Origin of the sequence: Photobacterium phosphoreum (assembly GCF_002954725.1) — a bacterium.
GTDB classification, from domain to species: domain Bacteria; phylum Pseudomonadota; class Gammaproteobacteria; order Enterobacterales; family Vibrionaceae; genus Photobacterium; species Photobacterium phosphoreum.
On record NZ_MSCQ01000001.1, the window covers coordinates 2,135,824 to 2,193,494 of the forward strand.

Below are 57,671 nucleotides of genomic sequence, written 5' to 3' on the forward strand. Positions count from 1 at the left end.
AGCCTATTTTGGCAGCTTTTTTTATAACTGAATAACCACAAATATTTTTTATCTCTTTCGCTGCTATGATAATATCCAGCATAGTAACTACTTAAATAGCTTCACATAAGATCATTTTATTGTGATCTTATGTGAATATTTTTAGCTAAGGAAAGACCATGCAAGTTTATCAATGTTGCGAATTAATTCGAGTGACTTACGCCCAAATTGGCAGTGGTGATCAAGGCTATATTCCAACTGCTATCAAGTGTGTAATTAAAACATTGGATGATATTGCAGCAAATGCTGAGCTGCCATTAGATGTCCGTGAACAAGCAGCCTTTGCTGCTGCAAATTTACTAATTAGTGATCACGAGGACTAAACAATGGATTTATCAAAATTTGAAACCATGGACACTGTAATGTTGATGAGCATTGTCAATATGAAGATCCGCGATGAATTTAATACACTAGATGATCTAGTCAAATTCTTTGATATCGATCGTGAACAATTAATCGCAAAATTAGCGACGGGTGGATTTGATTTTTTACCGCAAGTTCAGCAATTTCGTTAACGGATACTAGCAACAAGCCAAGCAATAAAAACGGCACTCTGAGTGCCGTTTTTATTCGTTATACAATAGTCTCTATTGTGGATGAGTGATCACACTACCCATTAAATATTGGCAATATATCGACCATCGCTAAGATATGGAAAATAGCCGTTAGCACGCCAAAAATAATCACAGCATAAACGGTGACATTACCACCCGGTACCACAAACCCTTGCTGTTCAGGTTGACGCTGACGCAGTTTTTTGGCTAACAATGCTGGAATAATACAGGTCCAAATCGTAGCAGCAGCCCCCGCTAAACCAATCGCAGCCACAAATCCAAACGGCGCAAACAATGAAAACACTAATGGTGGAATAAAGGTAACCGCCCAGGTTTTAAAGCGTCCTTGTTTGGTATCTTCAAAACCGAAAAAATCAGCAAGGTAATCAAATACTCCTAAACCAACCCCAATAAATGATGACACGACTGCAGCAATCGAAAAAATATTAAGTGCTTGTTTAACGCTGTCAGAATTTACCACAGTACCTAATGCTGTCATTAATGCATCAACACTACCACCAGCAGCGACAATCGGGCCAAATTGTGTACGCGGTAAATTACCAAAAATACATACCACCCAAATAACATAAAACGTTAAGGCAATTAATGTTCCACCTAAAATGGCATTTTTGGCACGATTTTCATCTCGGTAATAATCACGCATCGTGCTCACCGAATGATGATAACCAAAAGAGGTTAATGCTACTGGCAAAATTGCGAGGGCATAAGGAGAAAGGCTGGTTTGTGAATCAAGACTATCCAGTAAAGTGGGTATCTGAATATTGGTCGCAAGACCAGAAATGCCAATAATAAAGCTGATCGCCATAAAAATAATTAATAAAACGGAAATACGATCAACAGCGCGGGTTGAATGAAGCACAAAAACAGAAGAAGCAATCACAAATAATACCGAAGCCAGTTTGGCATTAATATCCAATAAGCTACCAAAAATCATACCCGATGAAGAAATATACGCATAAAGCAGAATCCCACCGACAAAATACAATGACAGATTATTGATCGCATTCACTTTGCCTTTAAGCACATCTTTGGTGATGGTATTAAATGACACTTTAAACTCATAGTGCTTTAATGCTTCAAGTAATAGCCAACCAGATAATGTCATCATTACCATCGTTACTGAGATCGCGAGTATGGTCCATAATGTCCACGCTCCAGCACCTGCACTTGGTAACCCAAGCATACCTGCGCCTACGCACACACTAGCAATAATGCATGCGCCTCCAAGTGTCGATGGTTTGCTCATATTCTATCCTTTATTAACGCTTTTCTGTATCAGTGAACTAGTACGATAATATGGCTCGAATATTTTAGCAACAAAAGAATATCTATCTGAATAAATATTTATTTAACAACCGTATATGTTAAATAATTTAACATATACGGTCTTAGTGTAGGCCGAGGGGAAATAGAAGATAAACGCACTAAAATATTATGAACGTTGCCATTTAAATTGCACCTTACTCGTGGCCGTCGCTGGTGCAATAAATTCATCTACAACAAACACATCAGCCATTGCGACTAATTGCTCACCATAAAACAACATCGGTGTGCGACGACGTAACCAACTCGGTACCTGATATTCTTGGAGTAATTTTTTAAATTTTCGCTTACCGCTACGTCCTTGAGGTTTTATCTCTGGACCTAAATAATCAAATCGTACTGATACCATTTCATCTGCATGAGGTAACCGTAACCCAGCTTGTGATTGTTGCTGTAAACACACATGCCCTAACGTCTGTGGTAACTGACAAGGTTTATCAATCAGTAACTGTTGTCGCCAATCACTAATATCTACCCATTGCTCTAACAGATATAGCTGCTGTTGGTAGCGACGGACTTGATACTGCTGCCAACACACTTGCGGATTAGCATCAACTTTGGCTTGTACTACGTTAAACCAAATTTGTTCAAGTTGAGCAAGTGACGGCATGATCACCGCTTGTTGTTTTAACCATTGTCGAATTAATGCCATCCCTAAACGGGCACTGAGATTTTCCGAAATCAGTAAACTACCGTCGGTTTGCAACGCTGACTGTAAATGAAAGCTTAACAATTCTTCTAACAAGCCTTCTTGTTCACCACATAAATATGCGCTACGGCTTACCGCTTTGCGTATACCCGGCCAACGATCATTAAGCAGAGGTGTTATCTGATGACGAATGAAATTACGATCGTAACGCTGATCTTGATTGCTTTCATCTTCGACCCACTGTAATTGATGCTGCGTGCCATAGGCTTCAATGTCTGCACGACTAATGGTTAATAACGGCCGTAAGTGCTGCCCTTGAGCAAACGTCGTTAAAACAGGCATTGCCGCTAATCCAGCAGGGCCACTGCCTCGTTTTAAGGCTAATAATACAGTTTCAATTTGATCATCAGCATGCTGCGCTGTCAGTAATGTATCACCCGCTTGAATATGATTTGATAATGCTTGATAACGCGCATCACGCGCGGCTTGCTCAACGCTTGCACCACCGCCTAATTCACAATGTACCCGTTCAATATCACACTCAATACCACTCGCCATTGCCCAAGAGACACATTGCTGCGCCCAAGTATCGGCGTTAAAACTTAATCCATGATGAACATAAACTGCATGCGCATGGTAATCAGGATATTGACGAGTAAATCGGGCTAATAAATCCAGCATCACCCGTGAATCTAAGCCACCGCTTAACGCTAACACTAACCGTTGAGTGCGTGGTGGGTAGGCAAATATTTGATGACAAAAATGAGAATATAACATCGGCTTATATCTTCGAAAAACAGACTACCTAGTCTATACCAGCAGTGGATTAACCAACACCGACAAACCGCATTGCTGCACATAAACAGATAAAAAAAAGGCCAGCATAAATGCTGACCTTCTTTATCTACACATAAACAACAACGATTAACAGTAGCCGTAGCTCATTAAACGTTGGTAACGACGTTCAAGTAGCGCTTCAGTATCAAGCTGATCTAACTCTTCTAATGTCGCTTTAATTTGTGCTTTTAAGCTGTTTGCTATTAATGGCACATTACGGTGCGCACCACCTAATGGCTCTTCGATAATATTATCGATCAGCTCAAGTTCTTTCAAACGAGGAGCTGTCAGTCCCATCGCTTCAGCAGCTTGTGGGGCTTTATCAGCATCACGCCATAGAATCGATGCACAGCCTTCTGGTGAAATCACTGAATAGGTTGAGTATTGCAACATGTTAACGCAATCACCCACACCAATCGCTAATGCACCACCAGAACCACCTTCACCAACAACATTACAAATAACAGGAACAGTCAGTCCCGCCATTGCTTTTAAGTTAGTCGCAATCGCTTCTGATTGACCACGTTCTTCAGCACCCACACCAGGATAAGCACCTGCTGTATCAATGAAGGTAATGATCGGCATTTTAAAACGCTCAGCCATTTTCATTAAGCGTAACGCTTTACGATAGCCTTCAGGTTTTGGCATGCCAAAGTTACGTTTAACTTTTTCAGTCGTACCACGTCCTTTTTGATGACCAATAACCATAATTGGACGACCATCAATACGCGCAATACCACCGACTAACGCTTTATCGTCAGCAAAAGCACGATCACCGGCTAATTCATCAAACTCTTCGAACATGTGCTCGACATAATCAAAAGTATATGGGCGCTGAGGATGGCGTGCGAGTTGCGCAACCTGCCAGGCACCAAGATCACCGAAGATTTTCTTAGTTAATTCGAGGCTTTTCTTTTCTAGCTGCTCAATTTCTTTTTCAAGATCAACCGAGTTAGATTCATCGCGACGTGATACATCACGCAACGCTTCAATCTTTGCTTCTAATTCTGCAATCGGCTGTTCAAACTCGAGGAAGTTCAGGCTCATACCACTTAAAATCCTTTTGCTTATTTTAATGATAGGGTTTAGTTATACCCTACCACAAATAATAAGCTAACTTAATTAAACTCAAGCTCGACCTGTTTATCACCTAAGAGTATTTTCAAGTCCGATAATAGTTTATCGGCAGGCGTTACCCGCCACTCTGTTCCTAGGGTAAACTTGGCCCGAGCATTCGAGCGCTGATAATACATATGTACAGGTACAGTACCTGCTCTATGCGGTTCCAGCACTTGGCTGAAACGGGAAAAAAATTGTTCGTCGATTTGCTCTTCCGTTACTGAAATAGCGACACCACGAAGATGTTTTTCTCGTGCTTCTGAAATATCGAGTACTTCACGTGCTGACATTCTAAGGCCACCATTGAAATCATCAAAGCTGACCTGTCCAGATACGACCACTATTTTGTCTTTTTCGAGCAAATCCATGTAACGATCGAGTGCATCAGTGAATAACATCACCTCCATACGGCCCGAACGATCATCTAATGTCATTAAACCGATACGACTACCACGCTTGGTGGTCATCACCCGAGCGGCAATCACCAACCCAGCAACCGAAGCAACTTTATCACGCCCTGTTTGCTGCGCATCTTTTAAACGCCAGGTGGTGTAATGCTTTAATTCTGAAATATAAGCATTAATGGGGTGGCCCGTTAAGTATAACCCTAATGTTTCACGCTCACCTTCCAACCAAACACTTTCTGGTGCTTCTGCAATATTAGCATAAGCATGTTCAACTTCTTCAGGCGCTTCAGTTAAAACGCCAAACAGATCTTCTTGACCCGATGCTTGTGCTTTATGGTGTTGACTCGCAGCTTTAATCGCATCGTCCAATGTTGCCAGCATTGCAGCACGATTTGGACCTAAGCGATCCAATGCGCCTGATTTAATTAACTTTTCCAGAACACGCTTATTGACTTTCTTTGTATCAATACGGGCACAGAAATCAAATAAATCTTTAAAATGACCGTCTTTTTCACGAGCATTAATGATATTTTCAATCGGGCCTTCACCGACACCTTTTACAGCACCAATACCATAAACGACTGCACCTTCATCATCAACGTTGAATCGATACAGACCTTTATTTACATCTGGCGGTAATAATTTAAGATTCATGCGATGACATTCGTCAACCAAGCTAATGATCTTATCCGTATTATCCATATCAGCCGTCATTACCGCTGCCATAAACTCAGCAGGATAATGGGCTTTAAGCCATAACGTTTGGTACGACACTAACGCATAAGCAGCGGAGTGTGATTTGTTAAAACCATAACCGGCAAATTTCTCTACCAAGTCAAAGATTTTCATCGACAGTTCGCCATCAACCCCGTTGTCGATAGCACCTTGCTCAAACACCGCGCGCTGCTTAGCCATTTCAGAGGCTTTTTTCTTACCCATCGCACGACGCAACATGTCGGCACCACCAAGGGTATAGCCAGCCAGTACCTGTGCAATCTGCATTACCTGTTCTTGATACAGAATAATACCGTAGGTGGGATCAAGAATTTCTTTTAACGACTCATGTTGCCATTTTTCATCAGGGTAAGAAACGGCTTCGCGGCCATGCTTACGGTCGATGAAGTTATCTACCATGCCTGATTGCAACGGGCCGGGGCGGAACAATGCCACCAAGGCGATCATATCTTCAAAGCAATCGGGTTGTAGACGTTTGATCAAATCTTTCATACCCCGAGATTCCAACTGGAATACCGCGGTTGACTCTGAACGTTGCAACATATCAAATGACTTTTTATCCGCCATTGGAATTGCAGCAATGTTAATTGGATCTAATCCTTGCTCGGCACGACGCGGGTTGATCATCCCTAACGCCCAATCAATGATGGTTAACGTGCGCAGACCCAAGAAGTCAAACTTCACCAATCCTGCAGTTTCAACATCATTTTTATCAAATTGGGTGACAGGGTTATTACCTTCAGCATCACAATATAATGGTGCAAAATCGGTGATGGTTGTCGGTGAAATAACCACACCACCAGCGTGTTTACCTGCGTTACGCGTTACACCTTCTAGAATGCGACACATATCAATCAGATCACGAATTTCTTCATCCGCTTCATATGATTGACCTAATTGAGGCTCAACTTCAAACGCTTTTTCGAGCGTCATTCCAGGTTCTGCTGGAATTAATTTAGAAAGACGATCGACAAAGCCATACGGATGCCCAAGCACACGGCCTACATCGCGAATAACCGCTTTGGCTGCCATGGTACCAAAAGTAATGATCTGTGATACCGCGTTACGACCATACATCTCAGCAACGTGATCAATCACTAAATCACGCTTATCCATACAAAAGTCGATATCGAAATCGGGCATGGATACACGTTCAGGGTTAAGAAAACGTTCGAACAGTAAATCAAATTCAAGTGGATCAAGATCAGTGATTTTTAATGCGTATGCCACTAATGAACCAGCACCAGACCCTCGACCAGGACCTACAGGGACATCGTTATCTTTTGACCACTGAATAAATTCCATGACGATCAAGAAGTAACCAGGGAACCCCATTTGGTTAACAACTTTCAATTCGATTTCTAAACGTTCATCATATTCAGGACGACGTTGGACGCGAACCGCGGGATCAGGAAACAGAAATTCAAGTCGTTCTTCAAGACCTTGTTGGGATTTAGCCACCAAAAAGTCTTCGATACTCATGTCACCGGTCGGGAAATTCGGCAGGAAATATTCCCCTAAACGTACTGTAACATTACAGCGTTTGGCGATTTCTACCGAGTTTTGCAGTGCTTCAGGAATATCAGCAAACAACTCGCACATCTCATCTTCGCTGCGCAAGTACTGCTGTTCACTGTAAAGCTTAGGTCGGTTAGGATCGACCATGGTATAACCATCATGGATAGCCACTCGAATTTCATGGGCATCAAATTGATCTGCGGTCAGTAATCGCACATCATTGGTTGCAACCACGGGCAAGTCACATTGTTCCGCTAGCTCAATCGCAAAATGAAGATACGCATCTTCATCACTACGACCAGTACGAACCAACTCTAAATAATAGCTATCAGGAAAATAGGTTTGATAAAAAGCAACACAAGCGTCCGTTAGCTGTTGATTACCTTTTAATAATGCACGCCCAACATCGCCCGTTCTACCGCCAGATAAAATAATTAGCCCTTCACGGTGTTTAATGAGCCATTCTTTATCAATCACTGGCTGATGCTGAACATGACCACGCTGATACGCTTCTGAAATTAATAATGTCAGGTTTTTATAGCCTTCATTATTGGCAGCAAGAATGGTGAGTTCAAACAGCTCATCGCCCATTTCTTGGCTTTGGACCTTAAAATCAGCACCAATAATCGGCTTCATACCCGCATCATGGGCAGCAAAATAAAACTTCACTAAACCACACAGGTTAGTGAAATCAGTGAGAGCCAGTGCTGGCATGCCAAGTTCAGTAGCGCGCTTAACGATAGGTTTCACTTTCGCCAAGCCATCGATCATTGAATAATCACTATGAACTCGAAGGTGGATAAAACGTGGTTCTGCCATGACAACCTAATTCATTACATTACTTAATTAACAAAAATTATACCCGATCGGGGAATAATTCGCGTATAAAAAAAGGCGATACCAAATGGTTCGCCTTTTTATCACGCAATCATCGGAGCTTAATCAAGGCCCAATACGCGCTTAACCGGTTTAAAACTTTTTCGGTGTTGTTCAATCGCACCATATTGCTCTAATGCGGCAAAATGGGCTTTGGTTGGATAGCCTTTATGCTTTGCAAAACCATACTGTGGAAACTCTGCATCCAAGATTTCCATTTCACGGTCGCGAGTGACTTTTGCAATAATTGACGCTGCACTGATTTCGGCAACCCGTAAATCACCTTTAACTACCGCTTGTGCCGCCATTGGTAATGCTGGGGTTTTATTACCATCGATTAATACAAAATCAGGTTGGATATCAAGTCCAGCCACGGCACGCTGCATCGCAACCATGGTCGCTTGTAAAATATTCAGCTGATCAATTTCATCGGCTTCACAACGACCCAAAGACCACGCCAGCGCCTTTTGTTTTATTTCATCAAACAATAGATTGCGTTTTTTCTCACTCAATTTTTTAGAATCTGTTAATCCAACAATCGGATTATTAGGATCTAAAATCACTGCCGCCGTCACGACTGCACCCACTAATGGACCACGACCCACTTCGTCAACACCCGCAATACAATCAGCTTGTGGGTACACAAACGGAGGATATTCTATCTTTTCAGCCATAATATTTTTAGCCACAATATTTTTTAGACATAATGTTTTTAGCCATAATAACTATGCCTTATCAATTAATGCTAACACTGCTTGTGCCGCTTGCTCATCGGCATTACAACGAATGGTTTTATGCATCTGTTCAAACTGCGCCATCAATGCCGTTGTGTCACCATAAAGGATTTTATCAACTTCATGGAACAACTTATCAGGCGTACAATCTTCCTGAAGTAGCTCGGTGACTAATTCACGATCAGCCATAATATTAGGCAGTGACACATACTTGGTTTTTAGCATTCGCTTGGCAATCCAAGCCGTCAGGGGTTTTACTTTATAGCCCACCACCATCGGACGTTTCACCAGCATACATTCTAATGCAACCGTCCCTGAGGCTAATAACACCGCATCAGCCGCTATCATCACATTACGGGCAGTATCATCGACTAACTCGAAATCTAATTCAGGTGCGGTTGCTTGCCATGCTTGTTCAAATTGAGCCCGACGTTTTTCATTCACCAACGCCACCACAAAACCTAACTCAGGATGCTTGGCTTTGAGTTGCTGGCAAGTTTGAATAAAAGGCTCAGCGAGCATACCCATTTCACTACCACGACTACCAGGCAATACTGCCAACCAGCGTTTGGTTGGCTCTAAGCCTAGTAATTCACGAGCGGCCATTTGATCGGTTTGCAATGGAATAGCATCGGCCATGGTATGGCCGACAAACTGACACGGCACATTAAACTTATCGTAAAATGCTTTTTCAAACGGCAGGAAAGCCAACACTAAATTCGTTGCCGCTTCAATTTTAAAGATCCGCTTTTGACGCCATGCCCACACTGATGGACTGACATAATGTACGGTTTTTATACCGCGATCTTTTAAGTCTTTTTCAAGCCGTAAATTAAAATCAGGCGCATCGATACCGACAAACACATCAGGTGGATTGTCGCTAAAGTACTTAACAAGCTCTGCTTTTACTTTGAATAATCGCGGCAACCGACCAAGGACCTCAACGATCCCCATCACGGCTAACTCTTCCATATCAAACAGCGCTTCACAGCCTTGGGCTTGCATGCGAGGTCCTGCAACCCCGACAAATTCAGCATCAGGATAGCGCACTTTTACTGCTTGAATAAAACCAGCACCTAAAATATCGCCGGAGATTTCTCCGGCAACAATCGCTATTCGAAGAGGCTTCGTCATTAGCGAATAATACCGCGTTCTGAGTTATCAAGTAATTCAGAGAAACGTCCAACTGATGGCCAATCTTTTGCCATTTCAGCTAGCACTGGCTTTACTTCTGCCAATGTTTTACCTGAACGATAAATTTCTTTATAAGCACGGCGAATAGCGTGTAATTCTGGTTTTTCAAATCCATTACGCTGTAAACCAACAATGTTTAAACCAAAAGGTTTAGCGTGGTTACCTTGCGCTAATACATACGGTGGTACGTCTTGTACTACCGCAGAACAACCGCCGATATAACTGTAAGCGCCCACAGTACAGAATGGGTGAATAGCAGACAATGCCATCACACCAGCATAATCGCCAACAGTAACATGACCGCCTAAAATAGAGTTATTACCAATATGAGTATGATTACCAACAACGACATCGTGGGCAATATGGGCATTTACACATAACAAGTTGTCATTACCAACAACAGTAACGCCCTTATCTTGCGTGGTGCCACGGTGGATCTGGACACTTTCACGGATCACATTACGATCACCGATTTCTAAGCGTGTCGCTTCACCGCTAAACTTCTTGTCTTGGCACTCTTCACCAACAACAGCAAACGGGAAAATACGATTATCTTTACCGATAACCGTTGGGCCTTTAATGACGACATGAGACATTATCTCAGTGCCTTCACCAATTTCAACCCCTGTTGCAATATAGGTAAATGGGCCAACAGTGACGTTTGCGCCAATGATCACCCCATCTTCAATCACTGCTGATGGATGAATTTTCGCACTTTCATGAATCATGAGAATACTCGTCTCGCACACTTAAGTTCTGCTGAACACACAGTTTCGCCATCAACTTTAGCGATACCATTAAATAACGCGATACCGCGACGCTCTTTAATAAATTCAACTTCAAGAATCAGTTGGTCACCGGGTACAACAGGCTTACGGAACTTCGCTTTATCAATACTCGCAAAGTAGTACAGTTCATTTTCTGCTGGAGCACCAAAGGTTTTAAAGGCTAATAAACCCGTTGCTTGTGCCATTGCTTCTAAAATTAATACGCCAGGAAATATCGGCATTTTAGGAAAGTGACCGGTAAACTGTGGCTCATTAACAGACACATTTTTAATAGCGGTTAAGGTTTTACCTTCATCATAATTGGTGACACGATCAATCATAAGGAATGGGTAACGGTGAGGAAGAAGTTCCTGAATTTCGGTGATGTTTAACGTCTTATTTTCGGTCGTCAAAACTAAATTCCTGTTTTAAAAACATGTAAAAAAATATGCTATGAAAATGCAAAATGGCCTACACAAAGGCAGGCCAATCAATGCTGATAAAAATTATTCGTCTTTAGCTTTAAGTTGTTTTTCAACTGCCTTTAGACGTTTATTCATATCATCAATACGATGAACCCGGGTAGCTGTTCGACGCCACTCTTTATTAGGTTGTAGCGGAATACCTGAAGAATACATACCTTTTTCTTCGATACTGCGCATTACCATTCCCATACCAGTAATTGTGACACCATCAGCAATCTTAATATGGCCATTAAGTACCGAGGCACCACCAATAATACAATATTTACCGATGGTAGTACTGCCAGCAACAATAGTACCACCCGCCATCGCTGTACCATATCCGATCTGCACGTTATGAGCGATTTGCATCTGGTTATCAATAATAACGTTATCAGCAATAATGGTATCTTCTAATGCACCGCGGTCAATACTGGTACATGCACCAATTTCAACTCGATTGCCTATGCGAACCGAACCCAGTTGAGGGATCTTAACCCACTCACCTTTATCATTCGCATAACCAAAGCCATCAGCACCAATAACGGTACTTGATTGTACAAGGCATTGTGAGCCGAGCACTACATCATGATAAATAGTGACATTTGCCCACAATTTGGTGTTATTACCAATAACGGCATTTTTACCAATAAAACAACCCGCACCAATTTGGACGTTATCGCCCAATTGCACTCCCGCTTCAATCACCGCATTGTGACCAATAGCAACATTACTACCAAGTGTTGCCGTTGGGTCAACATACGCTGACGCGGCAATATCCATCGCGGCAACAGGCGTTGTATCAAGAAGTTGAGCCACTAAGGCATAGCTAAGATAAGGGTCTTTTACGACAAGCATGTTGCCATTAAAAAATTCGACATCCGCTTCTCGTAGCATTACTGCATCCGCTTGACACTGACTAAGCTGTTGACGGTACTTGCTATCAGAAAGGAACGTTATTTGCCCGGCAGTCGCCTTGCCCATCGCAGCAATCGAATGAATTTTAGTTGTGCCGTCGCCATGTAGCTCTGCACCTAATTTATCTGCTAATTCAGCAAGCGTAATTTCAGCCATTTTATTCTATCTCTCTTGTAACAACAGCCACATAAGGTGGCTGTTAGATCAAAAGTTGTAGCTGAACCTGTCAGCTACAACGTTTACCACAGGGTTACTGTTTTATTTTACGGCAGCAATAACTTTAGACGATAAGTCATCGCTCTTATTTGCAAACAATACCGCTTGCGCATCTAGCACAACATTGTAGCCATTTTTCTTCGCAACAGTATCGATAGCAGTACGGATTTTCTTAACCAATTTCTGCTCTTCTTCCATGCCACGACGACGTTGATCTTCCGATAAAGCTTTTGCTTTTAGCTTATAATCAGAATCAAGTGCTGCAAGCTCACGTTGAATATCAGTACGTTGTTGAGGTGTCATTAACTCACCATCACGCTTCATTTTTTCGATTTTGGTTTTCATTTTACCTTCAATCGAACGTAACGCAGCAACACGACCACTGAACTCTTTTTGCAATTTCTCTTGTACTTTGTAACGTGTCGCTAATTCAGACATTGCCTGACCTGTCGACACATAACCAATTTTTTGTGTTGCTTCTGCTGCATTGGCATACATAGATGAAGATAAAATAACCAAACCTAAACTTGCTGCTTTAATCCACTGTTTCAAAAGACTCTCCTTAATAATTAGAATGACTGACCAATGGTGAATGTGAAGAACTCTTCATCATCCCCTTCATATTTCTTGATTGGTTTAGCAACCGAGAACACAAGTGGACCCATTGGGGACATCCACTGTAATGCAGCACCGTAAGACGCTCGAATCATACCTGGATCTGAATAATCAGGTAATGAGCTTGCGTTAGTATAATCTGGGTGGAATTCAGTATCCCATACTGAACCAGCATCAACGAAGAAACTGGTACGTACTTGGTTTTTCACTTCTTGAGAAGCAAACGGGGTTGGAACAATTAACTCCATACTCGCAAGTGCAATCGCATTACCACCAGTAGATTCGTCGCTAACTACACCCTTTTGGTTATTGCCTTGGCCTTCGCCATAAACCGCTTTAGGACCAACAGTATTAGAGCGGAAACCACGAATAGTAGTAAAACCACCCGCATAGTAGTTCTCATAGAATGGCATTAATTGATCGCTGCCATTATCCGTTTTACCGTAACCGTTGCCGTAACCTAATTTACCACGGAGTAATAAGGTGTAGTCTTGTTTTTCCGTTAAAGGAATGTACTGACGAACATCGTATTGAGTCTTAAAGTATTGTGAATCTGAACCTGGAATAGTCATCTTAAATGACGCATTCTGGTAATTACCCGAAGTAGGGAAATAACCGCGGTTTAGGTGATTACGCGTCCATGAAACACTCCAGCTGAAGTCATCAAGTTCAATCGCATTATCACTATTTTCATCAAAACCATGGATCTTCTTGAATTGTTGGATCTGATAGTAATCTTGGATATTAGAGATCTTATTATGATCATAACCCAAGCTAAAATCGAAGTAGTTCAATTCATTGAATGGGAAACCCCAGGTTAAACTCGCACCATAACTTTGGTTGGTATAATCCGAGATATTGGCATCAGATGCTTCAAACTCGTTATAGTAAACTTTACCACCTAAGCTAACGTTATTGATCGTAAAGTACGGATCTTTGTATTCAAGGCTAATATTCTTAGAGTAATCATTGGTCATCGCATTAATGCCAAATAAATTACCTGTACCTAGGAAGTTTTGTTGGGTTAAACCCGCCTGAAAACTAATACCAGATTCAGTACCATAACCAACACCGAAGTTGACACTACCAGAGTTAGCTTCTTTAACTTTGTACTTCACATCAACCTGATCATCTGAACCAGGAACACGCACAGTTTGAACATCAACATTTTCAAAGAAACCGGTTCGGTTTAAACGCTCCTTACCTGTTTCGATTGCTTTACCGTTGAGCCATGAACCTTCCATTTGACGCATTTCACGACGTAATACTTCATCTTTAGTGGTGTTATTACCGCTAAATTCAATATTACGTACATAAACACGTTTACCCTGTTCAACATTAACGATTAAAGACACTTGATGTGCCGCATCGTCAAACTCAGGCATAATAGTCACTTTTGGATAAGCGTAACCCGCCTTACCCAACTCACGCTTAACCGCTTCTTCTAACGCGGTAACTTCAGCACCATTGTAAACAGTGCCAGCTTTAAACGTGACTAGCTTATCAAACTCAGCAATACGGCCTGCAACGTCACCTTGGAACTTAACGTTTTTAACCTTGTATTGCTCACCTTCATGAACTTTTAAAGTAATGTACACGCCTTTTTTATCAGGAGAAATAGCAACATGCGTTGATTCTAGACGGTACTTTAAATAGCCATTATTTAAGTACTGCGAGCGTAATGTTTCTAAGTCGCCTTGCAATACTTGTTTTTGATATTTTTCATTAGCCATAAAGTCCCACCAAGGCACACTGTCCTTAAGCTTAAACTTACCGACTAAATCAGCATCACTGAAAACATGATTACCAAGGATATTGATCTGCTTAATTTTAGCAGATACGCCCTCAGTAAAGACAAATTTAATATCAACACGGTTACGAGGTAAAGGCGTAACAACAGCTTCTACAGTGGCATTATATTTACCGACGCTATAGTAGAAATCCTCTAGACCTTTATCGATCTTAGATAACGTTGTTCTATCAAGTGCCTCACCAACACGTAAGCCTGATGCTTCAAGGTTCTCTTTTAGCTGCTCATCTTTGATCGCTTTATTACCGGCAAAGGTAATATCAGCAATGGTTGGACGCTCTTTTACATCGACCAGTAACGTATTACCGTCTCGATATACCTTAATATCTTCAAAATTGCCGGAAGAATAAAGAGATTTGATCAGCGTTGAAATGTCCTGCGGATCAACAGTGTCGCCTACTCGAACCGGCATTTTTAACAATGCTGCGCCCATAGTGACCCGCTGAAGACCTTCAAAACGAATGTTATCAACTACAAATTTATTTTCCGCGCTATGCGCAACGCTGCTTGTTAAAAGCAGCGATGCGACTAACAGTTTTTTAATCGCCATTACTGTACTGATTATTCCTTGCTAAATACGCATTTATTAAAGTCGGGTAAAATCATTGAATAGCGCAACCGCCATTAACGCAACCAAAATGGCTGATCCCACTCTATAGCCAATATCCTGAATTCGTTCAGATACAGGACGACGAGTTACCGCCTCGATAGCAAAGAACATTAAATGTCCACCATCAAGTACAGGTAAAGGTAATAGGTTTACAATACCTAAGTTAACACTAATCAACGCTAAGAAACCAAGGAAATACACCAAACCAAACTCGGCAGTCATTCCAGCCCCTTTCGCGATAGATATCGGCCCGCTAAGGTTTTTTATTGCAACATCACCAGTAACAAGCTTAGTGACCATATCAAACGTTAGTAACACTAATTGCTTGGTTTTTTCTGTCGCTTTTATCGCCGCATCAATGGGACCAAACTGCAAATTAACTTTGTACGATGCTGGCCAAGGTTCAATACTTGGTGCCAATCCTACATAGCCAACTTCTTTGCCATCAGCTTCCACTTTTACACGAGGCGTCAATGATAGCATCACTGGTTCCCCATCACGTAAAACTTCAACTTGTAGCGTTGTCCCAGGATGAGAACGCACAGCGTCAACAAATTGCTGCCACTGCGTGACTGGTTTATTACCTATTGCGACAATCTTATCATTTAATTTAAATCCTGCATCAATTGCTGCACTATTATCAACAAGTTGTGAAACAGTTAGCGTAATTGGCGGTGTAAATGGGGTGATACCCAGTGTCGTCAATACTCGCTGTGATTCAGGATCAAATGACCAATGTGTTAAATCAAGTGTACGTGAAACAACAACCGAACTGTTAGGTTCTTGTGCCGTTATAACCACTTGTTTATCACCTATTTGAGAAATCAATGCCATATTGGCTGATTCCCAATCAGATGTTTCGAGTCCAGAAACTGATTTTAGTTCCATTCCCGGAATAATTCCCGCTTTAGCGGCAATTGATTGTGGTGCCACTTCACCAATCATTGGCTTTAATGCTGGCACCCCAATTAAATACACCACCCAATAAGCAAAAATAGCAAACACAAAGTTTGCCATTGGCCCTGCGGCAACAATAGCACTTCGCTGCCATATTTTCTTATTATTAAACGCCATATGGCGCTGCTCAGGTGCAACTTCAGCTACCCGCTCATCAAGCATTTTAACGTAACCACCCAGTGGTATCATCGCTAATACGTATTCAGTACCGTCTTTACCTACACGCTTAAATAAGGTTTTACCAAAACCAATAGAAAAACGTTCAACATACACACCACAGCGACGAGCAACCCAAAAATGGCCAAACTCATGCACAGCGATAAGAATACCAAGAGCAACTAAAAACGCGCTTAAATTACGGATAAATTCAATCATGCAAAATCCTTCGCAATAATGTCTAGTGCAAGCTCTCGCGCTTGCTGATCTAGCACCATGACGGCATCAATATCATTAGGTTCAGTTAATACCGCTACGTCTAACACTGCTTTATTCACTTTCGCAATGTCAGTGAAACGGATCTGATTATTTAAAAACGCAGCAACAGCAATTTCATTAGCTGCATTTAAGGTAGTGGTTGCAGCTTGCCCCTGATAACACGCATCAATGGCTAATTTCAAACATGGATAGCGTTCAAAATCAGGTTCCATAAAGGTAAACTCACCGATTTTACTAAAATCCAGCGGAGCTACGCTAGATTCTACCCGCTCAGGGTAAGCCATTGCACACGCAATCGGAGTACACATATCAGGTAATCCCATTTGTGCAATGACTGAACCATCTTTATATTGCACCATTGAGTGGATCACTGACTGCGGATGAATAACAACTTGCATCTGCTCGCGACTCGCATTAAATAGCCACCGCGCTTCAATATATTCCAAACCTTTATTCATCATGGTTGCAGAATCGACTGAAATTTTAGGCCCCATAGACCAATTCGGATGCGCAATCGCCATCGCGGGTGTTACAGCATCTAAGGCACTGATATCAGTATAACGGAATGGGCCACCAGAACCGGTTAATAACACCTTACTGACACCATGAGCCGCTAAATCACAGCGCCCCATTCGACGTTGAATCTCAACAGGTAACGCTTGAAATATCGCATTATGCTCACTATCAACTGGCAGTAATTCTGCGCCATACTCTTCGCAAGCATCAATGAACATTTGACCCGTCATGACTAGCGCTTCTTTATTCGCTAATAAAATCCGCTTACCTTTTTTAACCGCTGCCATGGTGGGTAATAAGCCTGCGGCACCAACAATAGCAGCCATCACGGTATCGACTTCATCTAACGCTGCAACATGGCAAATACCATCATCACCACTTAATACCGTGATATTTAACCCTGCTTGCTGCACTAACGCGTTAAGTTGAGCTGCCGCAATCACACTTGCCATCGCAGCATATTGCGGTTGCCATTGCTGACAAAGGGCAAACATTTTATCAACATTAGAGCCCGCAGCTAGTGCAGTGACTTCAAATGAATCAGGGTTTTGAGCGATTACCGCTAATGTGCTACTACCAATCGAGCCAGTCGCACCAAGAATCGTTAACTTACGCATAAAATCACTTACAGTTACAAAAAAGGCAGCAAAATAGCTGCCTTTAAAAGAGAAGGTTGTTATTAATTATATTAGCCACAGATAGAGCAATGCAAATACAGGGATAGCGGCAGTTAAACTATCAATACGATCAAGAATACCACCATGCCCAGGCAAAATATTACCGCTGTCTTTAATACCAGAAACTCGCTTAAACATACTTTCAACTAAGTCGCCTAAAACCGAGATAATCACTGTAATAATAGCAATAAAGAATAATTGGCCCAACGATGTAAACTCAATCGATAATAAATGTGAACCAAGCCAAGTAACAACAAGCGCTAAACACGCTCCGCCGACTAACCCTTCGATGGTTTTATTTGGACTCACTGCCGGTGCCATCTTATGCTTACCAAAACGCTTGCCAGAGAAATAAGCGCCAGTATCAGCCGCCCATACTAATAAGCACACTAGTAAAACTAAGCAAGCACCATGGTAGGGATTATTGTCATAATTCACTGCGCGGAGCATTAAAATACTCCAAAAAAAAGGCAATAATGTGAGCAACCCAAAAATTTGCTTTAGAAAAGGGTTATTTGACCAGAAATCAGCACTTTTAGGATAACTAATAGCTAATGCGGATGCGACTAACCACCACAAACCACCAATAAGTAAAATAGTACGATAGATACCATCAGGATGAGAGAGAGATGCGGGATCAGTGGGTAACAGCGCAAGGCTTGCTCCCAGTATGATAGTCGGTAAAATCATCGCATTAATACGTGATGATGCGTTAACAAACTGCGTCCACTCCCAGAAACCAACTAAGGTTATTGCAGCCATGGCAATAATAAAAGCAGGTAACGGCAGAAAAAAGATTCCTGCAATGACAAGTGGCGCGAGGATTAACGCGGTAATAATTCGTTGCTTGAGCAAACTGCGTCCTCTTTTATATAAGAAATATAGTATCGGAAAAAACCGCTACTTAAACAATAACGCCAACACACAACATTGCGTATTGGCGAAAATAATGTTTTTTTATTTTAACAAAGCTTGTATCTGCTCGCCAGTACAACCAAAGCGGCGCTCACGATTTACAAACCATGCTACAGCATTTACCAAACTTTCTTCATCAAAATCTGGCCAATGTTGTTCAGTGAAATATAATTCAGCATAAGCAGTTTGCCATAACATAAAATTACTAATGCGACACTCGCCACTGGTACGAATTAATAAATCAACATCGGGTAAGCCTTGAGTCACTAACCCCTGCGCTAAATCTTGTTCAGTCAGAGAGTCAATATCAAGTTGTTGATCAATAACACGCTGCATCATTTTCTTCGTTGCTTGCAGAATATCCCATTGACCGCCATAGTTAGCTGCCACATTTAACACTAGCCCAGTGTTATCTTCAGTTAATAATTCTGCTGCAGTAATTTTTTTCTGCAGTCGAGCACTGAAGCGACTTTTGTCTCCGATAATACATAATCGAATATTATTTTTATGTAGTCTTTTAACTTCACGACCTAAAACGGTCATGAATAATTCCATTAGTAATGAAACTTCATCCTCAGGACGACGCCAATTTTCACTACTAAAAGCAAACAAAGTCACGACCTTAATACCTAGTCGATTTGCCGTAGAGACGGTCTTACGTACCGCTTCTACTCCTGCTTTATGGCCAAATACTCGCGCTTTACCTTTGGCTTTAGCCCAACGGCCATTACCATCCATAATCACTGCGATGTGTTGTGGAAGATAGTCGGCTGAAAGAACAGCGTCTATAGAAGGTTGTGCCATATTTATCCCTCAAAAAAAAAGCGCCGTGCTGCCGCACAGCGCCTTAACTTTGTCAGCTAAATTAAGACAATAATGTCTTAAACTTCCATTAGCTCTTTTTCTTTCACTTCAAGAACAGCTTCAATATTCTTGATAGCTTCATCTGTTAGTTTCTGAATTTCATCTTGTGCACGACGATCATCATCTTCAGAAATATCTTTATCTTTTAATAAAGACTTAACTGTAGCATTAGCATCACGACGGATGTTACGTACAGCAACACGGCCTTGCTCAGCTTCAGCACGTACAATCTTAACAAGATCGCGACGACGCTCTTCTGTTAGCGGTGGCAATGGCACACGAATTACCGTACCTGCTGACATTGGATTTAAACCCAAATCAGACATCATAATTGCTTTTTCAACTTTCGCTGACAATTCACGGTCAAATACCGTAATCGCCAATGTACGTGAATCTTCTGCAACCACGTTAGCAACTTGCTTTAGTGGTGTGCTTGCGCCGTAATACTCAACATAAATAGTGTCAAGTAGGCTTGGATGTGCACGGCCAGTACGAATTTTTACTAATTGACCTTTCAGTGCATCAACACTTTTTTCCATGCGCGTTTGCGCATCTTGTTTGATTTCGTTAATCACGATAAATACCTTAAATTATGCTGTCATCATAGCGCTAATTTTCAGCGCTACATTAATCTTACAAGGCTTAAGCGTTAGTGATCAGCGTACCTTCTTGCTCACCCATTACAACACGGCGCAATGCACCTGGCTTATTCATGTTAAATACACGAATTGGCATGTTGTGGTCACGAGCAAGAGTAAATGCAGCCAAATCCATGACCTTAAGTTCTTTTTCAAGTACATCTTGGTAGCTCAGCTGTTCACAAAGCGTAGCATCTGGATTTTTAACTGGATCATCCGTGTACACGCCTTCAACTTTTGTTGCTTTCAATACTACATCAGCTTCGATTTCGATACCACGAAGACATGCAGCAGAATCGGTTGTGAAGAACGGATTGCCTGTACCTGCAGAGAAAATAACAACACGGCCTTGACGTAACTGACTGATAGCATCAGCCCAGTTATAATTATCACATACACCGTTTAGAGGAATAGCAGACATTACTCGCGCGTTCACATAGGCACGGTGCAGCGCATCACGCATTGCTAAGCCGTTCATTACTGTTGCTAGCATACCCATGTGGTCGCCCACAACTCGGTTCATACCTGCTTCAGCCAGACCAGCACCACGGAATAGGTTACCGCCTCCGATAACAAGGCCGACTTGAACACCTAATTCAACGAGTTCTTTTACTTCTTGTGCCATACGGTCAAGAACTTGAGCGTCAATACCAAATCCTTCTTTACCTTGTAGTGCTTCGCCACTTAGTTTTAGAAGAATACGCTGATAAGTTGGTTTAGGGTTTGTAGTCATTTTTTTACCTTCCAAGCTGATTTTGAGATATGGAGTTGTAAAAAGACCGCAACGTCGGTTGCGGTCTTTGATATTCTGATTAAAAAGGATTAGCCTTTTTGAACAGCTGCTACTTCTTCAGCAAAGCTCATTTCTTTAGCTTTCTCGATACCTTCACCAACTTCTAAACGTACGAAGTTAGTTACTGTAGCGCCTGTTTCTTTCAAGATATCGCCAACAGTTTTCTTTGGTTCCATGATGAAAGCTTGGCCAGTTAGAGAAACTTCGCCAGTAAACTTCTTCATGCGACCTTCAACCATCTTCTCTGCGATAGCTTGAGGCTTGCCTTCGTTCATAGCGATTTCAACTTGAACAGCACGCTCTTTTGCTACAACTTCAGCTGGTACGTCACTTGGGTTAACGTATTCAGGGTTAGATGCTGCAACATGCATTGCGATGTGCTTAAGAGTTTCTGCGTCGCCGTTACCAGCAACAACTACTGCGATACGAGTACCGTGAGTGTAAGTAGAAACTTTATCACCAGCGATGTATGCTACGCGACGGATAGAGATGTTCTCACCGATCTTAGCTACTAGCTCGATACGTGCTTCTTCAAATTGTGCTTGAAGCTCTTCAACTGTTGCGTGGCTAGCAAGTGCTGCATCAGCAACCATGTTAGCGAATGCAAGGAAGCTACCGTCTTTAGCAACGAAGTCAGTCTGGCAGTTTACTTCAACAAGCGCTGCTTTACCGTCAGCATCTTTAATGATGATAGTACCTTCAGCTGCTACGTTACCTGCTTTTTTAGCAGCTTTAGCAGCACCGCTCTTACGCATGTTTTCGATTGCTAGCTCAATATCAGCGTTAGCTTCTACTAGTGCTTTCTTACAATCCATCATACCTGCGCCAGTACGTTCACGCAGTTCTTTAACTAGGGCAGCTGTAACTGTTGCCATGTGATAATCCTCAGATTTGAATTCGTTGAGTAAAAATCAGGGGCCATTATCGGCCCCTGGTAACCATTCTTAGTTTACGCAAGGTAACTTAAGATGCTTATGTTAAGCAGCAAGCTATTAAGCTTCAGCTACGAAACCGTCTTCTTCTGCTTGAACAGCGATATCTTGGTTACGAGCTTCTTTAACAGTTTGAGCTACAGCACCAGTGTAAAGCTGAATCGCGCGGATTGCGTCATCGTTACCTGGGATAACGAAGTCAACGCCGTCTGGATCAGAGTTAGTATCAACAACAGCAAATACTGGGATACCTAGGTTGTTAGCTTCTTTGATTGCGATGTGCTCACAATCAGCGCCGATTACGAACATTGCGTCAGGTAAACCGCCCATGTTCTTAATACCACCTAGTGATTTCTCAAGCTTTTCCATTTCACGAGTACGCATAAGCGCTTCTTTCTTGGTTAGCTGGTCGAAAGTACCATCAATAGATTGAGCTTCAAGTTCTTTAAGACGCTTGATTGATTGACGAACAGTTTTCCAGTTAGTCAACATACCACCCAACCAACGGTTGTTTACGTAGTACTGGTCACAGCTGATTGCTGCTTCTTTGATTGATTCGCTAGCTGCGCGCTTAGTACCAACGAAAAGAACTTTACCTTTACGTGCAGCAATTTTTTCAATTTCAGCTAGTGCTGCATTGAACATTGGTACAGTTTTTTCTAGGTTGATGATGTGTACACGGTTACGAGCGCCGAAAATGAATGGCTTCATTTTTGGGTTCCAGTAACGAGTTTGGTGACCAAAGTGTACACCAGCCTGAAGCATGTCGCGCATTGATACAGTTGCCATTGAATAATCCTCTAATGGGGTTAGGCGTCCACATATCCCATCTTAAAACCGACCCTATGATGGTGTATAACCATCGTTATCTAATACTAGATAACTGAGCACCCCGGCAGATGTGTCGATATGTGTGAATAATTAATAAAAGTATGTGTAATCCAATCAAATTGCACCATTACACACATTAATTCACCAACGAGTGGTTAAATTATTGCTTATAACAGAAACAAAATCACTGTTTACGGCGCGCTTTATACCATAGAACAGCCAATAAAATCCAGTCAAAATTGGATATGAGAACTAATCTTATCTTCCCTTTAACCCCTTGCGGCTGGTAATATAGAAACATACAGAAACATACAGATTGAGACGATTTTATGAGCATTAAGATCAAAACGGCTGAAGAAATTGAAAAAATGCGTATTGCTGGCCGTTTGGCTGCTGACGTATTAGAAATGATCGAACCGCATGTAAAGGCGGGTGTGACGACAGAAGCGCTAGACCAAATTTGTCATGACTACATCACCCAAGTTCAACAAGCGATTCCAGCACCGTTGAACTACCACGGCTTCCCTAAATCTGTGTGTACTTCAATTAACCACGTTGTTTGCCATGGTATTCCTGCATCAGAAGATGAAATTGTTGTAGAAGCTAATGGCAAATATAACAAGCCCGCAGTATTAAAAGATGGCGACATCATTAATATTGACGTGACAGTGATTAAAGATGGTTACCACGGTGATACTTCAAAGATGTTTGAAGTAGGTGAAGTATCTCTTGAAGACAAACGCCTTTGTCGCGTTGCTCAAGAAAGCCTTTATTTAGCAATCAAAAAAGTAAAACCTGGCGCGAAAATTGGCGATCTTGGTACTGCCATTCAAAAATTCATCAAAGCAGGTAGCAGCCGTTTTTCTATCGTGAAAGATTACTGTGGTCATGGTATTGGTAACGAATTCCATGAAGAGCCACAAGTGGTTCACTACAAAAATAGTGACCGTACGGTTATGAAAGAAGGCATGTGTTTCACTATCGAGCCAATGATTAACGCTGGTAAATTTAGCTGTGAATCAGACGAGCAAGATGGTTGGACGGTTTACACTGTTGACGGTAAAAAATCTGCACAGTGGGAACACACACTGCTAGTAACCAAAGATGGTTGTGAAATCTTAACATTACGTCAAGAAGAAACCTTGCCACGCTTAATGCACAACGCATAATTCGCCATTTGCACTTGTTGCACATGCCGACATCAAAAAACCGACCTCCTGTGTCGGTTTTTTTATATCTAGCGATACAGTTCACGATTCGAAATGGTTATAGTGAAGATAAGATACTATTACCGCACGGACAGCAATGACAGACATTTTAGCGACTCAACTTTCTGATTACCTCGACGATGCGATTACTCTCGACGGTTTACGCGCCGCCCTTAACCATTTTGCTGAAGAGCAAAAACTACAATTCAAACAACAGAAATCAATTGTCGATTTAGTCACAGATCGCAGTCATTTTATCGATCAATTACTGATTCGATTATGGCGTTTTTATGAGTTTGAACAACAGCCTGATTTAGCATTAATTGCGGTTGGCGGTTATGGTCGCGGCGAACTGCACCCACTGTCTGATGTTGACCTGCTGATATTAAGTCAACACCCATTAGAAGACGCTGTCGCAACCAATGTCAGCGCCCTAATAACATTACTATGGGATTTACGCTTAGAAGTCGGTCAAAGTGTTCGTACCGTTGAAGAATGTATTGCCGTCGGCAAAGATGATCTGACTGTCGCGACCAATTTAACTGAATCACGATTCTTATGTGGTAATCAACAAACCTTTCATCAATTAACCGTTGCGATTAATTCGCCTCAATTTTGGCCCAGTGAAACATTTTATCAAGCCAAAATTGAAGAGCAACGAGTACGCCATGCGCGTTACCATGACACTACCTATAACCTTGAACCCGATATTAAATCAAGCCCCGGCGGGTTGCGTGATATTCATACGTTAAGTTGGGTGGCGCGGCGTCACTTCGGGGCCACCAGCTTATTAGAAATGAGTCATCATGGCTTTTTAACCGATGCGGAATACCGTGAGCTGGTTGAATGTCAAAATGCATTATGGCGAATTCGATTTGCGCTCCACATCGAACTACGCCGCTATGACAATCGTCTCACTTTTGATCACCAACCCTCCGTTGCCGAGCTTCTTGATTTTCATGGTGAAGGTAATCAGGCGGTTGAAATGATGATGAAAGCTTTTTATCGCATTTTACGCCGTGTCGCTGAGCTCAATAAAATGTTATTACAGCTGTTTGATGAAGCAATCATTAAACCCGACACTCGCCAAGAACCCATTGTGCTCAATGATGATTTTCAATTACGCGGTCATTTAATCGAGGCCACCAAGCCTGCGTTATTTCAAGCACGGCCAGAAACTATTTTGGATATGTTTCTTCACATTGCACAGAATTCTGATATCGAAGGTATTGCCGCGCCAACATTACGCCAATTACGCACCGCTAGGCGTCGACTCAATCGTTTTCTGATTGAAATCCCAGCGGCTCGTGAAAAATTCATGGAATTAGTTCGCCAACCCAACGCCCTTCAAAAAGCATTTCAATTAATGCATCGTCACGGGGTTATTGCGGCCTACTTACCTCAATGGAGTCACATTGTTGGGCAAATGCAGTTTGATTTATTTCATGTTTATACCGTCGATGAACACAGTATTCGAGTGATTAAGAATCTGCATAAATTCAACGATCCCAATCATCATTCGCAACACCCTATTTGTTGTGAAGTTTATCCACGTATTATCAAAAAAGAGATCTTAATCTTAGCGGCAATATTTCATGACATCGCTAAAGGACGAGGTGGCGATCACTCTGAATTAGGCGCTGTTGATGCTTATGATTTTTGTATCGAACATGGGCTACCTCACTCAGAAGCAGAAACCGTATCATGGCTGGTGCAAAAGCATTTACTCATGTCGGTCACAGCCCAACGTCGTGATATTTACGATCCTGAAGTTGTGGCTGAATTTGCTAAACAAGTCGGTGATGAAGAACACTTAGATTATTTAGTCTGTTTAACCGTGGCTGATATCTGTGCAACTAACCAAGACCTATGGAACAGCTGGAAACGTACTTTATTAGCAGAACTATACTATTCAACCCAAAAAACGTTACGTCGAGGACTAGAGAAAACCCCAAATATGCGCGATCGCATTCGTCACAACCAACAATTAGCGTCTGCGGTATTACGCAGTAAAGGTTTTATGCCGCGTGATATTGAAGTGTTATGGCGTCGCTTTAAGGCCGATTATTTCCTACGCCACACCCATAAACAATTGGCATGGCACGCACAAGCATTGCTGAAGCACAGCGGCGATAAACCGATTATATTAATGAGTAAGAAAGCGACCCGTGGCGGCACTGAAGTGTTTATCTACAGCAAAGATAAAGCCAAGCTATTTGCAATTGTGGTCTCTGAGCTGGATAAGAAAAATCTTAGTATTCATGATGCCCAAATTATGAACAGTAAAGATGGTTATACGCTAGATACCTTTATGGTACTCGACCCTAACGGTAAAGCCATTAATGAAAATCGTCATGTGGGGATTATTCGAAATTTAACCAAAGCACTCACAGCGATGAAATCTGAACGAAAAATTCGCCGCGCCCCCCGTAAATTACTCCACTTCAATGTGCCGACTAAAGTTGAGTTTCTATCAACTAAAACCGGACGTAAAACGATGATGGAATTAGTGGCACTTGATATGCCAGGATTATTGGCGAAGATAGGGGCTGTATTTGCAAACCTTAACATTAGTTTACAAGCAGCGAAAATCACCACTATTGGCGAACGCGCTGAGGACTTTTTTATTATTGTCAATGATACTGGCGGCCGCTTAACTAAAGAGCAACAGCAGTTATTACGCGAAACGCTGATTATTACGATCAGTAAGCACGCTTAAATAATCTCGATACCTTGGATATATAACGCTAGTACCCCGTTAATGGCTAACGGGGTAACTTTCTATTTAAACTCAATAACCGATTTTATATTTACAATCGTGTTATGCCGCAGCTTGCTCTACACTGGCAACAAATTGCGTAAACCATGCCTCAGCAACCTCTAGTGGCTCAAAATTCACCCCTGCATCAATATCTAACCGTGGTTGAACCGATTGAGAATTAAGCTCGGTTAATAACGCATCAAATTGACGTCCGGCACCACAAAAGCGATCTTCACCATAACTAGAATCACCTAATGCAATCACACCATAATATTGCTTAGGTAATAACGGAAATTGATCTTTTAATGCGACGTACAAAGGCAATAGATTTTCGGGGATCTCACCTTGCCCTGTGGTCGAACTAATGATTAACACCGTATCAGCATCATAGGCCATAAAATCATCCAGTGTTGAATCAAAGAAAATCTCAACGGGTACCGATGTTAACTTGGCTGCTAATGTTTCTGCTAACTCTTCTGCTCCACCATATACAGAGCCTACAAATATGCCTAACTTATTCATTGTCCGCTCTCCTTTGCTGTAAGACGTCCTCAATAAGGGACTACTACCAATCTGGCAACTACGCTAAAGAAAAGCAAGTACTGGTATGATATTAAGCTGATAATTTTGCACTACCGCCCATTCATAACCATTGATCATTGTTTTATATTACGCACCTAACAGCAATGAAGGTGACCAATTAAAGGTGGTCATAACACGCTGCCAGACATCATCCACATCAGCGCGAATATCAATTACGGCACCAGTGAGCGGATGATTAAATTGTAATCGCGACGCATGCAGCATCAAGCGATGACAATCAAGATTTTCACGGAACATACGATTATGCTTACCATCACCATAGTTAACATCACCAATCATATGATGGTCTAAATGGTGCATATGACGGCGTAATTGGTGTTTCCGTCCAGTTTCTGGTTGCAGCTCGATTAAGCTATAACGGCTGGTCGCATAACGCCCTACTGCAATATCAGTTTCTACCGTGGCTAACGGCGCATAGGCTGTAACGGCCGCTTGAGGTTCTTTGTCTTCGGTTGCTTTTTTATCTGCAATTTTATCTAACATCACTTTAAGCGGATAATCTAATACTGCCGCTTCTTTGATCCAGCCCCTCACAACCGCATGATAGGTTTTATGCATTTCTCGACCGGCAAAGACTGGCATCATCATTGCTGCGATCTCACTGGATAAGCCAAATAAAAGCACCCCTGATGTTGGCCTATCTAAACGGTGCAATGGAAACACATGCTGACCAATTTGATCACGCAATGTTTGCACCACAAACACAGTTTCATGGCTATCTAACCAAGAACGATGAACCAACATGCCTGCAGGTTTATTAACTGCAATTAACGCATCATCTTGGTATAAAATTTCCAGTTCCATTCTGCTCACTTAGTGTTTAAACAATTGATCAATTTCACGCACAGTCGCCACAATATCTACCATTCCACGCTGATTTTTCATCGCTTCTTCAACATAAGGAGAAATAGCAAACTGAGTGGGTAATGGTAATCGCTGTAATATTAAATAACGTAATTTAGGAATAAAAACCCATTGGAGCCATTGATGGCAAGCCAAGGTATCAATCGCAAAAGGTTCAACGCTAGCCAAAGCTTGTGGCTCTGGAGTCATCGTTTCCCAATATTGGTGATGTTGTAGAATATTTTCTAATTGAGTGAGTAATTGCTGACTTTGATGATACTTATCCACCATAACCCCTCTTTGTTGATAATAAAAACGGCGCAGGATAGCATTTCAGTTCAACCACCCCAACTATATTATGGTGATTAGCGATCTATTCACAGGTATGCTGAGCTAATGCTACTCGTTATACTGATGAGCTGATTAAAGGAGCTTTATTTATTATGTCCATGGAAACGTTTCATACTTTAACCCAATTACTTGATAACGCAGGGTGTCGTTATAATATTTTTGATTTGGGTCGTCGCGTTAATGAAATTAATAGCGACCAATTTAAAGCGGTTGAAGAAAACCGTCAGCCTTATCCGTGGCCACTTCAGCAGCATGCACATATTGCGATTTCATTTTGGCAACATCAGCAACCACCTTGGGTCTGGTTTTTACGATTACCGTTAGATGAGCGTGGGCTACTAAAACAAGCTGCTGTCGGTGATTTTATTAAGTATGTTATTGAGGCGATGGGCGCAAGTTTAAACACTACCCCAACCGAAGAAGAACAACAAAAGCTCGCCAATAATCCTTACACATTTAAACCCAATGACGACAAGATGGCAATTTTTAACGCCCAACTACGGGTATTACTTAATTTACCGGCCAGTCAATATTATGCTGATGCGCAAGCTTATTTAGCAGATCAACAAGATTGGCAGCAATGGCAACATATTGGCTTGCAGGGATTAGCTGATATCTGCGCTCGTATGTCTCAACATAATAACGCCACTTACTTACGTAAAGCGCTCAACCACCTTCCAATGACGCCACTGTATGCATTATTAGGCTGTTTGGAACATTGCTCGCTACCTGAGCCTCTAGCCCTACGTATAACCGAGCGATTAACGGTCGAATGCCAACAACAACACCCTGACCTATTTTTAATTGCGGCTTTAGTTCGCGCGCTTGCTGGTAGTAAACCCCAGCAATTACAATACACCTTGACCACACTATTAAATCAACCGTCACTATGCCATCCAGAAGTATTAGTCGCGATTGCTGGCCGTTGTTGGAGTGGTTTTACTGATACCAATATTGCATCACTCTTTTTACTGCGTTTAGCTGAAACCCAAGATCAAACCTTGTTTAACCAATTATTTACTGATCTCGTCATGCAACCATTATTACGTGGCATCATGCTACAAATACTCCATGGCCAAGCGGATCCAGCACTGATCGATGCGATTCAAAAACTACAACACCATGCTAAGAATCACTAATAGCATTTATTATCTCTAAGGAGCTGTTTATTATATGGATAATCTGTTCGGCATTTTAATTATTGCTATTATCGGCTTTTTATTTTGGCAACAACGGCGTCAAACTGAATTAGCACAGTATTATATTGAGCAACGTTGCAAAAATATGGGCTTGCAGATGATCAGTTTTGCTCGAGGTGAGCAAAAACTCAAAGATCATCACGGTGAATGGGGATGGCGGACAGTGTTTGTGTTTGAGTTTTCATCTGATGGTATGGATGTCTATCAAGGTTATATTGAAATGAAACGTTTACGTGCGAGCTATTTTTATGTACCGCCGCACCGTATTCCAGAAGGCTGCGATTATTAATTTTGCTAGCCCCAAAAAAGAATGGGCGCGACAATAAATATTGTCACGCCCTTAGATATTACTTTTGCAGCAATCCAGCTACTGTCGTGCTCCCTGCTATCAATCCTTGATATACTTAAATCCCCAGGTAAATCTCAACTTCATCCTAGAAGTCATTCTTCGGTAATCCCTGACCCATCAGCATATCCAACACTGACTCTCTCTCCAGAAAGGAGGTGTCCTTTACTTCATTAGAAGTCATCCTAACTTCGTTTTGAAGAGTTCCCTATCCCATCCTAGAATATTGTCATCCTGACTAATAGATATCCTATCTATAGGCTCTCTATCCCAGAGAAGCCCATGCATCCTAGCTCGATGATTAATCCATATCACCTATGTGCTCTTCCTGAGCGGCCAACTCCGTGGCTGTTCCTTAATCCTTGTCAGCTCCAGCTGATGACAATATATTACCTCACCATAAAAATGACGCAATAATAAATATTCTATTAATTATCAATTACATTTATTAACAAAAGCTCACACAAATACAATGTATTGATAAATAACGATTTTAATGCTTTCCAATGACCATTTATTGATACCAATAACGAAAAAATCCTACACACTTGTAAGAGATCTCTCACAATACCAATAGAAAAAAGCCATTAATTATCAATAACAATCGGAGTATTTAGTGCGAGGTGCGAGGTGCGAGGTGCGAGGTGCGAGGTGCGAGGTGCGAGGTGCGAATAAAAGCAAATCCCCTGAAAGAATCAAATTTATCCCTACTGTAATGCATCAAACTTCTTTGAGGATCGTACAAAAAAGAGCGGGCGCGACTTTCGTCGCGCCCTTAGGTCTTATTTGCAGCTATCCCGCTACTATGTTGCTCCCTGCATCCATCCTTTGATTGCTGTGTTCCGTCAGCATTGTCCTTTGTACTTCATCCTGAAGTTGTTCCTATGGCCATCCTAACCCGTCATCACATCCTGTTCTGACTCTCATCTCCTTCCTGGAGGTGTCCTTTACTTCATCCTGAAGTGATCCTTTATGCCTCAATCCTAGAGGTGTTCCTTGCTTCGTCCTGAAGTGATCCTAGTCTTCCTGACAGGTAAACATCCTGCTTACCTTTGTTACCGCATCCTACGGTGTTCCCTTCACATTCCATGTCCGATAAACCATCCTAGCTTACCAGTATCTCATCCTGAGACTGTCTGTATCCGTTGTGCCGTATCCTTTCGACACTGTTAATATTATGCGAGTTATCGCCTAAATCCTATATCTTGCAAAATGTGTTTTTTTTGTTTTTATGAAAATTTATGTACATATATAACTAAAACATTATTAAACATATAGTTACGCAAAAAGCATAGATATATAGTCACAATTGTAATGCTTATCTCCCACAGGTTTGTAAGAGATCTCGCACACAGTAAGTAGTCAAAAGCCATTCACGAGTTATCACATTTATTCATATATAGCAAAATATCGTTATTAGACAGATAGATATGGTGCGAGGTGCGAGGTGCGAGGTGCGAGGTGCGAGGTGCGAGGTGCGAATAAAAGCAAACTCCTCTGAAAGAATCAAATTTAGCCCTACTCTAATGCAGCAAATTTCATTGAGTATCGCAAAAAAAGAGAGGGCGCGACTTTCGTCGCGCCCTTAGGTCTTACGTGCAGCTATCCCGCTACTATGTTGCTCCCTGCATCCATCCTTTGACTGCTGTGTTCCGTCAGCATTATCCTTTGTACTTCATCCCGAAGTTGTTCCTATGGCCATCCTAACCCGTCATCACATCCTGTTCTGACTCTCATCTCCTTCCCGGAGGTGTCCTTTACTTCATCCTGAAGTGATCCTTTATGCCTCAATCCTAGAGGTGTTCCTTACTTCGTCCTGAAGTTATCCTAGTCTTCCTGACAGGTAAACATCCTACTTACCTTTTTTACCGCATCCTACGGTGTTCCCTTTACATTCCATGTCCGATAAACCATCCTAGTTTACCAGTATCTCATCCTGAGACTGCCTGTATCCGTGGCGCTTTCCTGTTCCGTTGTGTCAGTTCCTTCCGACACCATTAAGATTACGCTTTTCTTTATTATCTACAATCTACAGATAAAAACTTGTTGATACTTTTTTTCATCAAATCTAGTGACAAAACAAAATAATAGTTATATATCAATACGATAAATATTAACAAAGAGTAATGTACGCAAACAATACACTCAATGTCTTACGGCTTTGTGAGAGATCTCTTACAACAGCATTAGCACTTTGACTAAGGTGACTATTTATTCTGATATCCACTATACTCACAAAGAGAGAATACATTGCTAAAGAAGGAATCGAGATGGAAGCATTCAACCATAATTTGGCTAATTTATTCAGTCAATTAGGCTTAGATAACTCAACCGACTTTATTGAGTATTTTTTACATACTCATTCATTAACACCATCACAAAAATTAGCTGAAGCGCCCTTTTTTGCTCCTGCCCAACAGCAATTTATCAATGAAGCACAACAACAAGATGCTGATTGGAGTGAAGTCATTGATCAATTAGATACTTTACTTCGAAAATAATCACTACGTTTATCAAGGATAAAGGATGTCAACCATCACTCAAGAAATAGAACAGGCGATAGCAAGCTTAGTGGCTGATAATAAACAACCATCAATAGCACTGATTAAGGCTCGCCTAACAACACCATTACCGATTCCTGTGATTATAAAAGCCCTACAAGCATGGCAAAAAAATGCCAAAGTACCACACATAGAAAAACAACAACGCGTATTAACCGCAGACCAACGCATTGAACAACTTGAACAACAAGTACTTGCACTCTCAACACGTTTGGCACGATTAGAGGCTAACGGTTAGCGATAAAAAAAGCACCTGAATTAAAGGTGCTTTTTTATATTATTGAAAATTCCACGACATATTAGATACAATTCGACAACGATCACATTTAAAATGGAACAGTCCATGCAGCGCTTCTGGCACTCGCCATTCGCCACCACAACTTGGGCATCGACGGGCTAATTCAGCCGCTTTACTTTCACCACCAACACGGTATTGATAATAATAGGTTGGCACCTCAGTGGTGGTTTCGATATGACGACATAATTCGCGTCCGCGAACAAACAATTCACTGCTTACATCACCAATTTCAGCTAATGCCATGTTAACGGCTGCTGGACTTTTGATGGCCATTTGAATTTCATCAAAGGCTTGCCATTCTGTTTGCCACTTAATAATCGCTTTATAATCACCGTCAGTTGTTGCTCCGGTTTGATATAACGGGATTGGCAATAATGTATCGCCACTACGAAGCGGGGAACAACTATGAACATAGGTGGTATATAGCACTTGCCATGAGGGTGAAAAACTTTCAGCAACCGAGTCTGAATTAAGGTCAACCCCTAATATTTTCATTTTTGGTGCCAGCAAACACGCTAACGTTAATTGCTCATAACACTGGGTCACTTGAGGGCTATTATAGCGAGAATGTAAACTTTCTTTATCAGGACACACTACCCGCACTCGAAAGATACCATCATCAATAACAACAGGAAATTCACGCCCAAGCACTTGGCCGTTATAACGCAGTGCATCCATTAAGCCATTAATAGCAATATCTACTTGCGATAACGTTGTGTTATCAAAACATTCAAATTGTAGCTCAACAACAAACACAATTTATTCCTCTGTCACTAATGGCTGCAATTGCTGTAAGAACGTCACTACATCATTTGCTAACACTTGGCGAGTATCTTTACCCAATGTTTCTAACACTACGTGACCTGTCATATTACAAATAGAAATCACTTGTGATTCATCATCGACAACGGCAATAAAGACTGTCGGTTTAAGTTTCATTCGACGTTGAGTTACTAAATGCCCTAAAATATTTTGTTGTAACAGTTCAAGATCGTCATCATTAAATACCTGTAATAAATCCAAAGATAAATCACCAAACATAGCGCTCATATCACCGCTATATTGCGATCCATAAAAAGCATTGATATCACTATAAAGTGATAAATCCATGCCTTTTTCGACCCCTTCTAGGCTAATTATAGGTTGGCGTTCAATCGGTTTCCAAGTCACATTTTGATCGTCATCAACAACGACACATGGTGAAATAAGCCCAACTAAATGCTCACTTACAGGAAAACCGCGATCTGCATCACACCATGCTTGTAAATAACGAGCAGAAAAATCAGATAAAGCGCTGGTAACAGGATGATTCATTCGCAACCTCATAAAAGATTCAGTAAACTTTAGGTTTAAGCCGTTTCGACGGACATCTATTCTAATCCAAGAGTGTCATAGACAGTATGAGTAAATATAAAGACGCTAAAGAATTAGCTGGTTTAACCCTTGGCAAAAAGACAGAGTATAAAGATCAGTACGATCCATCGCTACTGCAACCTGTTCCAAGAAGCCTAAACCGTACCGATATTAATATCAGCGATGATGCACTGCCATTCACTGGCTATGATATTTGGACATTATACGAATTATCTTGGCTCAATAAAAAAGGCTTACCACAAGTTGCTATTGGTGAAGTACGTTTACCAGCATCAAGCCCTAACCTTATTGAATCAAAATCGTTCAAACTGTACCTTAACAGCTTCAACCAAACTCACTTTGATAGCTGGCAAGATATCGCAGATACCCTGCAAATTGATCTATCACGTTGTGCTGGTGAAGATGTTGATGTCACTATTCAACCGCTAACTGATTTTAATGATCAACCGATTGTTAATTTCTTTGGTGAATGTATTGACGATCAAGATATTGAAATTAGTGACTACAGTTTCAAGCCTGAATACCTTGAGGGTGCTGCAGATAATAACGATATCGTCGAAGAAATTGTTCATAGTCATCTTTTAAAATCAAACTGCTTAATCACTAATCAACCCGATTGGGGCAGTGTTCGTATTGCCTATAAAGGTAATCGTATTGATCGTGAAAAATTACTGCGTTACATCGTGTCATTCCGTAATCACAATGAATTCCACGAACAATGCGTTGAGCGTATTTTTAACGACATTATGCGTTTTTGTCAGCCTGAATCACTGACGGTTTATGCGCGTTATACTCGTCGTGGCGGTTTAGATATTAATCCATACCGTACCAATATGGGCAAAACCCCTAGTGATAATTTCCGTCTCGCACGTCAGTAATTAGATCCTAACGACGAATTCAACATTAAGTCCGGTAAAAACCTTTACTTTGCTGGACTTGATGCATTAACCCAGTAAAATCAACACTATCTTGTGTGTTATTGTGCTGTTTTGAGATTATATGAATTTTCGTGGCCTATTTCTTTCTGGGTTAGTATTACTAACAACGTCATTTGATCTTCAAGCAAAAATTTATAGCTCGCCGATCCTCACTGAAGCACAAAATTTATTAGTTAACCAACCTGAGCGTACGCTTACAATCACCCAAAGCTATCTTAAAAATCGCCGTCTGAGCCAACCACAAGATCCATCACGGGTTCATCTTAATGGTGAAGCGGATCATTCTACTCGTACCCCACTTAATACTATCAATGCGTTGCAAATCCAAGCACAGGCTTTATCTCTTTTACAACGACCAGAACAAGCAATAAATGTTATTAAAAAAGCCGAAAAAACAGCACTTGATAATAAATTCATGTTCAGTGTCTTTGAAAGTCGGATTTTATTAGCCCAATTTTACTGGGTTAATTTAAGTAATAGTGCAACGGCGCTAAAAATGCTCAATACACTTAATGTTGATATAAAGCATGCACAGCCAATAACACTCACTCGCCAACTACAAGAATTAAAATATAAATCACTGATGCTACGGGCACGGATTGAATCAAGCATTGGTAAAGATGAAGCGGCAGAAAAACTATTTATCAAAGCTAAAGGCTATTTAGTCGCATTTGACGATAAAGATGAGACCATTAATTATCAAATCACATTAGGTCAGCACTATTTACGTCATGATCACTATGATATGGCACTTGATCGCTTACTTAGCGGTTATTGGCTCGCGGTTGAAAATGATGATCAGCCACAAATTGCGCGCGCTAATTATGAATTAGCGCAGTTATTTGAAGAACGTCACGTATTTGATAAAGCATTGGAGCATGCCACTCAAGCTGGGGAGTTTTTTGAGCGCTATAAACGTACTCAACAATTAGCCAAAGCATTAAGCCTGATTGCTTCTATTTACGAGCAACAAGGGCGCTATAATCTTGCGCTAGTGCATTACTTCAATGCACTCGACCAAGAAAATCAGCTTAAACATGATCTTCGTTCTGCCAGTTTACGACTCAATATTGCGCGGGTTTATTTACACTTAAATAATTATAAAAAAGCTGAGCAGTATATCGTACAAGCGCGTAATCTTTCGTTACAAAGTGGTAATGAAAACATTGTTGCAGAAAGCCAAATTATGCAAGGGCAATTAGAACTAGAAAAAGGTGAATTAGATGATGCGATTACATCATTACAAGCCGGTTTAATTTCCGCGAGCCGTATTGGTGCGGTAAGTTTGCAATTAATGGGTGAGTCCATCTTATCGGAAGCATTTGAAAAGCAAAACGATTACTACAATGCTTTACTTAGTCAGCGTCGTTATGAACAGTTGTATGCAGGCAAACAAAAAAATGCCATCCAAAGTAATACAGAGGTATTTAAACAACAACAAAAAATGATGGAACGTTCACTTAAACTTGAAGAAATGGAACGTGAGCAATTCATTAATCAAAATGCATTGTATAAACAACAACAAATATCTTTAACCTTGATTGGAGTACTGGTGATTCTGTTATTACTGTTATGGCGTCGCCAACACATTAATAAACAATTAAAACAACAGCTCACTAAATTAACCACCGATTACTATACTCACCCACGCAGTGGATTACGTAACCTACGCATGCTCAATGCACGCTTGGCAAATTCTCTCCAACAGAGTAGTGCTAACTTTGAACAATGGCACCTTGGTGAAATTATTAATGAGCCTTTAAGTGATAGGCTTCGATTTGCCTTATTTGAAGTTTCATTTTTAAAACGTATTTATCTAGAAAAAGGCTATCAGCAAGGACTTACCGCAGAAAAAGAATTTGGTAATTATTTACAAGTGCAAATATTAGAACCTGCTCGTATTTATCACTTTTCTGATGCGCTGTTTTTATATATCGAGCCCAATGCACGTTTAAGTTGTGACCCCAAACAGCTTGCAGAATCTATGCAGCAATTGATTGATAATTATACCTTACCATTGAACATCGATAACGCATTACAAATAGGCATGGCAGAATATCCTTTTTTACCTCGAGCCTATACGGCAATCAATGATCAAGAACTCATTGATATATTACTAATGACCGTCGATGCAGGTATCAGCCTCAATGATAAACAATCAGGCAGTAATTGGGTTCATCTTTGCGCAATTGATGCCGCACCAGCAGCCAGTTTTGTGAGCGATAATATTCGTCGTTCTTGTGTCGAAGGCATCGATAAAGGATTAGTAAAAGTGCGTAGTTCAACTAACAATGAAATAATCTGGAACTACGATCACAATCTTAATAAAGATATCAGTTAAATATATAAATGGTACGAAACTCTGACAACTAGCACTAACTATCCGGTTTTATTTTTGGTAGCATATTATAATAATCACAGTAACATAATGAATTAAATAGCTTTTAACCATGCCAATGCAGATGCATAACCAATGACCGATATTAGTGCCATTGTTGCCGAAGTCAGTGTCCTAAAGCAACGATTAGACCTAGCTCAACTTTCTTACCGTGATTCTAGTCTAAAATCGCGGCGTGAAATTGTAATCTTAAAACGCCTAATTACTCGATTGGCCGTTGCCTGCCGAGGCCTCGATAACGACCTTGATACGACATTACACGCCATCACTCATGATCTTGAACAACCACTCGAGATTAGTCGTCTCATTCCTCGATTAGCGATAGTTGAACGTCTGGTGATCCAACAAGCAGATGTGATCCAACACCAAAACAAACAATTACAGCATCATATAAATCAACGTGGACAGACGCTATTACGTTACCAAGGTTTACCGACATCACTACAGCGTGACTTAAACAATATTTTAAACCAGCCGTCATTAACATTATTAAATAACCACCAGCATATATTACGTTTACTGGAACTGTATGAGCGCAGTATAAAATTAATTGCTGCGAACAATAACGGCACGAAGTTATTGAGTGATAATCAGCAACACTTTGAAATTAATCTGGTCGCTGAATTACAACATCTTATTACTGAGATAGATTTCACCAATGAGCAAGGTGAACAACTATTTACTATTCGCCATCAATTAGCACAAGGCGTTGATCAAGCAACGCTACTGACATTGTTATTACAGGTTTTACGTCTTATTGTCTCAGGCACTCACGCTGAACGTCATACTTCGCAACGATTTCTCAATACACTCAACAGTGATTTAGCCTCACTCAAAAAAAACACCGCCAAAACAGCCAGTTCTTTTTCTGTCTTGCATCAACATCGACATGACTTCAATACCAATATCTCAACGATGGTGACCAATATTAACCAAAAAATAGAGGCACAAAACACCACCGATACACCGCCTTTATCCTTGGAAAATATCACCCAAGAATTACAACAATTAGCCCTGCGGAATAGTCAACTAGAACAACGAGAACAAGCCCTCATAGAACAGTTAAATCACAATGATAATAAGGTGCAACAGTTACAACAACAAACGCACAGTTATCACCAACGCTTAAGCCAACAAGAACAAAATATCTTCCGTGATAAGTTAACCTTAACTTATAACCGTAATGCATTTGATGATCGACTTGAACATGAATATCAGCGTTGGTTACGTTATCAAAACCCACTACTATTAATGTTGATTGATATTGATAACCTCAGCCACCTTAATAAAAATTACGGCCATCACGCTGGTGATAAAGCGCTGAAAATTATTGCACAAACCATTAATCAACACCTTAATCCAACCGATTTCATTGCCCGTTTTAATGATGATGCTTTTATGCTACTAATCACCGATATTAATCAGCAACAACGTCACCAAACAGTGCAACACATTCGCACCGCAGTCACACAATTGCCATTACATTTTAAAGGTCAAAGTGTCTCAATGTCAGTTTCTATCAGTACCTCATTTTTCACCCATAACGACACGCCAAAAAATGTGATTGATCGTATTGAAACCACATTACGCCATGCTCAGAGCCAACGCTGTAATATTGTCACTCATTACAATTAAACCCAAGAGTAACGATACTCAACATCCATTTATCCTACCAATATTATTACTATCATTTACTGGTCAAAAATAAAATCACTGTGTATGGTATCAATATAAAAACAAATTATTTTACCGTCAACGTACTGTTCTTTATTTGATTTTAGCACTAGCCTTTTGATAATAGCGCCACTGCCTTGTATCAATAAATGAACATGCTTTTTCATCATTACCAGGGAGGTTATTATGATAACGCATATCAGCCCTATCGGCGCCATGAACCTATTATCACAAATAGAAGCTGACAGCTTAAAAGCAACGGCATCCAGTGACTTATATCGTCTTTATCGCAACTGTTCACTGGCCGTTTTAAATTCAGGCAGCCATACCGATAACTCAAAAGAACTATTAGAAAAACACCTCGACTTTGCGATTAATTTATTGCGTCGCGAACGTGGCATTAAAATAGAATTGGTCAATCCACCTGAACATGCCTTTGTGGATGGGCGGATTATTCGTGGCATTCAAGAGCATATGTTTTCAGTGTTACGCGACATTATTTATGTCGATATGCATATTGCCCGCCGTAACGATATCGACCTAGCCAGCGCACCTCATATTACCGACTTTGTATTTAGTCTATTACGTAATGCCCGCACCCTGCATGCTGGTGAAGATCCGAATATTATCGTATGTTGGGGTGGCCACTCGATTAACCCAATTGAATATCAATATACCCGTGAAGTCGGTAATGAGTTAGGCTTGCGCGAACTCAATATTTGTACCGGTTGCGGACCAGGCGCAATGGAAGGACCAATGAAAGGTGCTGCGATTGGTCATGCCAAACAACGCTACCCAAGCAGTCGTTTCATTGGATTAACTGAACCCTCAATTATTGCCGCCGAGCCGCCAAATCCAATCGTGAATGAATTAGTAATTTTACCCGATATTGAAAAACGTCTCGAAGCCTTTGTTCGCGTTGGTCATGGAATTATTATTTTCCCAGGTGGTGCAGGTACAGCTGAAGAGTTACTGTATATTTTAGGGATTTTGATGCATCCTGATAATGCCGAGCAACCACTACCATTAATCCTGACAGGCCCTAAAGAAAGTGAAGCCTATTTCCGTACTCTGGATGATTTTATTCGCGATACCTTAGGTGAAGCTGCCACTCAGCACTATCAAATTATTATTGGTGATCCCGCTGAAGTCGCGCAAGTAATGAAAGCCTCTATGGCACGCGTAAAAGAACATCGATTAGCTACGGGGGATGCTTATTGTTTCAACTGGTCATTAACCATCCCTGAAGATTTCCAAATGCCCTTTTCGCCAACGCATAAAGCCATGGCAGGTTTAGATTTACACATGGATCAGCCCAAAGAAAAACTGGCCGCTAATCTACGTCGTGCGTTTTCAGGCATCGTTGCGGGTAATGTTAAAGAAGAAGGCATCCATGAAATTGAGCAATATGGCCGTTTTAAAATTGATGGCGATAAAGTGCTAATGCAACGGATGGATAAACTGTTAAAAAACTTTGTCGAACAACAACGAATGAAATTACCGGGCAGTAAATACGACCCTTGTTATGAAATCGTTAATAGCCACGGTCAACCAAAATAATATCGTCATTTGATAACAGTTTTGCGTACAATAAGGAGCCTAAGCGCTCCTTTTATTCATCTAAATAGAATTTTTTTATGGCTATTCACCTTGTTATTATTGATGCATTAAACCTTATTCGTCGCGTTCATGCCGCGCAACCGGGGCAACCCGATGTCGACAACACCGCCAGAGTGTGCTGTCAGGCATTACAAAAAATCATTAATAGCACTGAACCGAGTCACATTGTGGCTGTATTTGACCATAATAGTAATGATCGTGGTTGGCGAGCAGAATTACTGCCACACTACAAAGAAGGCCGTAAACCGATGCCGCCAGAATTATTAGCTGGCATGGAAACCATTCAAGATGCGTTTATGGCAATAGGTATTGATTCATTATTATCGGATGGTGATGAAGCGGATGATTTAGTCGCAACCTTAGCCTTAAAAGTCGCTTCTCGTCATGAGCAAGTCACTATCGTTTCAACCGATAAAGGTTATTGTCAGTTACTACAACCAACATTGCGTATTCGTGATTATTTTCAACAACGCTGGCTTGATAGCCTTTTTATTGAAAAAGAATATGGCGTCAAACCACAATTACTGACTGACTACTGGGGATTAGCTGGGATCAGTTCCAGTAAAATTCCAGGTATTACAGGCATTGGCCCTAAAGCTGCGGTTGAGTTATTAAGTCTCTACCCTAACCTTGAAGCGATTCTTACAGCCACAGATCTTGCACCTAAATGGCAAAAAAAAATCACCGGCAATGAGGAAACAGCTCACGCATCAAAAGCAGTTGCAAGTTTAAAAACCGATTTAGAATTAGGCTTTAATTTACAAGATATTCGATTTATTGTAGCTTAATGAACTTGTACACCCAAATAGGATAAAATACTCTTAAAATTAAAATAGTGTACATAATGAAAAAAGCTCGAACAACCTATTCAGTCGAATTCAAACACGATGCTGCTAATTTGGTCCTAAATAAAGGCTACACAATACAAGAAGCATGTAATGCTGTTGGTGTTGGATACACGGCAATGAGTCGCTGGGTCTCTCAACTGAAGCAGGAACATGGTGGAATAACACCAACCTCAAAAGCTATGACGCCAGAACAAAAACGCATTCAAGAGCTCGAAGCCAACATTAAACAAATCGAGTGGGAAAACGATATTCTAAAAAAAGCTTCCGCTCTTTTAATGCAGGACAACATCAAACGATAGATTTGATTGCTGCATTATCAAAAGAGCCTCATTCAATAAAGCCATTATGTAAGCTATTTGAAATACCTCGTAGTAGCTACCATTATCGACTTAAATATCGCGGTATTGTCACGCCTGAAAAAGCATTGCTTCGACAAAAAGTTGTTGATATTCATAGTCGTAGTAGAGGCTCTTCGGGGGCAAGGACAATCGCTGGTCAACTTACCCAAGAGGGTGATAATGTTGGTCGTTATAAAGCTGCTAGCTTAATGAAAGAGCTCGGTATTATAAGTAAACCGCCAAATAAACATAAATATAAAATATCTGAAGATGTCTCTAAAATAGCTCCGAACGTATTAAATAGAAAATTTAATGTTAAAGCACAAAATAAAGTTTGGTGTAACGTACGTTTGGGCGAGTAGGTTATATTTAGCCGCTGTTATAGACCTATTTGCTCGAAGAATTGTGGGCTGGGCGTGTTCAGATAGCCCAAATAGTGATTTAACTGCTGCTGCACTTCGAATGGCTTATGAAAGTCGTGGTCGATCACAAAATGTGATGTTTCATTCAGATCAAGGTTATCACTACACCAGCCTTCAATTTAGGCAAACATTGTGGAAATACCAAATAACTCAAAGTATGAGTCGACGAGGAAATTGTTGGGATAATGCCCCAATGGAATGATTTTTTAGAAGTTTCAAAACGGAGTGGATACCCAAAAAGTACTATAGCAATTATGAAGAAGCGGAAAGGGACACGCTCAAATATATATTACAGCATTACAACACTAGGTGGGGCCATAGTTATAACAACTATTTATCGCCAGTAGTAATGGAAGCAGCCGCTTAATTTAAACACCTATAGAGGTGTAAAGTTTTACTTGACCACTTCAATTTAAAAAATAAATAAAGTAAGATAAGTGATAAAAATCACTTATCTTACTCTTTACCTAAATACTCTCTTATCTTTATTATCTTTTTTTCTATTTTATTACTCGGGAATTTTTTATTATATGATTTCAAAATTTGATACTTTTGTTTTTTTATAAAATTTACCATTATTGTTTTAACAAAAGACATTAAACCATTTAAATTTTCATTTTCTAAATAATCAGGATTAGTTGTATAAATAGCTTTACTCTTATTTAAAATAGATAAGTAAGAATAATCCCCCCTGAAATTTATTATATTAATATTACGTCCTGAACGAATAGATATCAATGGGTAAACTATTGGTATATTATATTTATTTCTTCTTATCCAATTAGCTATAATGACACTTAATATACCCTGCTCTGGTGTAAAATGATGAAACTCTGTATCAAGTTCACCATATTGTTCTCCATTTATCCACTCATCATTTTCACAAGCTAAAAGCCATTCTTCTAAGAGTTCCTTCGATATCGCAGATTTTCTTATCACAATAAAGCCAGCCATTAATGCCGGATACTCATATGAAAACAATTCATTTTCACCAAGTTCTCTAATTACATTTGTTTTAGTTAACTGACGATTTTTTAAAGTAATATCATGATGAGGGACAAAAAAATCAAACCCACACAAACTAAGACATTGATCAGCGATATATTTTATACCTTTATAATCAGCTAGTTTAGGATATTTTTTAATATTAGAATCACGGTAGATTAAAATATCACCATCATTCATTTTTTCTAGTTCTAATAATAATATTAATGGTCGCCAAGCACAAAAACCTATTTTTGACATACCTTTATTAGCAGAAACCAAACCTGTCGATTCATATTCTTTAACATATTTCCCCCATCCTCCTTCTCGAAGAATTTTAGGTGTGTAATAACTAATTTTATCTACATTATCTTTTGCAGCATTGATTACTAACTGTTTATTTTCAGATAAATCAAGTGCATTATCATTAGGATAACCTTCTGAATAGAAAAAAACCAAATTAGTTTTAGGGAAAGTTTTATTCATAATAGAAATAACCGTAATAAAGGAGTCAATATAATAACATTGACTCCTTTAGTTTGAATAATAAAAAATTAATATGGCGAACGATTATCTAAACGTTGAATATGTACCGTGATTTCTTCGCGGTCATGATATAAATGTTTAGCTTGAAGCTTAAACTTAACCCCATTTTTAATCAGTAGCACTTTTAGATTTTCAATATCTTGCAGTACTTCATCATAACGACCTTTCATTGGCAGTTTAAGGTTAAAAATAGCCTCTTTTGCCCATGCTTTAATTAACCACTCACCCATTAGGTGCGCCACACGAGCTGGCTTTTCAATCATGTCACATACGATCCACGTAATATTTTTACGTGCTGGTTCATATTTAAAACCATCAACCGCATGATATTTAACTTGGCCAGTATCCATTAAGCTTTGCGCCATGGTGCCGTTATCAATCGCGTGAACGAACATCGAACGTTTCACTAATTGATACGTCCAACCACCAGGACAAGCACCTAAATCAACACTCCACATGCCAGGGGCTAAACGCTCATCCCACTCTTCACGAGGAATAAACACATGAAATGCTTCTTCTAATTTCAGTGTAGAGCGGCTTGGTGCATCTGAAGGGAATTTAAGACGTGGGATCCCCATAAAGAACTGTGAATTATTTTGCGGGTAAGAATAACCAACAAAACAACACCCTGATGCAATAAAGCACACGTGTAATACCGGTTTTTTATGGTTATCTTTAACGTATAAAACATTACGCTTACGCATTGCTTGACGTAGTGGCACCGTAAATTTACGGCAGAACTTCAATAGTTCTTTCGCTTCATTGGTGTCCGGTGTTTCAATACGTAAATCACCACAAATTGGGAATTCTTCACCAATAGTTTCTAAAATAGGTGTAATACGATCTTCTACTGGTAAACCCGTTAGCATGGCTGATGTTGCAAACATTTGGCGGGCAAAAATCAACTGAGAAAATGGCTGCAGTTTAATAAATTTATCTGCGTCACCCGCTTGGTAAAATTCAAATAACACATAACCTGAATTGTTTTTCGCCCGAGGGAAACCAAACAATTCCAGCGTATTTGCTTTGTCTTGAACCTCACCGGCACATTCTTTTTCAAAGCCAGGACGACAGTACAATAAAACTTGATTCACGTTGGAACCCTCAAGCTGAACGCCAGGCTGCTATTGCAAGCATCACCCAGCCAATAATAAAACATATTCCGCCCATCGGAGTGATGGGACCAAACCACTTAATGCTGGTTAAAGCCAATGCATATAAACTGCCACTAAAGCAAAGTATACCCAGGCCAAAAAACAGCGCCGCGTATGATAACGCTTTTGATGGTAAAAAGCGTGACAATATTCCACAAGCTAATAATGCTAAAGTATGCCACGCCTGATATTGAACCCCAACGTTAAACACGTCGAGTAAATGTGGCGCTAATCGATGACTTAATCCATGCGCAGCAAATGCGCCCAAAGCCACCATTATCACACCACTGCAAGCAGCAAACATCAGCATTAATCGTGATTGCTGGCGTTGTTTAAGTGTTAATTCAACAACCATTAACACGCTCCTTTCACACCAACACAGTCTTTAATAAATTGTGCTAATGCCGCAATCGCAACAGCGATATTTTCAGCTTCAGTATGACCAGATACTTTTCGCGGCTTAAAACCATGGTCACCATCGGCTAAAAATTGATAATTTACTTGCGCTGAAAAAGGCCACTGCTCAACTTCACTACGGACACCAAAAGTGTCACGCTCACCTTGTAAAATAAGGGTAGGTACCGTCATTATTGCTAAATGATCGCCGCGATAATTTTCAGGCTTCGCCGGGGGATGAAATGGAAAACCAAGACAAGCAACCCCGCTGACTTTCGATGCACAGTTACTGACCAGTGGTGTTTCAGCGGCAATATCAGTCACCATCAAACTCGCCATGCGACCGCCCATTGATTTGCCGCCAATCACTAACTTACCATTATCAAACTGATCAATATGAGTTTGGAAGTCGGCTAATAATTTTGGCTGGCGATCTGGCGGACGCTTTTTGCCATCTTCCGCACGTTTGATCATATAAGGAAAATTAAACCGTACCACTTGAATATTGTGTGCGGCTAAACCCGTCGCAACCGTGGTCATAAAAGCGTGATCCATCCCAGCGCCTGCACCATGAGCAAATAAAAACGTCGCTACAGCGTGTTCAGCATTTGGACCATCAATCAGATACTCAGGCTTCTTCAATGACATCAGGCATATCCTCTTGCTCTTTACGGGCTTTATTTAAAATCCAATCACGGAAAATTTGAATCCGCCCAGTATCAGCTTGTTTTTCCTGACACACAAAATAAAACGCATTTTTACTAACGATGATCTCATCAAACGGACACACTAATCGTCCAGCTTCTAACTCTGGCTGAGCCAATACATTATTACCTAATGCAATACCTTGTCCGTGAGCAGCAGCTTGTAACACCATTGTTGAATGACTAAAAATGGGGCCTTGATTAACATTGACGTCCTTCACATCATAATGACGAACATAGTTTTTCCACTCTTTACGAGAAGTGTCATGCAACAGCGTGTGTAATTTTAAGTCATCAATAGTGCGTAATGGCTTCGTTCCAACTAATAACATCGGTGAACACACCGGCATCATAAACTCTTGATACAGTTTATTTGCACGTAAACCCGACCAATTACCGCGGCCATAATAAATCGCCACATCAACATCATCGGTCAACGAACCTTCATCAAGATCAACCGCTTTAATGCGTACATCAATTTCCGGATGTTTCTCATTAAAATCGGTTAATCTTGGCACTAACCATTGAATTGCAAAACTAGGAGGTAAACTAATGGTTAAAGCACCTTTAGATCCTCTTTCAAGTACCTTATCCGTCGCATCTGAAATCGATGAAAAGATATCTTTAATATCAAGAAAGTAACTTTGACCTTCTTCGGTTAATAGCAACGAACGGTTGCGCCGACGGAATAATTTTAGCCCAAGAAATTCTTCTAAGGCTTTAATTTGATGGCTAACTGCGGCTTGAGTAACAAAAAGTTCTTCGGCAGCGCGAGTGAAACTTAAATGTCTCGCTGCGGCTTCAAACACCTTCAATGAGTTAAGTGGGGGTAAACGTCTTGACATACTTTTCGATGCTCTCTAATGCATTAGTTTTTTTCATCTCAAACATTATAAATTGTCCATTGTTTAAGTGCCATATAAACCCTATTATTCGTTTCGTAATGTTGATGAACATTTTGTGTTTTGCCCTCTGGCTAACCGCTAAATTAGCATTAGGATGTTGTGTTTGCATATTGTCCGGATCCTGCCGGATAGGTAGTTATCTACCTCTTTACTTCCTGTATTTTGACCTTGGTGTCAAAATCATTGTTAGCACTGCGCCCCAACGCAGTGCTATTTTTTTATTTCTCAAAAAACATCGCAACACTTGCTCTTCCTTGCATTTATTAGCATCATCAATCATTCAAATTTCTGTAATGTGACCTGCTATGACCATACCATTCGATATCAAACAAATTCAAACCCAATTTCCAGCACTGCAACATTCCGATGTCGCACCGCGAGCGGTTTATTTAGACAGTGCAGCGACAGCCCAAAAGCCTGCGATTGTTATCGATACCCTAAGTCACTATTACCGCGGCTATAATGCGAATGTACATCGAGGGAGTCATAGTTTAACGGCTAACGCTACCTTGGCATTTGAACAAGCACGAACCACCGTACAGCAATTTATCGGTGCCGCCAGCCATAAAGAAATCATCTGGACCCGTGGTGCAACTGAAGCGTTGAACTTAATCGCCCAAACCTATGCCCGTACCCACTTACAAGCGGGTGATGAAATTTTAGTCAGCGAAATGGAACATCATGCCAATATAGTACCTTGGCAGATGGTCGCCGAACAAACTGGCGCTAAAGTCGTTAAAATTCCAATGCACAGTAATTGCATCTTGGATATTGATGCTTATCAACGTTTATTATCCGCTAAAACAAAAATTGTCGCAGTTGCCCATATCACTAATGTTACCGGTACTCGTAATCCAATCGAATCAATGATAGCGGCTGCTCACCAATATGGCGCGGTGGTGGTGGTTGATGGAGCTCAAGGGATAGCCCACGAACAAGTAGACGTGCAAGCGCTTGATGCTGATTTCTATGTTTTCTCAGGCCATAAAATTTACGCGCCCGCAGGCATTGGCGCACTCTATGGTAAACAAGCACTACTTGAAGCAATGCCACCATGGCACGGCGGCGGAAAGATGGTCGAAAAAGTCTCATTTAGTGGCACTAGCTACGCGGGTTTACCAGGAAAATTTGAGGCAGGCACGCCCAATGTCGCCGGCAGTTTAGCTCTCGCTGCGGCAATCGAATGGCTACAAAGTATCGACCGCCAAGGCGCAGAACAACACATTGCTGATTTACGTCAACAAGCATTAGACGGTATTAAAGATATTGAAGGATTGCGGATCATTGGTCTTCAGCCTGATGCGAGCTTATTCTCATTTGTGGTCGATGGCATCCATCATCAAGATATTGCGACCTTGCTAGATCAACAACAGATTGCACTACGTGCTGGTCATCACTGTGCCCACCCGATGCTGGATGCGCTAGGCTTAACGGGAACATTGCGAGTATCATTAGCCCTTTATAATGACCAACAAGATGTGGCGCGTTTTATTGCAGCGCTGCATAAAGCCTGTGATTTATTGTAATTGCAGCCAAGGAAAAGATGATGACCACCACTCTAACGCTACCTCAGCACCCTTTTGGGACTGAGATCACCACCGCCGATATCATTGCCCTAATGCAAGTTGCGACGGGATGGGAAGATCGCTATCGCAACGTTATTCAGCTTGGTAAAAAATTGCCACAGCTGGATGATAGTTATAAACAAGATCAACTTAAAATCAGTGGCTGTGAATCACAAGTTTGGCTACACCATCAAATTATTGATGATCACTATTACTTTATTGCTGATTCAGATGCACGCATTGTGCGCGGCTTAATTACCTTAGTACTTGCGGCTTATGATGGTAAAACGGCCACTGAAATTAACGCTTTTGATATCGATACCTATTTTCAGAGCCTCGGTCTGATTGATCATCTTAGCCCTTCACGTGGTAATGGTTTAAAAGCGATTGTTGAGCAAATAAAACAACTCGCCCACTAAGTTCACCACTGGCTCATGATTATCCTTAACAACAAACAATAAAAAAAGCGGATCCCAAAGATCCGCTTTTTTATTTTTATTTATCAACTACAACTGTTTAATTATTGGCGATACTTTTCGATTAATTTCTTAATAATATGCGCTACAGCAACAAAACCAAAACTGGCCGTTACAACGGTTGCGGCACCAAAACCACTGGCACAATCCATTCGTTTCGGACCATCTGCCGTGGCTTTTACTGCACACACAGAGCCATCAGCTTGTGGGTATTTCAAATGTTCGGTTGAATACACACAATCAATCCCAAATTTACGCTTGGGATTTTTAGTGAAATTATGATGCTGACGTAATGTTTCACGCAACTTTCTCGCCAATGGATCTTGGATCGTTTTGGTTAAATCGGTGACTTGTATTTGCGTTGGATCTGTTTGCCCACCAGCGCCACCAATTGTAATCACTTTAATTTTATTACTTTTACAATACGCCAATAATGCGGCTTTTGCTTTAAGGCTATCAATCGCATCGAGTACGTAATCAAACTCTTTTGATAAGTACTCAGCTTGATTTTCAGGGCTAATAAAATCATCAATTAAATTAACCTTACACTCAGGGTTAATTAAGTGAATACGCGCCGCCATTACTTCAATTTTGCTTTGACCAATAGTCCCTGTCATTGCATGAATTTGACGGTTAATATTGGTTACACACACATCATCCATGTCGATCAAGGTCAATTCACCGACCCCTGAACGAGCTAATGCTTCTGCCGCCCATGAGCCAACACCACCGATACCAATCACACACACATGTGCAGCGCGAAGGATCTCAACTTCACTGTTGCCATATAAACGACGAGTGCCGCCAAAACGCTGATTATAACTATCGGATGCTGGGGTATCTAATTCACGCATACTGGTTCTACACTGCTTGAGGTGGATAAACAAAGAGTGCGTTTTTATACGCACTCTGAAAACAATTGTCTAGTCAGACCAAGAACATCACAACCGAGACCTTTTTAATCATCACTATTATCGTGGCATTAACCACGGATCTTGGGTTGCAGTACCTTTAAGACCTAAACGCCATACACGACCAAAATGCTTGTAGTGACCAGCATCCGTACCCGCTTGCTTACCCATACCATGATACAAATCTAGATGATTACCTTTCACTGCACCACCAGTATCTAGCGCCAGCAATAAGCGTAATACGTGCTTACCTGTCCAGTTACCTTGCGCATCTAACTGCGGTACTTCAGCTAATAATACCGATCCCATGGGAATATATTTACGATCCGCCGCTACTGCCGCATTCGCTAACAGTGGAATACCTGCACTGCCTTTAACATCTAATGTTTTACGTGGTGAGAAAAAAACATAAGATGGATTTTGCTCTAATAGTTCACGCACTTCACTTTCACTGTGCGTCGCTACCCACTCCTGAATCGCTTGTAATGACATCTTGGCTTTCGGCACTTCACCACGATCAATCAACACGCGGCCAATACTGACATAACGATGACCATTCTTACCTGCATAACCAAAGTATTGCAGTTGATTATCATCTTCAAAATGAACGAAACCGCTGCCTTGTACTTCCATCATAAATAAATCAAGCATCGATTTACTGTAACCCAGCACTAAACCTTGACCTGCTAGCGCACCATCATAAATTTGCTCACGTGAAGGACAACGCCCTTTACAGGTCGGCATTGCATAAATTGGGTAACGGAAGACATTGGTTGGCTTGTGACGCAATTCGATCACTGGCGAGTAATAGCCCGTAAACATCACATTACCTTCACCATTAGCTCCCCCCATTTGTGCAGCCTGAATACCGTATTTTGCTAAGGTACTTGGGTTTCCACTGTGCTTAGCCCAATTTTCAACTTGGCTATACAAGGGTTCAAATTTACGTGCCATTGACGGTGAACGTGAAGTAACCATTTTTGCTTGTGGCGCAAAGGTGCTGTAATCATGGGGCTTGTTTGAATCAACTTGCGAGACTTTATTTAAAACATGATCAAAATGCTGGCCTAAATATTGGTGTGCTAACGGGTTACCAACAGCGGCTAAACTTGGTTTTTCCGTTGTTGTACTGTCTGGTGACGAACATCCCACCAATCCAAAAAGAATAATTGCGACTGTTGCTTTACGTAACACGATAGATAAGCCTATAAAAGTTTTATGAAAAGGTAAAAATGATCCGTTGTTTACTCGTGTCAAAGCAGTAAACCGGTGCCAATACTAACAAACGCGGCCTAAAAAGAAGTAACTATTTCAAATAATCTACTGAGAAATGACATAACACTAATGAAAGGTTTAAGGCTAATTAGCCCTCACTAACGTTCCATTAAAATAATTAGTCATACTATAGCGAGAAATATCACGACATAATGTATCGATTACAGCTTCTCTCCCACTAGCTTAACAACACCAAGCTTAGTCCCGCCAGAGCGAATAAATAATTTAACCTCAATCACATTTAAATGCTGCACAAAGCAAATAATTGCTTTAATTTGTTAACTATAAATTAAACATCAATATAGATATGGATATCATTTGTGAATACACGTAAGACCCCCCTGGTAAAAGGATTTCGTCAATCAGCCCCGTATTTAAATGCGCATGTGGGTAAAACCATGGTGATCATGGTCGGAGGTGAAGCAATTGCTGATCCCAACTTTGCCAACATTGTTAGCGATATTGCTTTGCTACACAGTTTAGGTATTCATATTGTGATGGTGTATGGCGCTCGACCACAAATAACGACCTTATTACAACAGCAGCAATATGATAGCCCTTATCACAAAGGCATAAGAATCACCGACGAATATAGCTTAGAAATAGCCAAGCAAGCAGCAGGGCAAGTACAACTTGATATTACCGCTCGCTTTTCAATGGGACTCAATAATACTCCAATGGCGGGATCACAGATTAATGTGATTAGCGGTAATTTTATTATTGCGCAACCATTAGGCATCGATGAAGGTGTCGATTTTTGTCATAGTGGTAAAATTCGCCGTATTAATAATATGGCTATCACTAATCAATTAGAACAAGGTTCAATTGTATTACTTGGGCCGATTGCTAGCTCAGTGACTGGCGAATGTTTTAACCTCACCTCAGAAGAAATAGCCACTCAAGTCGCAATCCGATTACAAGCAGATAAACTCATTGGTTTTTGTTCTGAACAAGGGGTCGTTGATAGCAATAATGACATCATCTCAGAATTATTACCCCATGATGCCGAACAGGTACTGCAACACCTTATCGATAACGATGATCAACAAAGTGGAACCGGGCGTTTTTTACGAGGGGCTATCGCTGCTTGTCGTGCTGGCATACCTCGCAGTCACTTACTAAGCTATAAGCAAGATGGCGCATTGATCCAAGAACTCTTTTCATTGGATGGTATTGGCACTCAAATTGTTATGTCGAGCGCTGAAAAAATTCGTCGCGCTGATATTAATGATATCGGTGGTATTTTAGATTTAATTCAGCCATTAGAAAATGAAGGTATTTTAGTTCGCCGCTCACGAGAACAATTAGAACGTGAGATTACCCTTTTCAGTGTCATTGAGCTTGATAATCTGATTATTGGCTGCGCTGCACTTTATCCTTATCCAGAGGAAAAAATGGCAGAAATGGCCTGTGTGGCTATTCACCCTGATTTTAGAGACGGTGATCGCGGGGTACTGTTACTCAATAAATTATGCCAACAAGCACGTGAAGCTAGCCTTGAGAAAATATTTGTCCTAACAACACGTAGCGTGCATTGGTTTCGTGAGCAAGGGTTCTATGAATGCGATATCGAACAATTACCGTTGATCAAAAAAGATCTCTACAACTATCAACGTCGCTCAAAAATACTTATAACACCAACGCGTTAAAAAAGCACAATTTTGTAACAAGGTGTTAATTTAGATGCTTATAATGTATGATAAAAACAAGGTTAGTCGCTTTATAATAATAACTTTAATAACTATTAATATACATCTAAATACACATATACAAATGAAAGGTTAAATAATCGCTTATGATGAGTTTACTGTTTCTACTCGTATTTGTTGCAATGCTCTGCGCATTTACGGGAAAAAAAGGTGCCAGCTACATCGTTTTTACCATCACTGTTGTTTTGGGACTGTATTGGTTCCATCACCATGCAACAGATTCTCTATCTATTTTACTCTAGGGAGAAAGTATGAATAATAAAAATGTAGCGCTACTTAATGCCTTAGGTCTATTAGGGATCACCTTCGTTCTCTTAATGGCATCGGTTCTTCAGGTTGTACTCAACGAACTGCCTTGTCCATTATGTTTATTACAGCGTCTAGGCTTTATGCTGGTGATGTTTGGTTTTATGCTTAATGTCATTTATGGACCGCAACAACGTCACTACGGTATTCTAATTATCGGTGCACTCTTTGGTGCAGCAACAGCATTACGTCAAGTTTCATTACACGTTATTCCAGGTACGCCAGGGTTTGGCAGTCCGGTATTTGGTATTCATTATTATACTTGGGCCTTTATTCTATTTAGCCTAACCATTGTTGGGGTTGCTGTATTACAGCTGCTATGGAATAAGGACTGGAATAATAATGATTATAAAATGAACCGTTTTGGCAAGTTTGTCTGCCTCGTAGCGATTTTTGCTGTCGTGATTAACGTAATATCGACCTTTATTGAATGTGGTCCTTATCAATGTCCAGATAATCCAATTACTTATTGGTTATTTAACTAGACATAATCATCGCAACACAATAACGCCAGTATTATTACTGGCGTTTTTTTGTATCAATATGTAAACATTTCAAGATAAAATAATTAACAATAAATCCCCTTAAGGTATACTGTGTGGATTATTGCGTTTTAAAAAAGGTTTATTGCTACCTATGCTGTGTATTTTTGTTTTTTTTCTCATGCTTATAACGATGTTAACGGCACTTAAAGGTAAAAAAAATCTTAGCTATGTCATGTTTGCTTTAACCTTCATTGCCGGATCTATTTTGCTCAAACACCACATTGTATATACCCTGCCAATCTCAATTTAAGTACGTTATGAACAATCAACTTATTAATCGACTCAATATCTTAGGCTTACTTGGTATCACAACCATATTGGCAACCGGATCTATCATTCAATTGGTATTTAAGGAATTACCTTGCCCGTTATGCTTATTGCAACGGATAGGGTTTATGATGGTAATGTTTGGCTTTATGCTCAATGTCCGCTATGGCCCACAACAACCTCATTACGGCATTATTTTATTTGGTGCTTTATTTGGGGCAACAGCAGCATTGCGTCAAGTCACACTTCACTTATTACCTGATGATCCCGGTTATGGTAGCCCCTTACTTGGTATGCATTATTACACCTGGGCTTTTGTTATTTTTGTGATGACCATCATTGGAGTTGCAGCATTACTGAGCTTATGGCGTCAAACAACAACCAGCAATTACCATATAAAAAAAATTGGTAACATCGCTTGCTATCTTGCTGTCGCGGTAGTGATCATCAATATTGTCTCGACATTTATTATGACTGGACCACATGTAACCCCTGCAGATCCTCATAGCTATTGGTTATTTGATCAATTTAAAAAATAACCTTTAGATAGCACAATGCCAGCACTAATGCTGGCATCGAGATTATGATTTCTTACAATACAATCACACCAGCAATTGGGCTAAACCACTGGCTCGCTCAGTACGTACTTGCACACTTTTCGTTATAATTTCCATTGGCGCATACAAATACAACCGTGATTTAGCACGAGTAATACCAGTGTAAATTAATTCACGGGTTAGAATCGGCGTATAGTCAGCAGGCAATACCATTACCGTATCTGCAAATTCCGAGCCTTGGGATTTATGGATCGTCATCGCATACACTACTTCATGCTCAGGAATGCGGCTCGGTAAAATACCGCGAATAGTGCCGTCTGGCATTTCAAAATACACCCGTAATCGACGTCGCCCACTATCGGGATCAATCTCAGGCTCAAGCATCGTCATGCCAATATCACCGTTAAATAATCCTAAGGCATGATCATTACGAGTGATCATAATCGGCCTTCCGACATACCATGTTTCATCATTAGGTGAAATTCGACCACGATGAGTCAATTCTTTTTCAATGCGTTGATTTAAGCCGACAACACCAAAATCCCCTTCACGTAATGCGCATAGCAATCTGACATTCGAAAATGCTTTTAAGACCTCAGCCGGTGTTTTATCGGTTTTTATGGCATCAAGATAATCAAGATAAAACGTCACCACTTGGTTAATCATCGAGACATACGTTTCACTGCCTAATGGATAATGGTGGATATCTTTAAACCCTTGTTGCCAAACTTTATTCACTAGTGCAGGTTTGCCTTGATTAATCGCTTTCGCTAATTGACCAATACCTGATAACGCATGGAAACGGTAACTCTTTTGCAGCATGCACAAACAGTCTGTTACCACACTTAAACCAATATTATTTGAGTGTAAATCAAAGCCGGTTAACTGACTTAATAGCTGTCCTTGCTCGGCACTGTAACCTTGAGTTGAGAAAGAACAAATATCACCTAGCACCGCCCCCGCTTCCACCGACGCTAATTGATCTCGGTCGCCCAATAAAATTAATTTCGCCCCTTGTGGCATCGCATCTAATAACCGCGCCATCATTGGTAAATCGACCATCGAAGCTTCATCGACCACTAATACATCAAGGTGGAGTGGGTTATCTTTATGATGACGAAACTCAACTCGGTGTGGAATAGACCCCAATAATCGGTGTAATGTGCTTGATTGAGTAGGAATTAAATCTTTAATCGCTTGTGGTACTGCCAATGATTTGATCGCCGAACCAATCGATTCAGTTAATCGGGCAGCCGCTTTACCAGTCGGTGCCACCAGCATAATATTAGGCTTATGTTCGCCATTAGCTTGCATCACTAACGCTGCTAATAATTTAGCGACAGTGGTGGTTTTACCCGTACCAGGACCACCAGAGATCACTGCAAACTGACGTGTTAATGCCATCGCTGCCGCCACTTTCTGCCAATTCAAACAGCTTGTCGTTGGCACCAAACTGTCTAATAACTGCAAATCAGTTATTTGCTGCGCTTGTTGTAATACGCTATCAATCGCCATCCAATCAAGTTGCTGTGGTTTTACAATATCCAAAAAATCACAGGTTAGTTGTTGGCGTTGCTGGCTATCAGTGACACCTTGCAGCGCATGATATAAATGGCCATAACTTGGCTGAAATAAATCATTTAATGCTTGATGCATTAGCGTTAATTGCTGCCCTTGCCACTGACTATCAGTGCCGACTTGGCCTTGATTGGTCGCCATATCCACAATCCGCTTAGCGACAGTTTGTTCAAATTGCCAATAGCGGTTGAGGTATAAACGACCATGATCTAACACCAATGGGCTTGCTTGTAAGCCATGTGATTGAACATTCGCGACCACATCAAATTGCTGTAATAATTGCGCCCATTGGCTTGGATCCGCTAATCCTTCAATTAACGCTACCGATAATCGACTTGAGAGACCAAACAAATGCTGAGCACGCAATTGCTCTAACGGCACACAGACATGGCCTTTACCTAATTCATAACTCACCAATGCTGCCATCAGTGCCGCCAGATCTTGTTGCGATTGTGGACTATGCTGCGCCACAAATTTAGCGAACTGATAATCAAGCTGACGTAAGCCACCTTGTTGGGTGAGTTTTTGTAAACGCTTAAGCATGTGGTAGCGCTCCTTTCATGAGTAAATCCAATTCATCGAGTAATAGTTCACTTGGACGCGCATAAAAAATACCACTGTCGCTACCGGCTTGAATACCCCGTAAGAATAAGTAATACACCCCACCAAAATGGGTTTCATAACTGTAATTTGGAATACGACTGCGCAGAAAACGTTGTAATGCCAGCGCATAGATTTGGTACTGCAAATCATAACGATGTTCACGCATCGCGGTTTTCAATTGCTCACCACGATACACTTGTGGATCATCACCAAGATAATTCGATTTCCAGTCTAAAACGTAATACTTACCTTGATGCTCAAACACTAAATCGATAAAACCTTTTAGCATTCCACTGACGGTTGCAAAGCCTAATTCTCCTGCTTTGGCTGACAACGGATCATGCTTAGCGATCACTTTGTTCAATGCCACCGATTGTAAAATCTCAATTGGCAATAAAAATTCCATTTCCGTGAGTCGTTGCGATGTATTCTTATCGGCTAGTCGCA

General features: G+C 40.8%; 53 protein-coding genes and 1 pseudogene (1 of these 54 running past the window's edge). 21 read left to right on the top strand and 33 right to left on the bottom strand.

All coding sequences use genetic code 11. The features are described from left to right. The first annotated feature begins 158 nt into the window (after positions 1-158). Together BTO21_RS09300 and BTO21_RS09305 are read left to right on the top strand one after the other, a co-directional pair. Positions 159-362 (top strand): YaeP family protein, encoded by a 204-nt coding sequence (locus BTO21_RS09300; RefSeq protein WP_045031910.1) that lies wholly within the window; start codon positions 159-161, stop codon positions 360-362. A gap of 3 nt (positions 363-365) precedes the next feature. Next, positions 366-554, top strand: coding sequence for a DUF4250 domain-containing protein (locus BTO21_RS09305; RefSeq protein ID WP_045031912.1), 189 nt, complete (start codon positions 366-368; stop codon positions 552-554). 94 nt (positions 555-648) lie between these two features. Here the strand turns inward: BTO21_RS09305 and BTO21_RS09310 are convergent, their stop codons facing one another. The 19 genes from BTO21_RS09310 to rpsB all read right to left on the bottom strand — a co-directional run bounded on the left by BTO21_RS09310 (position 649) and on the right by rpsB (position 22,919). Continuing rightward, on the bottom strand, positions 649-1,860 hold the full coding sequence (locus BTO21_RS09310; protein WP_045031914.1) for an aromatic amino acid transport family protein: 1,212 nt from the start codon (positions 1,858-1,860) through the stop codon (positions 649-651). 186 nt (positions 1,861-2,046) lie between these two features. Beyond that, entirely contained in the window at positions 2,047-3,363 is a 1,317-nt protein-coding gene (gene tilS / locus BTO21_RS09315) for a tRNA lysidine(34) synthetase TilS (protein WP_045031916.1), read from the bottom strand. Positions 3,364-3,510: 147 nt separating this feature from the next. After that, a complete protein-coding gene (gene accA / locus BTO21_RS09320; protein ID WP_045031918.1) occupies positions 3,511-4,470 on the bottom strand; it encodes an acetyl-CoA carboxylase carboxyl transferase subunit alpha in 960 nt (319 codons plus the stop codon). A 71-nt stretch (positions 4,471-4,541) separates the two neighbouring features. Beyond that, positions 4,542-8,021 (bottom strand): DNA polymerase III subunit alpha, encoded by a 3,480-nt coding sequence (dnaE, locus tag BTO21_RS09325; RefSeq protein ID WP_045031920.1) that lies wholly within the window; start codon positions 8,019-8,021, stop codon positions 4,542-4,544. Positions 8,022-8,140: 119 nt separating this feature from the next. Then, the gene (gene rnhB / locus BTO21_RS09330; protein ID WP_045031957.1) at positions 8,141-8,752 is read right to left on the bottom strand and encodes a ribonuclease HII; all 612 of its coding nucleotides are present in this window, start codon (positions 8,750-8,752) and stop codon (positions 8,141-8,143) included. A 51-nt stretch (positions 8,753-8,803) separates the two neighbouring features. Next, the gene (gene lpxB / locus BTO21_RS09335; RefSeq protein ID WP_045031921.1) at positions 8,804-9,946 is read right to left on the bottom strand and encodes a lipid-A-disaccharide synthase; all 1,143 of its coding nucleotides are present in this window, start codon (positions 9,944-9,946) and stop codon (positions 8,804-8,806) included. After that, a complete protein-coding gene (gene lpxA, locus BTO21_RS09340) occupies positions 9,946-10,734 on the bottom strand; it encodes an acyl-ACP--UDP-N-acetylglucosamine O-acyltransferase (RefSeq protein WP_045031923.1) in 789 nt (262 codons plus the stop codon). Before lpxA ends, lpxB begins: the two co-directional genes overlap by 1 nt. Beyond that, on the bottom strand, positions 10,731-11,186 hold the full coding sequence (gene fabZ, locus BTO21_RS09345; protein ID WP_045031925.1) for a 3-hydroxyacyl-ACP dehydratase FabZ: 456 nt from the start codon (positions 11,184-11,186) through the stop codon (positions 10,731-10,733). Before fabZ ends, lpxA begins: the two co-directional genes overlap by 4 nt. 93 nt (positions 11,187-11,279) lie before the next feature. Beyond that, on the bottom strand, positions 11,280-12,308 hold the full coding sequence (gene lpxD, locus BTO21_RS09350) for a UDP-3-O-(3-hydroxymyristoyl)glucosamine N-acyltransferase (RefSeq protein ID WP_045031927.1): 1,029 nt from the start codon (positions 12,306-12,308) through the stop codon (positions 11,280-11,282). Positions 12,309-12,410: 102 nt separating this feature from the next. Then, a complete protein-coding gene (locus tag BTO21_RS09355) occupies positions 12,411-12,920 on the bottom strand; it encodes an OmpH/Skp family outer membrane protein (RefSeq protein WP_045031928.1) in 510 nt (169 codons plus the stop codon). Positions 12,921-12,937: 17 nt separating this feature from the next. Further along, positions 12,938-15,343: an outer membrane protein assembly factor BamA gene (gene bamA, locus BTO21_RS09360; protein WP_045031930.1), complete on the bottom strand. Its 2,406-nt coding sequence runs from the start codon at positions 15,341-15,343 to the stop codon at positions 12,938-12,940. A 36-nt stretch (positions 15,344-15,379) separates the two neighbouring features. Then, positions 15,380-16,735, bottom strand: a complete 1,356-nt coding sequence (gene rseP / locus BTO21_RS09365; protein ID WP_045031932.1) for a sigma E protease regulator RseP — start codon at positions 16,733-16,735, stop codon at positions 15,380-15,382. Further along, a complete protein-coding gene (gene ispC / locus BTO21_RS09370) occupies positions 16,732-17,928 on the bottom strand; it encodes a 1-deoxy-D-xylulose-5-phosphate reductoisomerase (RefSeq protein WP_045031934.1) in 1,197 nt (398 codons plus the stop codon). The genes rseP and ispC overlap by 4 nt, the downstream gene beginning before the upstream one ends. 66 nt (positions 17,929-17,994) lie before the next feature. Continuing rightward, the gene (locus BTO21_RS09375; protein ID WP_045031936.1) at positions 17,995-18,843 is read right to left on the bottom strand and encodes a phosphatidate cytidylyltransferase; all 849 of its coding nucleotides are present in this window, start codon (positions 18,841-18,843) and stop codon (positions 17,995-17,997) included. A gap of 102 nt (positions 18,844-18,945) precedes the next feature. After that, on the bottom strand, positions 18,946-19,707 hold the full coding sequence (locus BTO21_RS09380; RefSeq protein WP_105026777.1) for an isoprenyl transferase: 762 nt from the start codon (positions 19,705-19,707) through the stop codon (positions 18,946-18,948). Between the two features lie 77 nt (positions 19,708-19,784). Further along, positions 19,785-20,342, bottom strand: a complete 558-nt coding sequence (gene frr, locus BTO21_RS09385; RefSeq protein WP_036793412.1) for a ribosome recycling factor — start codon at positions 20,340-20,342, stop codon at positions 19,785-19,787. 67 nt (positions 20,343-20,409) lie between these two features. Continuing rightward, positions 20,410-21,138, bottom strand: coding sequence for a UMP kinase (gene pyrH, locus BTO21_RS09390; protein WP_045031940.1), 729 nt, complete (start codon positions 21,136-21,138; stop codon positions 20,410-20,412). A gap of 89 nt (positions 21,139-21,227) precedes the next feature. Beyond that, positions 21,228-22,073 (bottom strand): translation elongation factor Ts, encoded by an 846-nt coding sequence (gene tsf, locus BTO21_RS09395; RefSeq protein WP_045031942.1) that lies wholly within the window; start codon positions 22,071-22,073, stop codon positions 21,228-21,230. 117 nt (positions 22,074-22,190) lie between these two features. Then, positions 22,191-22,919, bottom strand: a complete 729-nt coding sequence (rpsB, locus tag BTO21_RS09400; RefSeq protein ID WP_045031944.1) for a 30S ribosomal protein S2 — start codon at positions 22,917-22,919, stop codon at positions 22,191-22,193. Between the two features lie 371 nt (positions 22,920-23,290). On the opposite strand from rpsB, the gene map reads away from it, so the two are divergent. Further along, on the top strand, positions 23,291-24,130 hold the full coding sequence (map, locus tag BTO21_RS09405) for a type I methionyl aminopeptidase (protein WP_045031945.1): 840 nt from the start codon (positions 23,291-23,293) through the stop codon (positions 24,128-24,130). 136 nt (positions 24,131-24,266) lie between these two features. Then, positions 24,267-26,888: a bifunctional uridylyltransferase/uridylyl-removing protein GlnD gene (gene glnD, locus BTO21_RS09410; RefSeq protein ID WP_045031947.1), complete on the top strand. Its 2,622-nt coding sequence runs from the start codon at positions 24,267-24,269 to the stop codon at positions 26,886-26,888. A 102-nt stretch (positions 26,889-26,990) separates the two neighbouring features. Here glnD and BTO21_RS09415 read toward each other — a convergent pair whose 3' ends face one another. The 3 genes from BTO21_RS09415 to BTO21_RS09425 form a co-directional block, all read right to left on the bottom strand. Next, on the bottom strand, positions 26,991-27,452 hold the full coding sequence (locus BTO21_RS09415; protein WP_045031949.1) for a flavodoxin: 462 nt from the start codon (positions 27,450-27,452) through the stop codon (positions 26,991-26,993). A gap of 147 nt (positions 27,453-27,599) precedes the next feature. After that, on the bottom strand, positions 27,600-28,337 hold the full coding sequence (gene truC / locus BTO21_RS09420) for a tRNA pseudouridine(65) synthase TruC (RefSeq protein ID WP_045031951.1): 738 nt from the start codon (positions 28,335-28,337) through the stop codon (positions 27,600-27,602). 9 nt (positions 28,338-28,346) lie between these two features. Next, positions 28,347-28,667: a YqcC family protein gene (locus BTO21_RS09425; RefSeq protein WP_268830720.1), complete on the bottom strand. Its 321-nt coding sequence runs from the start codon at positions 28,665-28,667 to the stop codon at positions 28,347-28,349. A 152-nt stretch (positions 28,668-28,819) separates the two neighbouring features. On the opposite strand from BTO21_RS09425, the gene BTO21_RS09430 reads away from it, so the two are divergent. From BTO21_RS09430 to BTO21_RS09445, 4 genes are all read left to right on the top strand, one after another. After that, positions 28,820-29,866, top strand: a complete 1,047-nt coding sequence (locus BTO21_RS09430; protein WP_082056903.1) for a DUF3549 family protein — start codon at positions 28,820-28,822, stop codon at positions 29,864-29,866. Positions 29,867-29,900: 34 nt separating this feature from the next. Next, complete coding sequence (locus BTO21_RS09435; RefSeq protein WP_045031955.1) at positions 29,901-30,215, top strand: DUF3301 domain-containing protein; 315 nt, start codon at positions 29,901-29,903, stop codon at positions 30,213-30,215. A 2,327-nt stretch (positions 30,216-32,542) separates the two neighbouring features. After that, positions 32,543-32,773 (top strand): DUF2789 family protein, encoded by a 231-nt coding sequence (locus tag BTO21_RS09440; RefSeq protein WP_045031714.1) that lies wholly within the window; start codon positions 32,543-32,545, stop codon positions 32,771-32,773. A gap of 25 nt (positions 32,774-32,798) precedes the next feature. Beyond that, positions 32,799-33,071 carry a hypothetical protein gene (locus tag BTO21_RS09445; RefSeq protein WP_045031713.1) on the top strand — a complete coding sequence of 91 codons (273 nt, stop codon included), beginning with the start codon at positions 32,799-32,801 and terminating at the stop codon, positions 33,069-33,071. Positions 33,072-33,110: 39 nt separating this feature from the next. On the opposite strand, the gene BTO21_RS09450 is transcribed toward BTO21_RS09445, so the two are convergent. Both BTO21_RS09450 and syd read right to left on the bottom strand, forming a co-directional pair. Next, entirely contained in the window at positions 33,111-33,887 is a 777-nt protein-coding gene (locus BTO21_RS09450) for a Zn-ribbon-containing protein (protein ID WP_045031711.1), read from the bottom strand. Between the two features lie 3 nt (positions 33,888-33,890). Beyond that, on the bottom strand, positions 33,891-34,445 hold the full coding sequence (gene syd / locus BTO21_RS09455; protein WP_045031709.1) for a SecY-interacting protein: 555 nt from the start codon (positions 34,443-34,445) through the stop codon (positions 33,891-33,893). Between the two features lie 86 nt (positions 34,446-34,531). On the opposite strand from syd, the gene queF reads away from it, so the two are divergent. The 6 genes and pseudogenes from queF to BTO21_RS09485 all read left to right on the top strand — a co-directional run bounded on the left by queF (position 34,532) and on the right by BTO21_RS09485 (position 43,110). Further along, the gene (gene queF, locus BTO21_RS09460) at positions 34,532-35,383 is read left to right on the top strand and encodes an NADPH-dependent 7-cyano-7-deazaguanine reductase QueF (protein WP_045031708.1); all 852 of its coding nucleotides are present in this window, start codon (positions 34,532-34,534) and stop codon (positions 35,381-35,383) included. 121 nt (positions 35,384-35,504) lie between these two features. Next, positions 35,505-37,784, top strand: coding sequence for a tetratricopeptide repeat protein (locus BTO21_RS09465; RefSeq protein WP_065193341.1), 2,280 nt, complete (start codon positions 35,505-35,507; stop codon positions 37,782-37,784). Positions 37,785-37,916: 132 nt separating this feature from the next. After that, on the top strand, positions 37,917-39,476 hold the full coding sequence (locus BTO21_RS09470) for a GGDEF domain-containing protein (protein ID WP_065193342.1): 1,560 nt from the start codon (positions 37,917-37,919) through the stop codon (positions 39,474-39,476). A gap of 225 nt (positions 39,477-39,701) precedes the next feature. Further along, entirely contained in the window at positions 39,702-41,075 is a 1,374-nt protein-coding gene (ppnN, locus tag BTO21_RS09475; RefSeq protein WP_045031706.1) for a nucleotide 5'-monophosphate nucleosidase PpnN, read from the top strand. A 77-nt stretch (positions 41,076-41,152) separates the two neighbouring features. Continuing rightward, positions 41,153-41,923, top strand: coding sequence for a flap endonuclease Xni (gene xni / locus BTO21_RS09480; protein ID WP_045031704.1), 771 nt, complete (start codon positions 41,153-41,155; stop codon positions 41,921-41,923). A gap of 56 nt (positions 41,924-41,979) precedes the next feature. Continuing rightward, positions 41,980-43,110, top strand: a pseudogene (locus BTO21_RS09485) (IS3 family transposase). A gap of 89 nt (positions 43,111-43,199) precedes the next feature. Here BTO21_RS09485 and BTO21_RS09490 read toward each other — a convergent pair. The 5 genes from BTO21_RS09490 to BTO21_RS09510 form a co-directional block, all read right to left on the bottom strand. Further along, entirely contained in the window at positions 43,200-44,213 is a 1,014-nt protein-coding gene (locus tag BTO21_RS09490) for a hypothetical protein (RefSeq protein ID WP_065195173.1), read from the bottom strand. Between the two features lie 68 nt (positions 44,214-44,281). Beyond that, positions 44,282-45,367: a 23S rRNA (cytidine(2498)-2'-O)-methyltransferase RlmM gene (gene rlmM, locus BTO21_RS09495; RefSeq protein ID WP_045031697.1), complete on the bottom strand. Its 1,086-nt coding sequence runs from the start codon at positions 45,365-45,367 to the stop codon at positions 44,282-44,284. Between the two features lie 10 nt (positions 45,368-45,377). Next, the gene (locus BTO21_RS09500) at positions 45,378-45,782 is read right to left on the bottom strand and encodes a DUF423 domain-containing protein (RefSeq protein ID WP_045031696.1); all 405 of its coding nucleotides are present in this window, start codon (positions 45,780-45,782) and stop codon (positions 45,378-45,380) included. Further along, positions 45,782-46,471, bottom strand: a complete 690-nt coding sequence (locus BTO21_RS09505; protein WP_045031694.1) for an alpha/beta family hydrolase — start codon at positions 46,469-46,471, stop codon at positions 45,782-45,784. Before BTO21_RS09505 ends, BTO21_RS09500 begins: the two co-directional genes overlap by 1 nt. Beyond that, complete coding sequence (locus BTO21_RS09510) at positions 46,452-47,372, bottom strand: transcriptional regulator GcvA (RefSeq protein ID WP_105026778.1); 921 nt, start codon at positions 47,370-47,372, stop codon at positions 46,452-46,454. The genes BTO21_RS09505 and BTO21_RS09510 overlap by 20 nt, the downstream gene beginning before the upstream one ends. A 365-nt stretch (positions 47,373-47,737) precedes the next feature. Between BTO21_RS09510 and csdA the strand changes: the two genes are divergently transcribed. Both csdA and csdE read left to right on the top strand, forming a co-directional pair. Continuing rightward, positions 47,738-48,958 (top strand): cysteine desulfurase CsdA, encoded by a 1,221-nt coding sequence (gene csdA / locus BTO21_RS09520; protein ID WP_045031689.1) that lies wholly within the window; start codon positions 47,738-47,740, stop codon positions 48,956-48,958. Between the two features lie 20 nt (positions 48,959-48,978). Beyond that, positions 48,979-49,416: a cysteine desulfurase sulfur acceptor subunit CsdE gene (csdE, locus tag BTO21_RS09525; protein WP_045031687.1), complete on the top strand. Its 438-nt coding sequence runs from the start codon at positions 48,979-48,981 to the stop codon at positions 49,414-49,416. 101 nt (positions 49,417-49,517) lie between these two features. Here the strand turns inward: csdE and tcdA are convergent, their stop codons facing one another. Then, positions 49,518-50,327 carry a tRNA cyclic N6-threonylcarbamoyladenosine(37) synthase TcdA gene (gene tcdA / locus BTO21_RS09530; RefSeq protein WP_045031685.1) on the bottom strand — a complete coding sequence of 270 codons (810 nt, stop codon included), beginning with the start codon at positions 50,325-50,327 and terminating at the stop codon, positions 49,518-49,520. 117 nt (positions 50,328-50,444) lie between these two features. Then, the gene (gene mltA, locus BTO21_RS09535) at positions 50,445-51,578 is read right to left on the bottom strand and encodes a murein transglycosylase A (protein ID WP_045031684.1); all 1,134 of its coding nucleotides are present in this window, start codon (positions 51,576-51,578) and stop codon (positions 50,445-50,447) included. 401 nt (positions 51,579-51,979) lie between these two features. Between mltA and argA the strand changes: the two genes are divergently transcribed. The 5 genes from argA to BTO21_RS09550 all read left to right on the top strand — a co-directional run bounded on the left by argA (position 51,980) and on the right by BTO21_RS09550 (position 55,025). Then, positions 51,980-53,308 carry an amino-acid N-acetyltransferase gene (argA, locus tag BTO21_RS09540; protein ID WP_045031682.1) on the top strand — a complete coding sequence of 443 codons (1,329 nt, stop codon included), beginning with the start codon at positions 51,980-51,982 and terminating at the stop codon, positions 53,306-53,308. Between the two features lie 146 nt (positions 53,309-53,454). After that, positions 53,455-53,610 carry a DUF5993 family protein gene (locus BTO21_RS20240; protein ID WP_181314547.1) on the top strand — a complete coding sequence of 52 codons (156 nt, stop codon included), beginning with the start codon at positions 53,455-53,457 and terminating at the stop codon, positions 53,608-53,610. Positions 53,611-53,619: 9 nt separating this feature from the next. Further along, positions 53,620-54,159: a disulfide bond formation protein B gene (locus BTO21_RS09545; RefSeq protein WP_045031680.1), complete on the top strand. Its 540-nt coding sequence runs from the start codon at positions 53,620-53,622 to the stop codon at positions 54,157-54,159. Positions 54,160-54,310: 151 nt separating this feature from the next. Continuing rightward, the gene (locus BTO21_RS20415; RefSeq protein ID WP_219909169.1) at positions 54,311-54,469 is read left to right on the top strand and encodes a DUF5993 family protein; all 159 of its coding nucleotides are present in this window, start codon (positions 54,311-54,313) and stop codon (positions 54,467-54,469) included. Positions 54,470-54,476: 7 nt separating this feature from the next. Continuing rightward, positions 54,477-55,025, top strand: a complete 549-nt coding sequence (locus BTO21_RS09550) for a disulfide bond formation protein B (protein ID WP_105026779.1) — start codon at positions 54,477-54,479, stop codon at positions 55,023-55,025. Between the two features lie 63 nt (positions 55,026-55,088). Here the strand turns inward: BTO21_RS09550 and recD are convergent, their stop codons facing one another. Next, the gene (recD, locus tag BTO21_RS09555; RefSeq protein ID WP_045031678.1) at positions 55,089-57,164 is read right to left on the bottom strand and encodes an exodeoxyribonuclease V subunit alpha; all 2,076 of its coding nucleotides are present in this window, start codon (positions 57,162-57,164) and stop codon (positions 55,089-55,091) included. Next, positions 57,157-57,671, bottom strand: partial view of an exodeoxyribonuclease V subunit beta gene (gene recB, locus BTO21_RS09560; RefSeq protein ID WP_170064503.1) — the final stretch only. It continues 3,106 nt past the right edge of the window; 515 of the gene's 3,621 nt are visible here — the last part of the coding sequence; its start codon lies beyond the right edge, outside the window — the gene reads right to left on this strand; its stop codon occupies positions 57,157-57,159. Before recB ends, recD begins: the two co-directional genes overlap by 8 nt.

Bases quoted from the DNA above. Each gene is read 5' to 3' on its own strand.
- BTO21_RS09300 (WP_045031910.1), top strand. From the start codon at position 159: ATGCAAGTTTATCAATGTTGCGAATTAATTCGAGTGACTTACGCCCAA.
- BTO21_RS09305 (WP_045031912.1), top strand. From the start codon at position 366: ATGGATTTATCAAAATTTGAAACCATGGACACTGTAATGTTGATGAGC.
- BTO21_RS09310 (WP_045031914.1), bottom strand. From the start codon at position 1,860: ATGAGCAAACCATCGACACTTGGAGGCGCATGCATTATTGCTAGTGTG.
- tilS (WP_045031916.1), bottom strand. From the start codon at position 3,363: ATGTTATATTCTCATTTTTGTCATCAAATATTTGCCTACCCACCACGC.
- accA (WP_045031918.1), bottom strand. From the start codon at position 4,470: ATGAGCCTGAACTTCCTCGAGTTTGAACAGCCGATTGCAGAATTAGAA.
- dnaE (WP_045031920.1), bottom strand. From the start codon at position 8,021: ATGGCAGAACCACGTTTTATCCACCTTCGAGTTCATAGTGATTATTCA.
- rnhB (WP_045031957.1), bottom strand. From the start codon at position 8,752: ATGGCTGAAAAGATAGAATATCCTCCGTTTGTGTACCCACAAGCTGAT.
- lpxB (WP_045031921.1), bottom strand. From the start codon at position 9,946: ATGACGAAGCCTCTTCGAATAGCGATTGTTGCCGGAGAAATCTCCGGC.
- lpxA (WP_045031923.1), bottom strand. From the start codon at position 10,734: ATGATTCATGAAAGTGCGAAAATTCATCCATCAGCAGTGATTGAAGAT.
- lpxD (WP_045031927.1), bottom strand. From the start codon at position 12,308: ATGGCTGAAATTACGCTTGCTGAATTAGCAGATAAATTAGGTGCAGAG.
- bamA (WP_045031930.1), bottom strand. From the start codon at position 15,343: ATGGCGATTAAAAAACTGTTAGTCGCATCGCTGCTTTTAACAAGCAGC.
- rseP (WP_045031932.1), bottom strand. From the start codon at position 16,735: ATGATTGAATTTATCCGTAATTTAAGCGCGTTTTTAGTTGCTCTTGGT.
- ispC (WP_045031934.1), bottom strand. From the start codon at position 17,928: ATGCGTAAGTTAACGATTCTTGGTGCGACTGGCTCGATTGGTAGTAGC.
- BTO21_RS09380 (WP_105026777.1), bottom strand. From the start codon at position 19,707: ATGGCACAACCTTCTATAGACGCTGTTCTTTCAGCCGACTATCTTCCA.
- pyrH (WP_045031940.1), bottom strand. From the start codon at position 21,138: ATGACTACAAACCCTAAACCAACTTATCAGCGTATTCTTCTAAAACTA.
- tsf (WP_045031942.1), bottom strand. From the start codon at position 22,073: ATGGCAACAGTTACAGCTGCCCTAGTTAAAGAACTGCGTGAACGTACT.
- rpsB (WP_045031944.1), bottom strand. From the start codon at position 22,919: ATGGCAACTGTATCAATGCGCGACATGCTTCAGGCTGGTGTACACTTT.
- map (WP_045031945.1), top strand. From the start codon at position 23,291: ATGAGCATTAAGATCAAAACGGCTGAAGAAATTGAAAAAATGCGTATT.
- glnD (WP_045031947.1), top strand. From the start codon at position 24,267: ATGACAGACATTTTAGCGACTCAACTTTCTGATTACCTCGACGATGCG.
- BTO21_RS09415 (WP_045031949.1), bottom strand. From the start codon at position 27,452: ATGAATAAGTTAGGCATATTTGTAGGCTCTGTATATGGTGGAGCAGAA.
- truC (WP_045031951.1), bottom strand. From the start codon at position 28,337: ATGGAACTGGAAATTTTATACCAAGATGATGCGTTAATTGCAGTTAAT.
- BTO21_RS09425 (WP_268830720.1), bottom strand. From the start codon at position 28,667: ATGGTGGATAAGTATCATCAAAGTCAGCAATTACTCACTCAATTAGAA.
- BTO21_RS09430 (WP_082056903.1), top strand. From the start codon at position 28,820: ATGTCCATGGAAACGTTTCATACTTTAACCCAATTACTTGATAACGCA.
- BTO21_RS09435 (WP_045031955.1), top strand. From the start codon at position 29,901: ATGGATAATCTGTTCGGCATTTTAATTATTGCTATTATCGGCTTTTTA.
- BTO21_RS09440 (WP_045031714.1), top strand. From the start codon at position 32,543: ATGGAAGCATTCAACCATAATTTGGCTAATTTATTCAGTCAATTAGGC.
- BTO21_RS09445 (WP_045031713.1), top strand. From the start codon at position 32,799: ATGTCAACCATCACTCAAGAAATAGAACAGGCGATAGCAAGCTTAGTG.
- syd (WP_045031709.1), bottom strand. From the start codon at position 34,445: ATGAATCATCCTGTTACCAGCGCTTTATCTGATTTTTCTGCTCGTTAT.
- queF (WP_045031708.1), top strand. From the start codon at position 34,532: ATGAGTAAATATAAAGACGCTAAAGAATTAGCTGGTTTAACCCTTGGC.
- BTO21_RS09465 (WP_065193341.1), top strand. From the start codon at position 35,505: ATGAATTTTCGTGGCCTATTTCTTTCTGGGTTAGTATTACTAACAACG.
- BTO21_RS09470 (WP_065193342.1), top strand. From the start codon at position 37,917: ATGACCGATATTAGTGCCATTGTTGCCGAAGTCAGTGTCCTAAAGCAA.
- ppnN (WP_045031706.1), top strand. From the start codon at position 39,702: ATGATAACGCATATCAGCCCTATCGGCGCCATGAACCTATTATCACAA.
- xni (WP_045031704.1), top strand. From the start codon at position 41,153: ATGGCTATTCACCTTGTTATTATTGATGCATTAAACCTTATTCGTCGC.
- BTO21_RS09490 (WP_065195173.1), bottom strand. From the start codon at position 44,213: ATGAATAAAACTTTCCCTAAAACTAATTTGGTTTTTTTCTATTCAGAA.
- BTO21_RS09500 (WP_045031696.1), bottom strand. From the start codon at position 45,782: ATGGTTGTTGAATTAACACTTAAACAACGCCAGCAATCACGATTAATG.
- BTO21_RS09505 (WP_045031694.1), bottom strand. From the start codon at position 46,471: ATGTCATTGAAGAAGCCTGAGTATCTGATTGATGGTCCAAATGCTGAA.
- BTO21_RS09510 (WP_105026778.1), bottom strand. From the start codon at position 47,372: ATGTCAAGACGTTTACCCCCACTTAACTCATTGAAGGTGTTTGAAGCC.
- csdA (WP_045031689.1), top strand. From the start codon at position 47,738: ATGACCATACCATTCGATATCAAACAAATTCAAACCCAATTTCCAGCA.
- csdE (WP_045031687.1), top strand. From the start codon at position 48,979: ATGACCACCACTCTAACGCTACCTCAGCACCCTTTTGGGACTGAGATC.
- tcdA (WP_045031685.1), bottom strand. From the start codon at position 50,327: ATGCGTGAATTAGATACCCCAGCATCCGATAGTTATAATCAGCGTTTT.
- BTO21_RS20240 (WP_181314547.1), top strand. From the start codon at position 53,455: ATGATGAGTTTACTGTTTCTACTCGTATTTGTTGCAATGCTCTGCGCA.
- BTO21_RS09545 (WP_045031680.1), top strand. From the start codon at position 53,620: ATGAATAATAAAAATGTAGCGCTACTTAATGCCTTAGGTCTATTAGGG.
- BTO21_RS20415 (WP_219909169.1), top strand. From the start codon at position 54,311: ATGCTGTGTATTTTTGTTTTTTTTCTCATGCTTATAACGATGTTAACG.
- BTO21_RS09550 (WP_105026779.1), top strand. From the start codon at position 54,477: ATGAACAATCAACTTATTAATCGACTCAATATCTTAGGCTTACTTGGT.
- recD (WP_045031678.1), bottom strand. From the start codon at position 57,164: ATGCTTAAGCGTTTACAAAAACTCACCCAACAAGGTGGCTTACGTCAG.